Origin of the sequence: Dyella sp. (assembly GCF_036384435.1) — a bacterium.
In the GTDB taxonomy this organism is placed as follows: Bacteria; Pseudomonadota; Gammaproteobacteria; order Xanthomonadales; family Rhodanobacteraceae; genus GSA-30.
Genome location: NZ_DASVMI010000082.1, coordinates 1 through 49,420 on the forward strand (window position 1 = coordinate 1; position 49,420 = coordinate 49,420).

The window sequence follows — 49,420 nt, forward strand, 5'->3', positions numbered from 1 at the left end:
CCTGTATTTGATACTTAAATGCGCGAGTTTGATTCCGGGGCTATCTAAACGTCGCTTGTTGAAAGTGTCGTTTCGGTGCAGACGGCATCATACGAAGCACAGATCACGGGCGCTTGAAGCTCCCCTGCCCTGGCGGGCAGCGACTTTAGTCGAGCTGCCATCTGCGATGATCGCAGATGGCAGCTCTCTTGCTTCGCGAGTAAGTCCACCTGGGAAACCAAGAATAGTGGCAGGACCCGGCAAGCGATGCAGGCATGATTTAGAACGGCAGCTTCAGATCCTTGTCGACCGCGTGCAACTGCTGGCGGAATACATCCTGGATGCGCTTGAGCGCGGCAGGGTTATCGGCATCAAAACGTAGCACCAGAATCGGCGTCGTGTTGGACGGACGCACAAGACCCCATCCATCGGACCAGTCGGCACGTACGCCATCGATCGTGGTGAGCGTGGCATCACCGAAGGTCGCAATCTGGCGGAACTTCTCGATGAACTTGTAATGCTCACCTTCAGCCATCTCGATCTTCAACTCGGGTGTGGACACACCCTTCGGGCATGTGGCGAAGATCTGCTCGGGCGTACGCTCTTCGAGATCACCGGCAATGATTTCAAGCAACCGCGCACCTGCATAGATGCCGTCGTCGAAACCGTACCAGCGCTCCTTGAAGAAGAAGTGGCCGCTCATTTCACCGGCGAGCTCTGCATTGGTTTCGCGCATTTTCGCCTTGATCAGCGAGTGGCCGGTACGCCACATCAATGGACTGCCACCGGCATCGAGAACCTGTCCGCGTAGATGACCCGTGCACTTGACGTCGTAGATGATCGTCGCACCTGGCTGGCGTGACAGCACATCGCGTGCGAAGAGCATCAGCGTGCGGTCTGGGAAGATGATTTCGCCCTCGCGGGTTACCACGCCAAGACGGTCGCCATCACCGTCAAAGGCCACGCCCAAGTCCGCACCCACCTGCTTGACGGCAAGGATGAGGTCCTCGAGGTTGTGCGGATCCGACGGATCAGGATGATGGTTGGGGAAAGTCCCGTCCACGTCGCAATACAGCGGAATCACCTCGCAGCCGATGCCTTCGAGTACCTGCGGCGCCACTGCGCCGGGAATACCGTTACCACAGTCGACGACCACCTTGAGCCGGCGTTCGGCCTGCACATCGGAGGTGATGCGCTCGATGTAATCAGGCACGACGTCGACATGGCGCAAGCTGCCCTGACCACCACTTTCCAATTGATTGTTGGCGATACGGTGATACAGATCCTGGATGGCCCCCTCAGAGAGCGTCTCGCCGCCGACTACGATCTTGAAACCGTTGTAATCCGGCGGATTGTGGCTGCCAGTCACGGCCACGCCGCTGCCGGTGTTGAAACGGTATGCGGCGAAATAGACCACCGGCGTGGGTACCGCGCCGACATCGATCACGTCGATACCTGCCTCGCGCAGACCATCGGAGAGCGCACCTGTCAGTTCCGGGCCGGACAGACGGCCATCACGACCGACCACAATCTCGCGCAGGCCCTTCTCGCGCATGACAGTGCCAATCGACTGCCCTAGCAAGCGGGCAACATCCTTCGTCAGGCTCTTGCCTACTACACCGCGCACGTCATAGGCGCGAAAGATCGTCGGGTCCACCGACGCCGCAGCCGGGGCCGGCGCGGCCTGGGGCGCGGGACGCACCACGGCGGGCTTGGAGGGTTCGGGTTTGTGTTCGATCACGTCAGGCAAAATCAATTCCTCGGTTTCTTCCATAACGATGGATGTTCTAACGCGGCGACGCCACCAGAGCAGAATCAGGAAGCCACCGGCCCCCACGCCCACGAGCGTCAGAAACGCAGCCAGGACGGTAGACCTTGGCAACACGATGTATGCCTGAGGGACCACCGCCATGACATTGAACGTGCTGCCCGGCACGGGCTTGCCGGAGGCCTCGCGCTCCCCCCCCTTGCTGCCGCGTGCCAGCAGGAAGCGGTCGATGCGGTCATCCTCCTGGCGAAGCTCCAGTCTGCCGTCCGGGACCCGAATGGACTCGAAACGCTGTTGCAATGACGTGAAGGGCAGGACAAACCATGCCCACGCCTGCGGTCTGGCGGCTGTGCCCAGCGGCATGACGAGGCTGGCTTGTCGCACCGAGCCGTCGCCGACAGTCTGCATCTGCGTCTGTCCATCGCTGGTTTGAGCAGCCAGCAGCTGAGCGGCTTTGCTGTAGCCGAACTGGCGGTAATCGGCGTGCACGACTTCGTCGAGCCCGCTCGAATAGACCTCGATCTGGCTGGCTTGGGGCACTGCTTGGTGCAATTGCGCAATCAACTGGTCATGGGGCTGCGTCGGATCAATACTGGCAATGGCCTGCTGCACCTTGCCATGCTCGATGGCGATCTCGCCCTGCAAGCTCTGCACGGCTTCATCCTGGGCGGCATGCAGGCGTTGCCGCGCCCCATCTTCATCGGCGATCAGCCAGGTCTGCCAGCCGCAAAGCAGCCCGAGCAACAGCAGCAGCACGCCCGCCGCGAACGACAGAAGACCTTGCAGGTCCATGCCCGGGGGGCTGGAGCGCGTGCTCTCCTTGGTTTTCGCCATGCTTATCCCCTCATTTGTCCATAGCCAGACGGTCGCCCGCCCTCTGCAGGCGAGCTTAACTCACGCCCGTCGAGCCAAAACCGCCAAGCCCCCGCCGGCTGTTCGATGAAAACGATTCCACGACGGTGAACGTCGGTCGCACGACAGGCACGAACAACAGCTGTGCGATGCGGTCACCTGGCTGGATGGTAATGCTCGCATCCGTGTCCGGGTTGTCGTTGAGGGCTGGATTCCGGTTCCAGACACTGACGAAGCATTCAGCCATGTAGTCGGCGTCGATCACACCCGTGCCATTGCCCATGACCAGGCCACGCTTGTGACCCAGCCCGGACCGGGGCAACACCAGTGCACAGAAATCATGCGTATTCATATGCATGGCCAAGCCGGTGGGCACCAGTACCGCCGGTGCCTGCGGTTTAAGCACCAGCGGCTCGGCCAGGCAGGCGAACAAGTCGATGCCGGCGGCCAGGTCGGTCTGGTAGGTCGGCAATCCCCATTCGTGCAGACGTTCATCGAGTATGCGCAGTTCAATGCTTGGCGCGGTGTTCACAGCAATGCCATTCCTCAAAAATGCGCCGCGTGCGACGCCCGAACAGGCGATTGTACGTAAACCATGCGACACACGGCACCATCGGAGGACGTATCGATCCAGGACGGCGCCGCGCCAAGCAATCACCCTTCGCCGAGGCGAGACAGCCTCACGAGCGATTGACGTACCGCTGCGCCAGCCGCTCAACCAGTTTTCGTGCCAATTCGCGCTTGGACGTACGCGGCAGGGCCTCTTCACCGCCTGGCCAGAACAGGCTCAACGCGTTGTCATCGGCCTCGAAGCCCTGTCCACCGCCCACCTGATTGGCGGCGATCATGTCCAGTCCCTTGCGCTGCAGCTTGTCTCTGGCATAAGCGGCGACATCATGGGTTTCGGCCGCGAAGCCCAGCAGGAACGGCTTGCGCTCACGCCCCGAAAGGTCGGCGAGAATATCGGGATTCTCGCTGAGCTCCAGCGTGAGCCCCTGGCTACCGACCTGCTTCTTGATCTTCTGTCCGGCAACATGGGCCGGACGGTAATCGCCAACGGCCGCCGCACCGATGTAGATGTGCGCATCGGCGCAGGCTTCGAGTACGGCGTCGTGCATCTGCGCGGCACTGCGCACATCCACACGATGGACTACCAACGGTGGCGTCGGCAAGCTGACCGGGCCCGCAATGAGCACGACCTGGGCTCCGGCATAGGCGGCTGCCTCGGCAACCGCGAAACCCATCTTGCCGGAACTGCGGTTGCCGATGAAACGCACCGGATCGATATCCTCGTAAGTCGGCCCGGCCGTCACGACCACTTTCAGGCCGCGCAGGCTTTCACCGACGAACGAAGCCAGCATCGCCTCTCGCAATTCCAGGGCTTCCAGCATGCGACCCGAGCCGATGTCGCCACAGGCCTGATCGCCGGAAGCCGGTCCCAACTGACGCACACCGCGCTGGCGCAGCGTGGCCATGTTGGCCTGCACCGCCGGATGCGCCCACATCTGCTGATTCATGGCGGGAGCCAGGTAGACCGGCGCCGCACTGGCCAGGCAGACCGTGCTGAGTAGGTCGTTCGCAGCGCCTTGGGCCAGGCGGGCGATGGCATCGGCCGACGCCGGCGCGATCAGGATGCGCTCGGCCCATTTGGCCAGTTCAATATGGCCCATGGCCGCTTCGCCATGTTCGTCCCACAGGCTTATGCGTACAGGCTCGCCTGACAAAGCCTGGAACGTGGTGGGCGTGACGAAGTGCGTCGCGCCTTCGGTCATCACTACGCGCACCTCGGCATCCAGGTCACGCAACCGACGCACCAGCTCGCATGCCTTATAGGCGGCAATGCCGCCGGTGACACCTAGCAGGATGCGGCGCTGGGCAAGACTCATAACGGAACACCTCACATTGTTCGTGACGGCTAGCTTACCGGAATCATGCAGCCGCGCCGCTGTGGGACAAACAACACCATCGGCATGCTTTAAGCGCCACCGGACAAACGCTGTGGCCTCATCGATCTCGAAGGAAGCAAGCATGACCATATCGACCCGCCAGACCCTGTCACTTGCGCTCGCGCTTGCGCTGCCATACAGCATGGCGCACGCCGCCGGCCCCGCCTCGCACAAGTCACCGCTAACTGTCGGCGTTTCCACTCCCGCGACGCTAACATCGACGGACGCCGGCCACCTGCGCGCCGATGGCAGCGCGGCCACGTTGTACCAACCGGTGACAGCCCGCCACAACAAAGACGCCGACGCACGCGCGCTGGCCACCAGGTTTCTTGCTGAGCACGCCGAGCGCATGGGCTTGAGCGAACAGGAGCTAGGCCAACTTCAGTGGCATTGGACCAAGCATCTGGACCAGCTCTCGGTACTGCACTTCCGACAGATGGACGGTGATGCAGCGGTATACGGAAGCGATATCGCGATCACTATCGGCAACGACGGCCGTGTCCTGTTCGTGGACAACAGCGCCATTCGCGGCCTGGGGCAGGCAGCGGCGGCCACGCTCGACGCCGAGGAAGCCTCACGTCTGGCCCATCGTCACCTAGGACAGGATGATCCCGACCAAAGCGCGCCCGAACCGATGATCCATCTCGATGCTCAAGGCAAGACACACCGGGCTTGGCGCGTAATCAGCCGAGGCTGGGAAGTGCTAGTCGACGGCAACGATGGCAGCATCCTGCGCGCCGAGGATAAAAAAGCCTACTTCGACGGCACCGGCCATGCGTTCGACCCCGATCCGCTATCGGCTAGCCACAGCAAATACGGGCAGATGGGTTACTCGGACAACAACAACCGGGACTCTACTCAACTCACAGCGGCCCTGAAGCAGGTACTCCTGCGAGATCTGACTTTATCGAGCCAGGGCTATGCCTTGACCGGACCTTTCGCCGCCTGCATCGACCTGGATGCGCCCCATGACGACAGTTGTCCGAGCTCGTCGAACGGCAGTTTTCTCTACACGAGAAGCCATGCTTACTTCGATGCCGTCAATGCGTATCACCACATCGACAAATATATGCGTTACGTCACCCAGACCCTGCGGGTCGATGCGACGCCCGCACGCTATTACGCCGGGGGCGTGCAATTCGATCCGCATGGTAGCAATGGTGACGACAATTCCTATTATTCGTCCGCGACGGCACAGCTTTCCTTCGGCCAGGGAGGCGTCGACGACGCACAGGATGCCGACGTGGTTATCCACGAACTGGGGCACGGCATTCATCACTGGCTGACCGGGGGCGTCTCGCAAGTGCAAGGCCTATCCGAAGGCGTAGGTGACTACCTGGCGGCCGGCTACAGCCGCGACTTGCAACAGTGGCCTGTCGGCGCACCGGAATATCACTGGGTGTTCAACTGGGATGGCCATAACCCCTTCTGGGACGGCCGTGTGACCAACTGGCACATCGGCCATAGCTATCCCGATCATCTTGGTGGCCCCTTGCACACCGCCGGCCAGTACTTTGCGTCGTGCAACTTGCTGGCACGCGATGCCATCGGCGGCGCCGCCATGGACAAGGCCTTCCTCACAGGGCTGGCTATGACGGGCAGGCAATCCAACCAGAAAGATGTCGCCCAGGCCATCCTGATCGCCGCTCGTACACTGGAATACAGCGACGAGCAGGTCAAAGCCATCATGAAGGCCTACAACGAAGATTGCACTTATGGGGTCACGCTGGCGCAGTGACGGCTATCTAAGAGCGCTGGTGTGCCACTTCGATCCATGATCGATCGGTGCATCATCAAAGGGCAAGGCCTGGTATCGGCGATACCAGGCCTTGGTCCATTCATGTCCCGCTCGGCATGCGCCAATGCATACGCCATGTGCGTGGCACCGGCATGGTCACTCATACCGCCTCATTGGAGACCCCATGATCAAGAAGATCCCCTTTGCCATGGCCGCTTGCATGTGCGCCACGCAAGCGGCCACCGCAGCCGATCCCTTGTGGATCAGTCAGCCGGCTACGAACATCGCAACCAGCAGCTTGACGCTCGATGCCGTTCCGGCACTTGTCTCAAAGCGCGCAGCCATTCCCGGCATCCAGGCCATGCTCGTAGCGCCGGAGCACCTGCGCATGCTCGCGCAGAGGAGCACCCACGCGCATGGGCCGGGTTTCATCGTGCATGGGGCGTTCGACGATATCGCCTTAGCAGAATCACCGACATCCTACCCAGGCTATGAAATCGACCAACACAACATAGTGCAGCACTTGAGCGCACAGATTCAGGAGCCTCGTATGGCGCAGGTGATCAACCAGTTAACCCAACTGCGCACCCGCCGTCATGACAGCGACGGCGGTGCACGAGCTCCTGGCATCATTGCTGAGCTGTGGCGCGGCTGGTCAGCGCATCGCACAGATGTCGAAGTCAAACTGGTGTCGCACGTTCGCACACCGCAAAAATCCGTTGAACTGACCATCAAGGGCAGCGAAAGACCTGATGAGTTCATCGTCCTTGGCGGTCATCTTGATAGCGATGCCAAGGGGCCGGTTGCGCCCGGCGCCGATGACAATGCATCAGGTATCGCCAGCCTTTCTGAAGCACTGCACGTGCTTCTGGAAAACGACTTCCGACCTCGGCGAAGTCTGAAATTCATTGCCTATGCCGCGGAGGAATTCGGCTTGGTGGGCTCCGGGGAGATCGCCGCGAACCATCGTGAGAGCAACATCGACGTACTGGGCGTGATGCAGCTAGACATGACCAACTACAAAGGCTCAAACGAAGAGATATGGATTTACGAGGACTTCACCGATAGCCGCCAGAACGACTTCCTACGTCAACTTCTGACCATCTATCAGCCGCAACTACGCGTGGCTGCATCCCGTTGCGGTTACGGTTGTTCCGATCACGAAAGCTGGACGCGATATGGCTATCCGGCCTCGTTTCCTCACGAGGCACGCATGGATCAATCCAACCCATACATCCATTCAGCGCAGGACACGATCGAGCGCAGCGGTAGCGGTACCGTGCACGCAGCTCACTTCGCGCGACTGGCTGTGGCCTACGCCGTTGAATTGGGCAATCACACGACACGCACTGGCCGCTGACGGCCCGTCATGAAGGCCGATGCGCCAGGCGGTGGGCCTGGCGCATCGGCTTCCACGACGGTCAAGCATCGCTGTTACACGGTCAGCCGCGGCCGCAGCAGATCTTCCAGGCCGATCCGGCGCAAGAGTTCGGCTCTCACGCGATCAGCGACCCCGTTGACGATTTCCGAGCCGTCCTGCGACGGATCAATGTGCACTCGGAACGGGCGCTTGCCAAACGGTGCATTCACCACATCGACGATCGCTCGGGCCACTGCCTGCGGATCGGCATCTTCCGGCTCCAGCGCGGCCAGGCCCTTAAGCACCGTGTCGGAAACATCCGCTGTCGGGCCATGCGCATAGAGTTGCGCTCTCGTCGTATCGGCAGGCGCGCCGGCATGAGTAAAGTGATTCGTGCCCTGGGTGAACGCGCCCGGCACGATGATGGACGTCTCGATACCCCAGCGTGCCAGTTCGCCAGCATAGCTGATCGCCAAGGCATCCATACCCGCCTTGGCGGCAAAATACGGCGCCAAGTAAGGCGGCGTGCCGCCGCGCGTGCTGCTGGAAGACACCCATACCACCAGGCCAGCTCCTTGGTCGCGCAGCGTCGGCAGGGCAGCGCGATTGACCCGCTGCGTTCCCAGCACATTGACGTCATAGAGATGCGCGAACTGCTCGGGCGTAAAAGCCTCCGCCGGACCATACGCCATGTGCCCGGCATTGTGGACGATCACATCCAGGCGCCCATGCGCCTGGATGATGGTATCGACGGCTGTTTGCGCCGATGCCTCGGATAGCACGTCCAGTTCGACGCTGCGCAAATCCACCTCGTGTTCACTGGCATACGCAGCCAGCCGACCCACCTGCGGCGCGTTCGCACCCACGACGTCTCGCATGCTGGCGTAAACAGTATGCCCGGCGTGCGCCAAAGCCAGCGCCGTCATCAAGCCGAAGCCACTGGAGGCCCCCGTGATGAGAATGACCTTGTTCATAGACTCTCTCCCGATATCTGCGCGATGTCAGACCATGCCGCCGTTGGCACGCACCACCTGGCCATTGATCCAGCCGCCCTGGGGGCCGGCCAGGAAAGCCACCGTATTTGCGATATCCACTGGCTCGCCCAGACGTTCGAGCGGGTTCATGCTGGCCAGGTGCTTGACCAGGTCGTCAGACTTGCCATCAAGAAACAGTTCGGTCGCGGTTGGACCGGGCGCCACGGCGTTGACGGTGATCTGCCGGCCACGCATCTCGCGCGCCATGATGCGCGTCATCGCCTCGACAGCGCCCTTCGTGGCCGCATACAAACCGTAGGTGGGCAGGTAGGTACCGACGATGCTGGTTGAGAAATTGATGACGCGGCCACCGTCGCGCAGGCGCTTGCCGGCCTCGCGCATCGTATTGAAGCTGCCCTTGAGGTTGATGTCGATCAACCGGACAAACATATCGTCACTGCTATCGGCAATCTTGGCCTGCTGCAGCACGCCGGCATTGTTGACCAGCACATCCACGCCGCCGAAAGCCGTTTCCGCAGCATCGAACATACGCTGCACGGCGGTTACATCGGCTACGTCCGCCTGTGCGGCTAGCGCCCTGCCGCCCGTCCCCTCGATCTTGCGCACCAGGGCCTCGGCAGCCTGCTGGCTACCGGCATAGTTGACGACCACAGTGAAGCCATCCTGCGCCAGACGTTCGGCGACAACGGCTCCAATGCCACGAGACGCGCCGGTTACGATGGCAACTTTGTTGTTCGCTGACTGGTTCATAGTTTGCACTCCTCATCGGGAAGGCGGCCGACCCGCCGGTGAGGCGCACTATGGACTTTTCATTCCTCGGGATAATCTGCTTTAATTTGGCAACATTATTCGCCCATCGGGAACAATTGATGGATCGATTCGAGGCCATGCGGCTATTTGTGCGGATTGTCGAGCGGCGTAGCTTCACCTTGGCGGCCCAGGACATGGAGCTGCCGCGCTCGACGGTGACCGAAGGGGTCAAGCAAATGGAGGCTCGCCTAGGTGTGCGCCTGCTCCAGCGCACCACCCGCCAGGTACGCCCCACCCTCGATGGCGAGGCTTATTACCAGCGCTGCCTGTCGATCCTGGCCGAGATCGAGGAAGCCGAGGCCGCCTTCACGGGAGCGAAACCCGCCGGCCTGCTGCGACTGGACGTCAACAGCGAACTGGCCATGCATTTCATATTGCCCGGTCTACCGGACTTCCTGGAGCGCTATCCGGACATCCGCATCCATATCGGCGAGGGTGACCGCTTTGTCGATCTGGTCCGCGAGGGCGTCGATTGTGTGTTGCGCGTGGGGCAACTGACCGACAGCAGCATGGTCGGCCGCCGGGTAGCACTGCTGGAGGAGACCACGCTGGCCAGCCCTGCCTATCTGGAAAAATACGGCACGCCGCAGACGCCCGATGACTTGGAGGGTCATCGCATGATCGCCTACACATCCTCAGCCACTCGATCGGCGATACCGCTGGAATTCAAGGACGGCGACTCATGGCGCCACGTGACCCTGCCCTCCACCCTGTCGGTCAATGGCACACGCACCTACACCGCGCTAGCCAAGCTGGGTTTCGGGCTGATCCAAGTGCCCCGCTATCGACGCCTGGACGACATCGCCCGTGGGGAACTGGTCGAGGTACTGCGCGATTACCCCCCGGCTCCGTCGCCGGTCTATGCGCTTTACCCGCATAATCGACAACTGTCGCCACGCGTGCGGGTATTCATCGACTGGGTCAGTGCAGAGTTTGCCCGGCTGCAAGGTTGATCGACCCGTCACGGCAGGTTGACGCAAGAACTTGGAACACTTGTCATCTGGCGCGACAATAATCGGTCACAGGCCGCCACCCGGCGTCCAGTCGGGCCGCCGCGGTATCGGGCACGTCAAGGGAAATCCAGTCATGCGTTCGGTTCTAGTGTTTTGCCTGCTTTGCCTGGGCCTGGCCCAGGGTGTTCAAGCCGAATCGGCGCTCTACAACAAACCCATCGGCGATCCGGCGATGGTGAACGCGTTCAAACGTGAGCGCGAAAGACTGGTCACGGCCAAGCGGATCAATCTGCAACAGGTCTCGGACGAACTGCTTGGCGCGATCCATAGCGCCCAGTTGAAGCTGTCGGCGCATAACACCGAAGGCGCCATGGCGGACCTCAAAGCGCTGGAAAGATACGCACCGCTGGATCGATTCCCCAGCGAGGATCTGCAGATCCTGCGCGCCAACATCTACCAGCAGATGGGCGATACCAAGCATGCCGAGGCCTGCAACACCCGCGCATTGTCGATGCACCAGTTGATGCATAGCGGCGAGACCGGCACCGGCGCCACGCCGGACGATCCGGTGCGCATCATCATGAACGCCGACATGATCGAATGGCTGCACGCGCTGCTGGCGACCAATATCAAGGTCGATTCCATGCTCTATCAAGGCGCCCAGTTGCAACGGGCGAGCTACAAGGGCCTGCCGGATAAAACCCGTCTCAGCACCGCCTACTTCAAGCTCGATCCACGCGTGGCCGCAGCCAAGCCTTCGACGATCTTCACGCCGATTCCCGATTCCAAGCTCAGCCCTGACCAGAAACAGTTCGTCGGGGTGGCCGATGAACGACGCAAGCAGTTCCTGGCCGACCGCAGCTTCAAGTATCCGGCGCTGGTCAGTCTCTATCGCGCCGCCGAACTGGAGGCCACACAACTCGATGCGCAGGGCCGTGCGGACCTTGCGCTGGCCGCGCTCAAGAAGATCGAACGCGTGCGCCCGATCGAGAGCATTCCCGTCGTCGATCTGATCGGCTTCTATAGCGGCTTGCTCGGCAAGGTCGGCCAGACCGACAAACAGGCGCAAATGACGTTGTTCTATTTCGGCATTCTGCAAGACATTGCCCGCACGGGCGATGGCGAATCGCCGGCCACCGCCGTCCATGTGATCGCCACCTCAGAGGAATACAGCTGGGTCAATGCGCGCCAGTTGCAGGTGACGCAGCAGAGCAGCTTCGTGCAAGGCCCCAACCATTATGATCGCCTGGACACCATCGACGCCCAAGGCATCGCGCACGCCTACTTCTTCGACACCACCGAATTCGCTGCCCGCGCCCACGAGCGCTGATCGCGACTGCGGCGACGCCGATCAGCCCGGCGTCGCCGTCGAGGCGCTTCCTGCCGGGCGGGTGTCGGGCCTTGCTTCTTCATGCATGGCCGCGCGATAACCGCCGATCATCAGGATCAGCAGCATCGCGACGATGAAAGCGATGACGGCGGCGCGGCGCAGTTTCATGACAGGTGTGATTAGAGGGTGGCGAGTTCAGGCTGCGCCGCCGATTGTGACGGCGGGGTCTAGCGTCGCGGTTTTATCCCGAGCGAGCTCGTCGTCGGGGAGGCGAATTCGCTCGCGTGGCAGGTGTGGCGTAATCGCGACCTGGATGCTTAAATCCTCGTGTCGCCGATGACATCCGGCGTAAGAGCGAATTCATTCGCGATGCAAGACGCCACATGGATCGCGGCTTGGAAGTTTAAAACCGCCAATCTGCGACTGAATCGCAGATGGCTTCGCCACTGAAGTCGCTCCTCAGGTGGCGGGGGAGGCGCTGGCGGTTTGCGCGGCAAGCGCAAGCCGGGATAGCACGCTCCCCACCGAACGCGATACGTCTTCGCCGAGTGCCTCGGCTAATCCGGCTCGTGCGCGCTCCCAGATCGTCATCGCTTCACCCATCAATCGGCGTCCTTCGTCAGTAAGCCCCAGGCGCTTGCCCGCACGTCCACGCCCGCCGTGGTCGTTCACCAGTCCCTTGCGCTGGAGGCCTTTTACGCTTCGACTCAACGTGGTGGCATCCACGCCGGCACGCCCCGCCAACTCGGCAAGCGTTGGCTGCCGGCTGCCGCCAATACCCACCAGCAGGCTGAACTGCTCGGCCGTGATCTGCAAAGGCCGAAAACAGGCGTTGTAATAACGCGTAAGGGCTCGGGCGGTGACCCGGGCCTGAAATGCCGGGCACTCGGCCTCCACGCGGCGATAGAAGTCAGCGGCTTTCATCATGGGCAGTCTCGACAAGTTACGACGCTCACAATACTGTATATGCATTATTAACAGGAGAGCTCGTCATGACGGCCTATGTCCACGTCAACCTGCGCATCAAGGACCCCGCCAGGCAGGCCGCACTGGCCCCACGCTTCCAGGCAGCCTTGCAGGCAGCCGGCGGACGCATCGTCCACTTCGGGCCGGTAGCCCGGAAATTGGAAGGCGACGTCGAGCCGTTACCCTTGGCTGGCATCTTTGAGTTCGCCTCGCTGGCTCAAGCCCTGGCGTTCTACGAATCATCCGAATACGCACCCATCAAGCTGGAGCGCGGTGCCGCGCAGGAGGCGCGCATGTTTGTCGTCGATGGCGCAGCGGGAGGCAACGGATAGAAAGCAAGCGCAAGAAACAAGGAACGATCGTTGCTTGCGTACGCGATGAGTCAGTCATGGCCGACACGAGTCTGACCTCACGTCGCATATCGAATACGCAGGGCACACGCCAAGCTCGGCGGATGAGTATCCGCGACTGGCCCATGCTTGAACGTCCCCGTGAACGGCTGCTGCAACGCGGTCCCAAGGCGCTGTCCGATGCCGAGCTGCTGGCGGTGCTGATCGGCCACGGCGCGCGGGGCAAGGATGCGATTGCATTGGGGCGCGACCTGATCGCGGCGAGCGGCGGCTTGCATCAGTTGCTGACGCACCCGGAGACATTGCGGCAGGTGAGCGGTATCGGTCCGGCCAAGCAGGCGCGATTGTTATCGGCGCTGGAACTGGCGCGGCGCGCACTCGGCGAAGAACTCATCGCACGCCCCACGCTCAACGATCCGCGCGATACCGGGCGCTTCCTCAGTGCGCGCATGCGGCACCTGCCTTACGAAATCTTCGCTTGCATCTATCTGGACAACCGCCATCGCGTGCTCGCCTTCGAGGAGCTGTTTCGCGGCACCATCGACAGTGCCAGCGTGCATCCGCGCGAGGTGGTGCGCGCCTGCCTGGCACACAACGCCAGTGCGGTAATCTTCGCGCATAACCACCCTTCCGGGGTCGCCGAGCCCAGTGCAGCGGATTGGTCGATCACTCGCCAGTTGCGCGATGCGCTGAAGCTGGTGGACATCAAGGTGCTCGATCACCTGGTGATCGGCGCCAGCGATCCGACCTCGATGGCCGAGCGCGGAATGTTGTAAGCGACCGCACCGGCTGGCATGCCAGGGACCGTTGCCTGACCCTACCGGGTTCAGCTCGGCGGCGGGACCGATGCCTTGCTGGCGGCACACAAGCGCTGGGCGAATTGCGCCTGGTGCGCCTTCACAATGGCCTCTAGCAAGCCAGGAAAGCGCCCATTGATCTCTTCGCAGCGCGTGGTGTTCTTCACTTCCACGCCCTGACGCTCGCTGCGGACCAGACCGGCTTCGCGCAGGGCCCGGAAATGCTGCGATAAGGTGGATTTGGGAATCGCCTTGTCGCTCACTTGCAGGAAATTGGAGCAGTTGGCCGCGCATTCGGCCCCGGCCAGCTGGATGTAGATCTGCGCGCGCACGGGATCGGACATCGCATGAAGGATGCCCTCCACGGTGACGTCTTCGATCGATGGGTGGACCAGGGGGCGCATGACGTCATTTTAACCCCCCTTGATTCTTTGTTCCATAGTTCATAAGTTACGAACTATGGGAGCTTAGAACTCCTTCAGCTGCACTCTACCCCTCCAACCAAGGAATTCGTCATGAGCAAGCTCGCAGGTAAAGTCGCCATCGTCACCGGTGCGTCCAAGGGCATCGGCGCGGCCATCGCCAAGTCGCTGGCCGCCGAGGGCGCATCCGTGATTGTCAACTACGCGTCCAGCAAGGCCGGCGGCGATGCCGTGGTCGAGGCCATTACCGCCGCCGGCGGCAAGGCGATTGCCGTGAAGGGCGATGTGTCCAAGGGCGCCGAGGCCCAGGGGCTTGTGGATGCCGCGATCAAGACATACGGTCGCCTGGACATCCTGGTGAACAATTCCGGCGTGTATGAGTTCGCGCCGCTGGAAGCCATCACCGAGGAGCATTACCACCGCCAGTTCAACGTTAACGTGCTGGGCTTGCTGCTGACCACCCAGGCTGCCGCCAAGCACATGACCGAGGGCGGCAGCGTGATCAACGTCGGTTCGCTGGTCACCCGTCTGTTCCCGGCTGGCGGCTCCGTCTATACCGCCACCAAGGGTGCGGTCGATGCGATCACCGGCGTGCTCGCGCAGGAACTGGGCGCACGCAAGATCCGCGTCAACTCGCTCAACCCCGGCATGGTGGAAACCGAAGGCGCGCGCGCCGCCGGCTTCATCGGTTCGGACTTCAACGACATGGCCGTATCGCAAACCCCGCTGGGCCGCATCGGTCAGCCGGACGATATCGCTTCGATCGCTACGTTCCTGGCCTCGGATGATTCGTACTGGCTGAGCGGCGAGAAGTTCTATGCCGGCGGCGGCATGCGCTGAGGCGGAAGAGGAGCGAGGGATGAGTCGCGAGGGCGCAAGCCCGGGCGACTGCGGCAGGCCACGGTGCCGCGAGATGCTCTCTTTGCCAGGGAGATATCGGTCACCCGCACCGCAGCGCCCTCGCTCCTCCCTGAAGGGGCGAGGAGCGACTGCGGTAGGCCACCATGCCGCGAGATGCTCTCTTTGCCAGGGGGATTCGGTCACCCACACCGCAGCGCTCCCGCTACTGCCCGCTCGCTCTACTCACTCCTAGTCACTCAGTCCTGGCTTCAAGCTCCTAACTCATGGGCTCCTCGCTCCTCGACCATTGGCTAACAGGCATGGCCGCACGCCGGATATACGATGCGCCACATCCTTCCGGAGAGACGCCATGAACCGTCGCGCGATGGCCTGCACGTTTTCCCTCCTGCTGCTCGCTGCCGCATCGGTGGCGCTGGCCGACACCACGGCGCCGCCGCAAGCCAGGCGCACCGTGCTGGACAGGCATGACCAGACCGGCGTGGATGGCAAGGAAATCATCCTGGGCACCGCCGAATTGCCCGCTGGCGCAGTGATCGGCTGGCACAGCCACCATGGCGACGAATCCGGTTACGTGCTCAAGGGCAACCTGATCCTCAAGACACAGGGCAAGCCCGACCAGGTACTCAAGGCCGGCGATCATTTCTTCAACGCCAGCGGAGCCGTGCACAGCCTCATGGCCGCCCCTGGCACGGAGGGCGGTACGGCGGTCTCCACATGGATCGTCGACAAGGGCAAGCCGTTGGCCGAGCCAGCAAAGTGACGTCACGGCTGGCGCTATGATCGGCCGGTCCGATGGCACGATGCCACGTCAGGGGAATATGCCGATGTCGATGCGCCTGCCACGTCAGACTTGTCTTGCCGTAATGCTGTGCGTGGCCTTGTCATGGCTGCCGGCTCATGCCGACGCACTTAGCGCATCGGCTTCGATCACTCTCCATGCTGGCGGCAAGACCCGCACGCTGGATCGCAAGGCCCTGGACGCCATGCCCCAGACCCAGGCCACGGCAGCAGCCCATGAAGACAAGCCCAGCCAATGGGGCGGCGTGGCCTTGCAGGATGTGCTGGCGCAATCGGTGCCACATGGCCAATCGCTGCGCGGACGCAATCTTGCCACCTTCGTACGTATCACCGCTTCCGACGGCTATCAGATCGTCTTCAGCGTGGCCGAACTCGACCCGAACTTCGGCAATACGCGCGTCATCCTCGCCGATAGCAAGGACGGTCAGCCGCTGGACAAAGACGGCCCCTATCGCCTGATCGTCCCCGGCGACAAGCGCCCCGCCCGCTGGATTCGCAACATCACGCAGATCGACGTGGTGGATGGGACGGCGGGAAAGTGAATCTGGATGGGAAATCGCCCTTGGGCAGTTAATGCCTCCAGACGCCGCAAACGTAACTTTGCCTGGATGACTCAAGAGCCCGGCACATAACCTCGCTTCTTCATGGATCACCGTCAATCCGTGACCAGCATCCACTAGCCCGCCCGCAAGGCGGGTTTTTTCGTCGGTACCTTGATTCACGCACTCGCGTGTACGATACACATCACACTCGCAGGAAGCTCATGAGCAGCAAGGAACCGATAAGGCTGCCAGTGGCGGCGGCCTTTCATTTAGTCAGCTCAAACGGAAGCCACCACAAGTAACGCAACGCAGTCCACGTCACGGTCATTGTCCCCGTCCGAAAAAAGATCTCCCGCCGGGGACAGTGCGCGCGATCAAGAAGCAAGCTGGCCTGTAAGGGCCGGCACGAACCGCAAGACAAGGACTTTCACGACGACGCGTTATCCCATTGCTATCGAAACCGGCGACGAGAGTCAGGCCTATGGCGTTGTTGTCCCCGACGTTCCGGGGGCGTTTAGCGTGGGCGATGAAATCGACGAGGCTATTGCCAACGCGGAAACGGCCATTCTGATGATCCTGGAGGACTATATCGAGCGTGGCGAAGCCCTGCCGAAGCCGTCCCCCATCCAAGCCCTGAGCGGCAGGCGCGAGTTCAAAGGCTGGGCGTGGGCCTTCGCTAACGTAGACCTTGCCAAGCTGAATGGCAAGGCCGTTCGCATCAACATCACCCTTCCCGAACGACTGTCGATGTCGATTGATAGTTTTGCCCATGAGCACGGCGAATCCCGCCGCGGATTCCTGGCCCGTGCGGCCACGCAAGTGATGGCGGCCTGAGCCGGAAGGCCCCGGAGAACCCGCGAAGCGTCGGCTACAGCGATCAATATTTGAACACGGGCCCGTGATTGCAGGTGACCGCAAACCTGCAAGACCTCGAGACCAGCTCGCAATCTTATCGTTTGCCTCGACTGCTCGGACTGGTGCTCTACCAACGCACGACTCGCATCACGATTAATCGCAATATATTACGATTAATCGTGATCGGCGTTTGGACGTCCAAATCGGTATACATGCAAAGTTTCATCACCAAGCGCATTTTTTGTGCGCTGTGCACACCCTTTGTCCCTGGACGGCCTCTGCCGTGCAGGCGCATGATCAAACGATCCGGTGCAATACCGGTGCAACGGCGCGCACATGACGATGTCATGTGTCACGCGCAGGGGATAGACAGCACAACACTGGGGAGTCAGCGACAAAAAATTCGTCTTGCAAATCACAGGGGGACTCGATTTTTTCATTTTGTTTCAGGAGTGACTCATGAGAAACGAGCTTGTGATGGCTGCATCGATCGCCGCGGCACTTGCCGCGTTGCCGGTGGTCGGTATGGCGCAGACTTCAACCGTACAAAATGCGACGTTGGCCGACATCGACACCAGCGAAGCACCACGCGTCACGCAGACGGTGGATGCACGCGCCACGACCGCGCTTGCCAATACGCATCTGGCCTTTGTTGCCTCGGCGCAAAAAACGGCCGTCGATGACACGACACCGATGAACCATATGCAGTTGATCCTCAAGCCCAGCGCCAAGCGCACGGCTGCGCTCAATGCGCTGATCGAGGCTCAGCACGATCCGGGTTCGAAAAAATTCCACCAGTGGATCACGCCACAGCAATACGGCAAGCGCTTCGGTGTCAGCGATGCCGACGTGGCCGCGGTGACCTCGTGGCTGAAGAACCAGGGTTTTACCGTCAATGGCGTCTACGCCAACAAGCTGCAGATCGATTTCAGCGGTAACGCAGGTGCCGTCAAGCGTGCCTTCCACACCCAGGAAACACGCTTCACCGTCAATAACGTCAGCCACATCGCCAACGCCAGCGACATCAGCGTGCCCACCGCACTGAAAGATGTGGTCACAGGCGTAGCCGGCCTCAACGACATCCGGCCCAAGGCCCAGCACGTGGCCGAGAAGCTGGCGCAGTTCAACAATGCCAGCAAGCTGTTCAATACCAAGCAACCGACCCCTGCCGCGAGCCGCCAGCTCAAGGCCCAGGTCACGCCGCAAGCAGTGAACTTCACCGATGGCTCGCGTGGTTTCTCTCCCTCCGACCTGGCCAAGATGTACGGTGCCGACACGCTGCATGCCGCCGGCATCACCGGCAAGGGCATCACCATCGCGCTGGTCGAGGATGAGTCGATGGTCCCGTCGGACTGGACCAACTTCGTCAGCCAGTTCAAGCTCGACGGCTATGGCGGCACGTTCTCGCAGATTCAGCCTCAGGCCGATGGCTTCACCAACTGTATCGACCCGAACATCGCCTTCCCCGGAGAAGACGGCACCGAAACGGTGCTCGATGCCGAGTGGTCCACCGCGATGGCGCCCAGCGCGAACATTGTCGTGGCCAGCTGCGACGATTCGAACAGCAACAACTTCTTTGGTGGCGTATTCACGGCGGCGACCAACCTGATCAATGGCGACCAACGCCCCAACGTGATCAGCGCCAGCTACGGCTACGGCGAAGGCTCCACCGATGCCGCCAGCAAGACGGCGATTGACCTGATGTGGGCTCAGGCCGATGCCGAAGGCATTTCGGTCTTCGTGTCCAGCGGCGACTCGGGCTCCAACCCGAGCTTCAACGGCTTCATCATTAATGGCGGCGGCGTGGATGCCAACTCGTTCGGCACATCGCCGAACGTGACCACGGTTGGCGGCACCGATACGGCCGACGTGCTCGACGGCACCACCAAGAAATATTTCAACGCCAATTACGACGACAGCTACGGTTCGGCCAAATCCTATGTGCCGGAAATTCCATGGAACGAGTCATGCGGCAACGATGTGGCAGCCAAGTCGTTGGGATTGCCGGACGCTTTGTCGTTCTGCAAGCAGTACCTGACCTACGACCCGGATGGCTACTACGCGCTTTCCGAATCGGGCAGCGGTGGCCCATCGTCGGTCGACGCCAAGCCAGTATGGCAGCGCCTGGTACATGGCGCGGCGAAGGATCAGTCGCGTGACGTGCCGGACGTGTCGCTCTTCGCCGGATCGTACGGCGGTTATTCCTGGGTGATCATCTGCACCGACCTGTATCCCTGCGTGAAGGATTTCACCTCGCCGGTATACCTGGAAGGCGGCACCTCGCTATCGGCACCGATGTTTGCCGGTATCCAGGCGCTGGTTGATCAGGGCCTGTCTGACAAGGGTCTGTCGGCGTTCCAGGGCAATGCAGCTCCCACGCTGTACGCGCTGGCCGCGCAGGAGTTCGGCGGTCCGACCGGCACCGCGCCGGACACACTGGACAAGTGCAGCGCCGATAACGGCACCAAGGGCACGGGCAAGTGCGTGTTCCACAACATCACACGCGGCGGCATCTCCACCCAGTGCATCCAGCAGTTGCCGGATGTGGTCACGCCCGATTGCTACTTCTATGGCAACCTGAAGAACTTCGAGGGCCTGTTCGGCGCCGTGCAGATCGGCCTGACCTCCACCAATGCCAAGAAGTACAACGACAAGGTGGCCGCTTATAACGCGCAGCCGGGTTGGAGCTTCGCCACGGGCCTGGGCTCGGTGAACGCGAACAACCTGCTCACGGCGTGGAAGAAGTTCGTCAACGCACCGAAGTGAGTTGATTCGTGGCGGTTGTGATGGAGCCCCCGGCAGCTTGCTGCCGGGGGTTTTGTTTGTGCGGGGGGCGAGGGCGCAAGTCTGGGCGACCGCGGCAAGCTGCGAGGCCGCGAGGCGCTTTCGCGAGCTCGCAGGCCACCGGAACCTGCAACCGTGCGCCCTCACTACTGGCCACTCGCTCCTCGCTCAGTCACCCTACCCCGGTCGGCCCATCCAGAACCACGCGTATCTTGCGGATCAGGTCGGTGCGGCCGTAGGGTTTGTGAATGATGTCGAATTCGTCGCCGCCAGCATCCGTGCGCTCGATCGAGGCGTCGGCGAAGCCGGTGGTCAGCAGGATACGCAGGCCCGGACGCAGGGCGAGGGCTTCGCGCGCTAGTAGCACGCCGTTGAGTTGCCCAGGCATGACCAGGTCGGTGAACAGCAGATCGAATGTCTCATCGCCACGCAGGCGTTCCAACGCTTCCTCGGCGCTGGTGAGCGCGACCACGTCATAACCCTGGTCTTCCAGGAGCATCTTGGCCATGTCTGCAAGATCAGGGCGATCATCGACCACCAGCAGGCGCTCGCTGCCGCCCCGATCGGCGGCGCGCTGCGCGCCCGTGCCACGTTCGGCGTCGGCCGATGCTTCATCCGATGACGCGGGCAGGAACAAGGTAACGACTGTACCCTCGCCCGGCGTGGATGCGATATGCAAGCCACCCCCGGATTGGCGGGCGAAGCCGTAGACCATCGACAGACCCAGTCCGGTGCCCTTGCCTTCTTCCTTCGTGGTGAAGAACGGATCGAGCACGTGCTTGACTACTTCCGGCGGCATACCGCTGCCCGTATCGGCGATGGTGATGGCGATGTACTGGCCCGGCGCGATCCGGCCCACCGCCGCCTGCGGCAACTTGCGATGACCGACGTTGCGCGAGCTGATGGTAACGCGACGTTCGGGGGCGTGTTCCAGCGCATCGCGTGCGTTGATGGCAATGTTGAGTATGGCTACCTCGCACTGAGTCGGGTCGAACCGCGCGTTGCGCAGATCGGCTGCCAGATCCATGGTGAGCTCGACATGCGGTCCCAGGGCACGCGCGATCATTTCCTGCATATTGGATAACAAGCGATTGGGATTGAGCACGCGCCCTTGCAGGTGTTGCTTGCGCGCAAACGACAGCAACTGCGACGTCAGGGTCGCGGCGCGTTCCACGGCATTGCGCACCGAACCGGCCAGATTGCTCAGGCGCGGTAGATCGGGAGATTCCTGCTCCAATCCGGCGTCGATCGCATCGATGTAGCCCATCATTACCTGCAAGAGGTTGTTGAAGTCGTGCGCGATACCGCCGGTGAGCTGGCCCAGCGCCTCCATTTTCTGCGCCTGCCGCAAGGCTTCCTCGGCGTCGCGGCGCCGGCTGATATCCAGCTGCGAGGCAAAAAAGTAAATCAGCTTACCGCGCTGGTCGTACACCGGCGAGATGAACAACGCGTTCCAGAAGCTGGACCCGTCCTTGCGGTAGTTGAGGATCTCGGTCGCAATCTCCTTGGAGCCAGCCAGTGCCTGGCGAATCGCTTCGATCGTGGAGGGATCGGTGCCCGGACCCTGCAAGAGTCGGCAATTGCGCCCCAGCAACTCATCGCGCTCGAAGCCCGTCATGCGCAGGAACGCCGGGTTGGCGAAAACGATCGGGTTATCTGCCTGGTGCGGGTCGGTCACGATCATCGGCATGCGGGTGGTCTCCACCGCCGCGAAAAAGATGTCGCGATGGGGATGATCCACGCCCGAATAATGAATGCTGACCTTATCCGCAGTATCGAATTGGGTTGAACTTTGCTGCTTGTCACTACCGGACATCACAACTCCTCTGCCTGGCCCATGCGCAACGGCGCGCGAGGATCAGGCTTTGGTGGATGGATGTCTGTTGTAGGAAGCGAGCTCGCCAGGAGACGTGAAGAAGTCGCTAGGAGAGCCGAGCCGGTTCAGACAGGTGAGAAGCAGGTGAAGCTGCTCGCCGAGCGAGCTTTGAAATCGACGGCTTACGCCTGAAATAGAGCGCAACAGGGAAGCTCCAAAGCGCAATGCCTGCGCTCTCTGGCCTTACCTGTTGACTCTTCGCTGGTCGCAGGTGAGGCAGCCCTTAGCTTCCTCGATAAATTAAACGTTTAGCCGAAGTGTGCCACTGTGCTCATTTCCAAGCACTGGCCCCCTGAGGCCAAGTCGCGCGCTTGTGAGGTCAACCAGAGGAGCGCCATAATTTTGACGCGAACCAGGTTTTAAGCATAAAACGGGCCAACTAACCCCGATTAAAAATATTTGTAAAAAATTCCCTCGGTGGCGTGATATAGGTATCATTTTCGCAAGCCACAGGAAAGGGCCTGTGGCTTGCTACAGGATTGGGCGCCGCAGGCGCTGCTTTTCGGCAGGGGCCGACAAGGGGTTTTGTGAGGTCGCGCATAGGGAAGCGCGAGTTGGGCGAACATCGTTCATGCGTTGAGCGCGGACCCAAGGGGCCCATGGCGAAGTTGTGTGTGATTTCCGCAACGACGCGATGCAACGCAATGGCATGCCATTAAATAAAACGATTTTCGCAATAACTTAGAGACCTGCAAGGCGTCCGATGTCGATTGCTGCCGCGGCCAAACGGTGCCGCGCGAGTGCGCGCACCTCAAGTATCGACATTCAATACAGGACGCGTTGAGCCATGAATCACATCTATCGGTTGTGCTGGAACCGCACCCTCAAGCAGTGGGTGCCTGCTTCGGAACTGGCTCAACGCTCGCGCAGCGGCATGTGCCGCAGCCATGCCATCGGACATCGCGTGATGATGCTCTCGCTGCTGTCGGCAGCCTTGGGCATGACCGGGTTGGCTCACGCCGGCAGCGCTCCGAGCGGCGGCCAGATCGTCGGCGGCTCGGGTAGCATCCAGCAGGCGGGCAACACGACCACGATCCAGCAGAATAGCCAGGTGCTGTCGCTGAACTGGCAGAACTTCGACATCGGCGCGGACCAGACGGTCAACTTCCTGCAGCCGGGCGCCAGTTCCATCGCCGTCAATCGCATCCTTGGCAATACCGCCAGCGAGATCTATGGCCACCTCAACGCCAACGGCCAGGTCTGGCTGATCAATCCGAACGGCGTAATCTTCGGCAAAGGCTCGCAGGTCAACGTAGGCGGCATCGTCGCTTCCACGCTGGATGTGGATGACAGCAGCATCGGTAGCGGTAGCGTCCGCTTTGCCGGCGATGGCAAGGGCAAAGTGACCAACCAGGGCAGCATCGCTGCCGCAAACGGCGGATATGTGGCGCTGATTGGCAACCAGGTTTCCAACCAGGGTGTGATCCGCGCTCAGTTGGGCATGGTTGCCCTGGGTGGCGGCAGCGCCGTGACGCTGACCTTCAACGACAATCACCTGGTTCATTTGCAGGTGGATAAAAGCACGATCAAGAACATGGTGGAAAACCGCCAATTGATCGTTGCCGATGGCGGCACGGTATTGATGACGGCCGGAGCACGCGATTCGCTGCTGGCCAGCGTGGTCAACAACACCGGCACCGTGCAGGCGCGCAGTGTCGAGGACCACAACGGCACCATCACCCTGCTGGGCGGCATGGAAGCGGGCACCGTGGAGGTGGGCGGCACGCTTGACGCCAGCGCACCCAACGGCGGCAACGGCGGCAAGATCGAAACATCCGCGGCGAACTTCCAGCTCGCGACCGACGCAAAGATCACCGCAGCCGCACCGCAGGGCAAGGCCGGCACCTGGCTGGTCGACCCGACCGACCTGATCATCGATACCGCCGCGGCCAATACCATCTCCACCACGCTCAACCAGGGCACCAACGTCACCGAGACCACCTCGGCCTCCGGCGCCAGCGGCTTCGGCACGCAGCAGACGGGCAATGGCGACATCACCATCAATGCCGGCATCAGCTGGACCAATGCCGCCGCGACGCTGGAACTGGACGCGCTGCGCAACATCAACGTCAACGCCGCCGTGAGCGGCAGCGGCGGTATCGTGATGAACGCGAGCAGCGGCACGCTGACGATTGCCAGTGCCGGCGGCCTCTCGGCCGGCGCTGGCACCACGGTGCAGGCGAGCAAGTTCGTCAACAACGCCAACGCCAGCGCCCTGGGTAGTAACTGGAAGCTCTTCACCGCCAACCCTTCGCTCAACACGCTGGGTGGCCTGACGCCGAACTTCATCCAGTACAACGCCAATATCAATTCCACGCTTTCGGGCAGCGGCAACGCGCTGGTTTACACCCTCGCGCCAACCTTGCAGGTCAACAGCCTGACCGGCAGCACCACCAAGACATACGACGCGACCAACCTGGCCTTCCTCACGGGCGCCAACTTCAACACCACGGGCCTGCAAGCCGGTGACGTCATCGTATCCGGTACCGGCACCTACAGCACGGCCAACGCCGGTAACAATCTGACCGTGACTTCGCCGGCCTCGCTGGCCAACATGGTCATCGCCAACAATGGTGTGCAGGTGTTCGGCTATACGCTGATCGGCGCACAGGCCAGCGCCAAGATCGGCCAGATCACGCCCAAGCAGCTGACAGCCGAAATCGTCGGCGATCCGACCAAGGTCTACGACGGCACCACCACGGCAACACTGAGTGCGTCCAACTACCAGATCGACGGTTTCCTCGGCACCGATGGTGCGACGGTCAAGCAGCCCAGCTCCATCGCCTACGCCGGCTCCGATGCAGGCACGCAACAGGTCAATGCCTCGTTTTCGGTGACCAACTTCACCGCCACCAGCGGCACCAACCTGTCCAACTACGTGCTGCCGACCACCGCGACCGGCCAGGGCCTGATCACCCAGGCCCCGCTGCTGGTCAGCGGCCTGCTGGCCAATAGCAAGATCTACGATGGCACCACCGCCGACTCCATCGTTACCAGCGGCGCCACGCTGTTCGGCGTGATCGCTCCCGATCAAGGCAAGGTGGCGCTCGATACCAGCGGCGTGGTCGGCAGCTTCACGCAATCGAACGTGGGCAATGGCATCGGCGTAAACCTGAGTGGTTTCGTGCTGACCGGCGACCAGGCGCACAACTACCAGTTGATTGCGCCGACCAACCTGACCGCCAACATCACGCCCAAGACGCTGACCATCGACCAGGTCATCGCCAACAACAAGACCTACGACAACACCACGGCCGCCACCCTCAACACCGGCAGCGCCGTACTCGATGGCGTGGTCGGCAGCGACAACGTGACGCTCAACAGCGGCAGCGCCACCGCTGCCTTCGGCCAGACCGATGCCGGCACCCACCTGGACGTGACCACCAGTGGCTTCGCCCTGGGCGGCACGGCTGCGGGCAACTATGTGCTCACCCAGCCGTCGCTGTTCGCCAACATCAATCCGGCGTTGCTGAGCATCTCGATGACCGGCACGCCCGAGAAGATCTATGACGGCACCAATGCCGTCAACCTGGGCGCCAGCAACTTCAACATTACCGGTTTCATCGGTTCGCAGAGCGCCGTGGTCTCGCAGAGCTCGGCCAGCTACGCCACCGCCAATGCCGGCAGCGGCATCACCGTAACCGCCACGCTGCAACCGTCGGACTTCTCGCCGGCCAACGGCACCTCGATGTCCAACTACACGTTCGCACCGACCGTGGTCGGCACGAACCTGGGCAAGATCGACCCGCTGCAATTGACCGGCCAGATCGTCAACAACCCGACCAAGGTGTATGACGGCAATACCGATGCGCCGCTAAGTGCGTCCAACTTCCAGTTGGTTGGCCTGGTACCCGGCCAGAGCATCAATGCCAGCTTCAGCGGCACCGTGAGTGGCACCTACGACGATCCCAATGCGGGTGCGCGCGGCGTGACCGCGGGCAGCCAGCCCACCGGTAATTTCACGGCCGGCAACGGCACCCTGCTGTCGAACTACATCTTGCCGAACGTGTGGAACGGCTCGGGCACGATCACCCCGGCACCGCTGACCGGCAGCTTCGTGCTGACCGCCGGCATCGTCGACGCCACGAAGGTGTACGACGGCAGCTATAGCATCGTCCTCAACAGCGCCAACTTCACCCTCAGCGGTTTCGTCAACGGCGACAGCGCGGTGGTGAACGACGGCATCACTGGCACCTTCGGCCAGAAGGACGTGGGTACCAACATCCCGCTGTCGGCGCAGCTGAGCATCAACAATCTCACGGCGACCGGCAGCACCACGCAGCAGGAACTGAACAACTACCAGATCGTCAACCCGGTGCTGGGTGTGGGCAACATCACGCCCCGGCCATTGGACGTCACGATCATCGGCAATCCGACCAAGGTGTACAACGGCAGCACCGACGTCTCGCTCAACAGCAGCAACTTCAACATTGTCGGCTGGGCCACGGGTGAAGGCGGCTCGATCAATCCGACCGCGACGTCTGGCTACGACGCGCCCGATGCAGGCACTCGCACCGTTACGGCCGTGCTGACACCGGGTAACTACGTGGTGAACAGCGGCACCAAGCTGTCCAACTACACGATCGCGACCAGCGCCGAGGGCACCGGTCTCATCAACAAGGCGCCGTTATTCATCACAGGCGTATTCGCCACCAATCGTGCTTACAACACCACCACGGCCGATACACTGAACCTGACCAATGCGGCCCTCGCCGGCCTGGTCGACAGCGATGCGGGCGACGCCAGCAAGGTGGCGCTGAATCTTTCCTCGGTCGTGGCCAACTTCACCCAGGCCAATGTCGGCAATGGCTTGACCGTCAATGCATCCGGCTTCGGCATCACGGGTAGCGAGTCAGGCAACTACACCCTGCAACCGGTCACCGGGCTGTTCGCCAACATCACCCCGGCACTGCTGACGCTCACCGGCATCACGGCCAGCGAGAAAACCTATGACGCCACCACCACGGCGACCTTGGGCAACCTCACGGGCGGCACGTTGAACGGCATTTTTTCCGGCGACACCGTAGGCTACGATTCGAGCAACGCCAAGGGTCAGTTCATCACGGCCAATGCCGGCACCAACCTGGGTGTCAGCGTCACCGGGTTCACCTTGAATGGTGCTGACGCGGGCAACTACCAGTTGCAGCAGCCGACCGGCCTCACCGCCACCATCGATCCCAAGCAACTGACTGCCACGATCATCGGCAGCCCGACCAAGGTCTATGACGGCACCAATTCGGCGACGCTGACCGCCGCCGACTACGAGCTCGATGGCTTCGTCAACGGCGATGGCGCCACCGTGCCGCAGTCGGCCACCGCCCATTACGGCACCAAGAACGTCGGCACCGGCCTGGAAGTGGATTCCACCCTGGTGACCTCGGACTTCCTGGCCAATCCGGGTACCAACCTGTCCAACTACGTACTGCCGACCGGCGGCCAAGGCTTCAATGGCGTCATCGAAGCGAAGGTGCTCGACCTCACCGGCACCCGCGTCTACGACGGCACCACCACCGGTGACAGCTCGCTGTTCGGCACGTTGCAAGGCGTCAATGGCGAAACGCTTAACGTCAGCGGCAGCGGCACGCTGTCGAGCAAGAACGTCGGTTCGCAGTGGTCGTTCACCAGCCTGGGCTCGCTGGCGCTGGCCGATGGCGGTAACGGCGGCTTGGCCAGTAACTACACGCTGATCGGCGGTACCGACTGGGTAACCATCACCCCGCGCCAGATCACCGCGTCGTTCGATGCCAACGACAAGACCTACGACGCCACCACCAACGACGTGTTGACCAATGCCGCGCTGGAAGCGGCCAATGGCAACCGGGGCCTGATCGCCGGTGACAACGTGACGCTGAACAACGCCACGTCCGGCCATTTCAGCGACAAGAACGTGGGTACCGGCAAGACCGTCACCGGCAACATGTCGATCAGTGGCGACGATGCCGGCAACTACGTGTTCACCAACGGTACGTCCACGGCAACGATCAACGCCTTGCACATCACCGTCACCGCCACCGGCAAGGACAAGCAGTACGACGCCACGGTCAATGATCCAGGCACCACGGTGCAGAGCGCGGGCGTGATCGGCGGCGACACGGTGAATTTCGGCTACGGCTCGGCCACGTTCAGCGACAAGGACGTGGGCAACAACAAGACCGTGACCGTCACCGGCGTCAGCAAGTCCGGTGCCGACTCGGGTAACTACATCGTCGATAACACCACGCTGACCACCCAGGCCAACATCACGCCGCGCGTGATCAACCTGTCCAGCACCCGCGTCTACGACAGCACCACCCACGCCGACTCGGGCTTGTTCACCACAGGTGGCCTGCTCAACACGGGCTTCGGCGGCGAATCGCTGACCCTGACCGGCAGCGGCAATACCGCGGACAAGAACGTCGGCAACAACAAGACGTTCAACCTTGGTACGCTTGCGCTGGGTGACGGCAACAACGGCGGCCTGGCCAGCAACTACACGCTGATCGGCGGTACCGACAAGCTGACCATTACCAAGGCAGCCCTGAACTACTCCTTCACTGCTTCGGACAAGACCTACGACGGCACCACCGCCGCCACCATCGGCAACCAGGCGCTGACCGGGCTGTTCGCCGGCGACACCATCAGCGTCGCAAACCCGAACACGGCGCACTTCAGCGACAAGAACGTCGGCACGAACAAGACCGTCACGGGTGACATGACCTTTGGCGGCACGGACATCGGCAACTACAACGTGACCGTGCAGACCACGACGGCGAGCATCACCCCGCTCACCATTACCGTCGACGCCCAGGGCGTGAACAAGGTCTACGACGGCAATACCAGCGACAACGCCCTGCTGAGCAGCTCCGGCATCAAGGGCACCGACCAGGTCAGTTTCTCTGGCACGAGCGTGTTCGACGATAAGAACGTCGGCACCAACAAGAACGTCTCGGTATCGGGCATCACCGCCAGCGGTACCGATGCCAACAACTATGTGCTGGCCAACTCCACCGCCACCACCCACGCCGACATCACGCCGTTCATCATCAACCTGCACAGCACGCGCGTGTACGACGGCACCACCAACGTCAGCTCGGCGCTGTTCGGCAGCAACGGCGTGATCAACGGCACGGCAGGCGAGACGCTATCGCTTAACGGCTCATCCAACGTCGCCAACAAGAACGTGGGCAACAACAAGGGTTTTGCCGGATCCACCGACATGACCCTGGGCGACCTCAACGGCTCGCTGGCCAGCAACTACCAGATCGGCACGTCTACACTGGATATCACGCCGCTGGCAATCACCGGCAACATCACCGCCGACAACAAGATCTACGACGCCACCACGGCTGCCGTGACCCACGGCGCGCTGACTGGCGTGCTCGCTGGCGACACGGTGAACTTCATCACCAGCGGCACGTTCAGCGACAAGAACGCGGCCAACGGCAAGACCGTATCGCTGACCAGTTCGCTCAGTGGCACCGATGCGGGTAACTACATCTATTCGGCCAACAGCACGACCACGGCCAATATCACTCCGCTGGCGATCACGGTCGATGCCACGGCCGCGAACAAGACCTATGACACCACCACCAGTGCGCTGATCACCTCGCTGACCAGCAACGGTATCCTCGGCAGCGACGTGGTCAACTTCACCGCCGTCTCCGCCGACTTCAGCGACGCCAATGCCGCCAACGGCAAGACCGTGAACGTCGTGGGCATTGCCAAATCCGGTGTCGACGCCAACAACTACACCATCAACACCACGGCGCAGACCATCGCCAACATCACGCCGGTCGTACTGAATCTGTCCGGTACGCGCGTGTATGACGGCACCACCGGCGCCGACGCCAACCTGTTCGGCAACAACGGTGTGATCACCGGCATCGCCGGGCAGACCATCAACCTGGTCGGCAGCGGCCAGGTGGGCGACAAGAACGTCGGCAGCAACAAGCCGTTCGCCAGCCTGGGCACGCTGGCCCTGCAAGATGGCGGCAATGGTGGTCTGGCGCAGAACTATACCCTGATCGGCGGCCTCGACGACCTGACCATTACGCCCGCGACGCTGACGGCGACCACCACCGCGCTAAGCCGCGACTACGACGGCACCAACCTGGTCCAGTTGAGCGGCTCGGCCCTGTCGGGCCTGATCGGCGGTGATGACGTTATCCTGGGCAACGATACGCAGGGCACGTTCGCCGACAAGAATGCCGCCACCGGCAAAGCCGTCACCACCAACATGACGATCAGCGGCGGCGACGCCAGCAACTATGTCTTCAACCAGCCCACGGGTGTGGTGGCCGACGTCAACCCGCTGGCGATCGTGGTAGACGTCACGGCGGCCAACAAGAACTACGACACGACCTCCAATGCGGTGCTCACTGGAATCGGCAGCACCGGCATCCTCGGCAACGACGATGTGAACTTCACCTTCGGCTCGGCCAACTTCAGCGACGCCAACGCCGCCAATGGCAAGGTCGTCAGCGTCACCGGCATCGCCAAGAACGGCGCCGACGCCGGCAACTACACCATCAACACCACGGCCCAGACCACCGCAGACATCTCGCCGCTGGTGATCAACCTGTCCGGCACGCGTGCCTATGACGGCAGCACCGGTGCCAATGCCAACCTGTTCGGCAACAACGGCGTAATCACCGGCATCGCCGGCCAGACCATCAACCTGGTCGGCAGCGGTCAGGTGGGCGACAAGAACGTCGGCAGCAACAAGCCGTTCACCAGCCTGGGCACGCTGGCCCTGCAAGATGGCGGCAATGGTGGTCTGGCGCAGAACTACACCCTGATCGGAGGCACTGACGACCTGACCATCACGCCCAAGGCGATCACGCTTGGCGCGACGGCGGACAACAAGACCTACGACGCCAACAACCTGGCCAACACCGTCGTGACTGGCAACGGACTGGTTGCCGGCGACGACATTCAGTTCGCGCCGGGCTCGGCCACCTTCGCTACCCCGAACGCCGGCAACAACATTGCTGTCAGCGTCACCGGCATCACCGCCAGCGGTGCCGATGCAGGCAACTACAGCTTCGCCAATACCGCCAGCACCGCCGCCAACATCACCCCGGTGGTGCTGGACCTGACCGGGACGCGTGTGTATGACGGCAGCACCGGCGCCGATGCCAACCTGTTTGGCGCCAACGGCGTGCTGACTGGCATCGCCGGGCAGACCATCAACCTGGTCGGCAGCGGCCAGGTGGGCGACAAGAACGTCGGCAGCAACAAGCCGTTCGCCAGCCTGGGCACGCTGGCCCTGCAAGATGGCGGCAACGGTGGCCTGGCACAGAACTACACGCTGGTCGGCGGCAGCGATGCCCTGAGCATCACGCCCCGGCAGATCACGGTCGATGCCACCGGCAGCAACAAGACATACGACGGCGGCACCACCGCCGGTGTGTCGCTGGGCAGCACGGGCGTGCTCAGCGGTGACCAGGTCAGCTTCACCCCGGGTTCGGCCGATTACGCCAGCCCCAATGCCGGTAACGGCATTGCCATCAACGTCGCCGGCATCACTGCCGGTGGCACCGATGCGGGCAATTACAGCTTCGTCAATACGGCAACCACCAGCGGCAACATCACGCCTGTCGTGCTGGACCTCACCGGCACCCGCGTCTACGACGGCACCGCCGGCGCCGCGGCTAGCCTGTTCGGCGACAACGGCGTGCTGACCGGTGTGAATGGCGAAACGCTCACGCTCTCGGGCACCGGCACACTGGGTGACAAGAACGTCGGCTCGCAGAAGGGCTTCGCCACCGGCGGCCTGGGTGGCTTCACCCTGACTGGCAACGGTTCGGCGCTGGCGGGCAACTACACCTTCGCTGGTGGTACCGACTGGGTCAGCATCACCCCGGCCACACTGACCGTCATCGGAACCCAGACCACCGACCGTACCTATGACGGCACGCGCATCGATACGCTGACCGGCGCCACGCTGTCCGGCGTATTCGGCAACGACGACGTGATCCTGGGCAACGCTGGCAGTGGCCTGTTCGACACCAAGAACGTGGGCAACGGCAAGAGCGTAACCACGGCGATGACCGTCAGCGGCGGCGACGTGGGCAACTACATACTGGTGCAGCCGACCAACCTCACCGCCAATGTCACGCCACGTGCGATCAACGTGACCGCCACCGGCACCGACAAGATGTTCGATGGCAACACCATCGACAAGGTCAGCCTGAACGTCACCGGCGTGCTCGACGGCGATCAGGTCACCGTGACAAACAAGGCAGCCAACTTCACCGATGACCGCGTCGGCAACGACAAGACCGTGATCGTCAGCGGCCTGGCCGCCAACGGCGGCGATGCGGCCAACTACGTGATCGTCGATCCGACCATCACCACCACGGCCGACATCACCGGCGCGCAGCCTTCCGCGTTCGGTGTCAATACCGGCGCGGTCACGCAGATGCAGGACGTGCTTGGCCCGACACAGATCGCCACACCTTACGGCGTCGCCGACCAGGACACCGTCGGCGCGTTCACCGGCAACCAGAAGAAGCAGCACCGCCCGATCGAGCGTAATCGCGCCCGTGACGACTTTACTTCGGGCCTTGCGCTCAAGGTGGTCGGTGGCGGCGTGCAGATGCCGGTGCAGGCCCTTCCATGAGCGATGCACCGATGACTGCCACGACACGCCCTTCGTACTTATTCCGCATTCGAACTGAACCCATGAATCCGAAGTCTTCCAACGCCCCGCGCATCCGCCTCCTGGCTGCGATGCTTTCGCTCAGCCTGTTCGGCACCGCCGCACAGGCCCAGCAGGCCGTCACCGTGCCGCAGCAGTTGCCCAATACCGGACAGCTCTTGCAGCAGGTGCCGCAGCAGCCGGCCACCGTGCCTTCATCCGATCTGGACCTGAAGATGCTGCGTCCGCAGCGCCAGCAGGCCGAAGATACCCATCCGTTCCTGGTCAAGGCGATCGAGATCAGCGGCAACACGCTGCTGCCGACGGACCAGTTGCACGCCGCCGTGGCCGATAGCGAAGGCAAGCAACTCACGCTCAACGACCTCAACGACCTGGCCGATCGCATCAGTGCGATCTACCACCATGCCGGCTATCCGCTGGCGCGCGCCTACGTGCCCGCGCAGACGCTGCACGACGGCACAGTGAAGCTGGCCGTGGTCGAGGCGCGCTATGGCAAGGTGGTGTTGCAGAACCAGAGCGCGGTGTCCGACGGTCCGCTCAATGCCACGCTGTCGCCGCTGCAACCGGGCAAGCCGGTCAGCAACTACCAACTCGAACGCAGCCTGCTGCTGCTTTCGGACATTCCCGGTGCCTTGACCGGTTCGGTGGTGCGCCCCGGTGACGAGCCGGGCACCTCGGACCTGGTAGTCAACGTGACTTCCGCGCCGCGCTATACCGGCACGCTGGGGCTGGACGACTACGGCAACGAATACACCGGCCGCGCGCGCCTGGGCGGCAACTTCAACATCAATGGCCTGTTGCACCAGGGTGACCTGCTGGACTTCAGCGCGCTCAGCTCCGGCGGCGGCATGAACTACTTCCAGGGCGGCTATCGCTACCTGCTCAACGGCCAGGGCACCACCCTGCGTGCCGCAGTATCGACGCTGCACTATCACCTGGAAAACGGCCTGGAAGCACTCGACGCACACGGTTCTGCACTGGTCGGCAGCCTGACGCTGTCGCAGCCGTTCATCCGCAATACCTCGGGCAACCTGTACGGCCAGATCGAATTCGATCACAAGCTGCTCAAGGACGACATCGAGCTGGCGTTCATCGACAACAACCGTCACGCCAACGTCTGGTCCGCCACGCTGGCCGGCGACCAGCGCGACTCGACCGGTATCACCAATTTCAACATCAGCGGCACCTACGGCAAGATCACCTATACGGAACTGCTGGCTCAATTCATCGATGAACTGACCACACGTACCGCCGGCACGTACACCAAGTACACCGCCTCGGTCTCGCGCTTGCAGCAGCTCAACGAGAACAACGCGCTGTACTTCGGCTACACCCAGCAGTGGGCCAACAAGAACCTGGACACGTCCGAGCAGTTCTTCCTGGGCGGTCCCAACACCGTGCGCGGCTATGACACGGGCGCACTGGCCGGTTCGCAAGGCAACCTGATCACCGCCGAGTACCGCCTGGATTTCACTATGCCCAAGGTGCCCGGCCGCTGGCAGGCCGCGCTGTTCGCCGACACCGGCCGCGTGCAGGTGTACAAGAACCCCTTCATCAGTGGTGTCAACAGCGGGCGCGTGAGCAGCGCGGGCCTGGGCCTGCACTGGGCCGGTCCGGATAACTGGGCGATCAATGCCGCAGTGTCCAAGCCGATCGGCAACACGCCTGATCTGCTGGCCAACGCCAATACCAAGACGCGTTTCTGGGTGCAGGTGCAGAAGGGCTTCTACTGATAAAAGTGAGCAGTTAGGGGCGAGGAGCTAGGGACGAGTGGTGCGTAGTGAGGGCGCAGGTCCCGGCGACTGAAGCAAGCCGCGACGCCTTGAGGCACTGCCACGGGCTTGCGAGTTTTGGTCAACTACAGCAGTGCATCCTCACTGGATTTCTCGAAAAAGCGCTCGTCCAAGTCGTCACTCCGGCGCAGGCCCACTACTGTCCGGAATGACGACTTCGATCACAGGTTTTTCGAGGTCCCTGAAGTCGCCCCAACCAGATTCGGCGTAGACGCGGATCTCTTGTCAGCGCCTGCTCGCCATGGATCAGGCGATGGTCGGTGTGATGCCACCATCGGCGCGCAGCGCGGCACCATTGGTCGCCGACGACAGCGGGCTGGCGACAAAGGCCACCAGGTTGGCGATTTCCTCGGCCTCGATCATGCGCTGGATCAGCGAGGTGGGACGCTCCTTGGCGAAGAATTCCTTCTCGATGACCTCGGGCGCGGCCTGCGGATCGCTGGCAACACTCTTCATGAAATCGACGATGCCTTCCGAACGCGTGGTACCGGGCATGACGGTGTTGACCGTCACCTGACCACCCTTGGTGAGCGCGGCCATGCCGCGCGAGATGGCGAGCTGCGCTGTCTTGGTCATGCCGTAATGGATCATGTCCGGGGGCACCATCAGCCCCGACTCGCTCGCGATGAAGATCACCCTCCCCCAATTGCGCGCGAGCATGCCAGGGAAATAACGCTGTGACAGCCGCGCTCCGCTGAGCACGTTGACCTCGAAGAAATGTCGCCAGTCGTCGTCGCTGATCTGCGCGAAGGGCTTGGATTCATAGATGCCCAGGTTGTTGACCAGGATATCCACCTGCGGCTGCGCCTTGAGCAACACGTCGGCGCCCTCGGCCGTTGCGGGGTCGGCCACGATGCCGCGCACCTGCGCGCCACCCGACCGACGGATATCGTCCAGCGCCTGGTCGAGCTTGGCCTGGTTGCGCCCGGTGACGATCACCTCGGCGCCTTCCTGTGCCAGGCGGCGGGCGATTTCCAGGCCGATGCCCGCGGTGGAGCCGGTCACCAGGGCGGTCTTGCCGTTGAGCTTGAGATCCATGAAGAAATCCTCTGTCTGGAAGGTCAGTCCCACACCGGCGCCAGGCCGGGCGGGTTCACGATGCGGCCATCGGGACGCGCCAGTGCGTCGATCGCGTGCATCTGGTCGATCGTCAGTGCGAAGTCGAAGATCGCCGCATTGCTGCGCGCGCGTTCCTCGCTCACGGTCTTGGAAAGCGCGATGGTGCCTTGGTGCTGGATCAACCAGCGCAGCACCACCTGGGCCACGCTTACGCCGTGCGTAGCGGCCATGTCCTTGAGCACGGCATCGTCGAAGACCTTGCCGTCGGCCATGGCGTAATACGCGGTGAGACTGATGCCCGCCTCGCGCGCGGCGTCGCGCAGTACGCGCTGATCCAGGTACGGATGCCACTCGACCTGATTGGTCACCAGCGGTGCACGACTCAGGCGCGATGCCTCGGCCATCAAGCCGGTGGAGAAGTTGCTCACGCCGATATGGCGCGTCTTGCCGGCGTCGCGTACTGCATTGAGGGCATCGATCTGCTCGGCCAGCGGCACCTTGTCGCTGGGCCAGTGCAGCAGCAATAGATCCACGTGGTCAGTGCGCAGCTTGCGCAGGCTTTCATCGACCGAGCGCAGGAAATCGGCGTGGCGATAGTGTTCCACCCAGACCTTGGTGGTGAGAAACACCGCCTCGCGCGGGATGCCCGAACTGGCGACCGCCTCTCCCACCTCCGCTTCATTGCCGTAGATCTGCGCGGTGTCGATATGGCGATAGCCGAGTCCGAGCACCGCCGGCACCATGCGCAGCACATCGGCGCCGGGCATGCGGAAGGTGCCGAAACCAAGCGCGGGAATCGCCGCGCCATGGGCGTTGACGGTATGCATGGAACATTCTCCGAAACAGGAATGGTCCTAAGCATAGGGATGGCATCCGGCGTTTAGAATCCGCCGACAGTTCGCATCACTTTGTCATTGAATGCCATAATCGACGCATGAGTGACCAACGCGCCTGGGAAATGCGGGTCTTCCTGCACGTCGCCCTGACCGGCAGCTTCAGCGCCGCCGGCCGGGTGGTGAACATGACCGCCTCGTCCACGGCCAAGCTGGTCACCCGCATCGAGCAGCGCCTGGGCGTGCGCCTGGTGGAACGTTCTACCCGGCGCCTGCGCCTGACACCGGAGGGCGAGCTCTATCGCGAGCGCGCCGAGGCCCTGCTCGCCGAGCTCGATGGCCTGGATGCCGAGGTCTCGGGAGAGGCTCGCTCGCCGGCCGGGTTGATTCGCATCAACGTCTCCGTGCCGTTCGGCCGTCACGCCCTCATACCCCTGCTGCCTGCATTCAGCGCGGCGTATCCGCGCGTGCGCCTGGATCTCACGGTCACCGATGACGTGGTGGATCTGTACGCAGCCCAGGCCGACATTGCTTTCCGCATCGGCGCGCTGAGCGACTCCAACCTGCTGGCAGTCAGCCTGGGCAGTACCCGCCGGCACATCGTCGCCTCACCGGATTACCTGGCCGCGCACGGCATCCCGCGCAGCGCCGCCGACCTGGCGCACCACAACTGCCTGGGCTTCAATTTCCGCCGTGCCGCCAGCGTCTGGCCATTGCGTAGCGGCGGCCGCCTGGTCGATCGCGAAGTGCACGGCAGCATCGTGGCCAACAACGGCGAAACAGTGCGCCACCTGGCCGTGCTCGGCATGGGCCTGGCGCGACTGGGCGAGTTCCACGTTCGCGCGGACCTGCGCGCCGGCCGACTGGTCCGCGTACTCGACGAGGTGATCGTCGATAGCGAAGCGATTCATGCGCTCTACCTAGGCAGCAAGCGCGCACCGCGACGCATTCGCGCGTTCATGGATTTCATGACGCCAAGGTTGAAGGCTTTCCTGGAAGCTCACGCATGAGGGCCATGACGTCTGCGCGACATCCTGGAGGCGGGAGATGGGTGGTGGGGGCGCCAGTCCGCCCGGGCATCGCTCGCTGAAAGCGCGCGACAGCACCTCGCGACATTCCGAGGTTCGGTGACGCTGAACCAAGCGCACCCACCACCCGTCTCCCATCCCCCGGTTCAACCAGCCTTGCGCGCCCCCATGCCTAGCCGGACGCAGACCTTCTCGAAGCTGGCCTTGTCCTCGAAGAACCACTCGCGTATCGACAGTTTGCCGCCACGGTGCTTGATCACCACGAAGCGGCCGTTGCGCATAGCCTGCATGGTCACGCCCTGGATATCGGCGTACTTCACCGTGGCGGGGCTGCGCCATGGATGCGGGGGTAGGGTCAGCTCGTCGGCTTTCAGGATCAGTTCGCCCGGCGAGCGCACGCGGCCGATCATGCTCATGATCGCCATCACCACGCCGGCGGCACAGAACGCGGCGATGACGCCGTACAACACCGTGGCGCTGCCTTTATCCAATTCGATCGCGTGATCGATGATGGCGCCCCGGTCGTTCGTGGCGGCGGTATAGGCCATGAAAATGGCACCGGCACCGCTCAAAAGCAGCAAGAACCACAACACCCCCCATTTGGGGCGATATGCAAAAGTCTGAACGTCCACTGTTTTCTCCCTGGAATATGGCCCGTCGGGCATGCCGCGCGGGCTGGCGCATGATAACGGCAGCGCGCGAAACCAGGGAATGCGCCGCGCCGGTCCGGGCCCGGCTGCTCGTACAATATCCGCATGAACACGCTCTTTTCCCGCGTCCTGTCGATGGCAGCCCTGTTGTTGCTGGCCGGCTGTGCGAGCACGCCACCGCACAATCCCCTGGCCCGGTGGGTGCCTTCGCCCAATCACGATGTACGGCGCCCGGTGTTGATCGTGCTGCACGCGACCGAGCAAACCTCGGCCCGCGCAAGCCTCGACACCCTGCGCACGCGCAACAGCGGTGGCCGCGTGAGCGCGCATTACCTGATCGGCAGCGATGGCACGATCTACCAGCTGGTGGCCGATGAAGAACGCGCCTGGCATGCTGGCGCGGGACGCTGGGGCAGCATCACCGATGTGAATTCGGCATCGCTGGGCATCGAGTTGGACAACGATGCGCACTCGCCCTATCCCACCGCGCAGATCGACAGCCTGCTGCGCCTGCTCGACGATCTCACCACGCGCTGGCGCATTCCCCGCACCCAGGTGATCGGCCACGAAGACCTCGCCCCTGATCGCAAGAGCGACCCTGGTGCGCTGTTTCCATGGCAGCGTCTGGCCGATGCCGGTTACGGCTCGTGGCCACGCATCGCGCTGGTCGATCCGCCGTCCGGTTTCGATCCCTGGCTGGCGCTGGCGGCCATCGGTTATCCGCTCGATCACCGTGATGCGGCGCTCCTGGCCTTCCACCGACATTTTCGCGGCACCGAAGGCGAGGAGACATTCGACGCGCAGGACTTGCGCATCCTCTACGCGCTGACACGACAGGCCAGCGCGACGCCGTGATGGACGAGCCAAGTTACCCCTCCTTTGCCTCGCGGGGCCGCGCCTATGTCTATGTGCTGCCATGGCGCGACGAAGACGTGCTGAAGCTGGGTTTCTCCCGCGACCCTTTCACCCGCATGCGAACGCTGCACCGCCGCTTCTACGAAGTGTTCGATCTTGATCGCGGTTTGCTGATCGCCGTGGACAAGGTCGCGCAAGCGCGACGCATCGAACGCGGTTTCATCCAGGCGTGGCCCGATGCACGCGCACCTGCACCCCTGGTAGTGCGCGACGCTGCGGGCGGTCATACCGAATGGTATCGCGGCATCGGTGAGCGCGTTATCGAGCGAGCCCGACAACTGGCCGTAGAGGAAGGGTGGGAACTACACGAACCCTTACGCCCCTGGTTGCTCGCGCGGCTCAATGAGCGTGCAGATTGGCTCTACGACGGCACCACGCGCCTGCTCGAAGGCGTCGAATACGAACGTTTTCATGGCCACCCGCGCAAGCCGGCGGCCCATGCGCTACACACGCTGCTCGCGCTGTGCGAAGGCATCGGCCTTACGCTCGATGGACGGCTGCCCGATGCTGTGCTTGCCTGGTATCGCCTCGGCGGTGCAGATCGCATGGAGGCGATCTCGTAAATTCAGCGGAGCGATCGCGCCGCTCTTGCGTCGTGATCAATCGATCTTGAAAAGCGAGGTCTCCTCGCATACCGGACAGCGATACGTCTGCAATTGGGTGTCATGCGTGGCGTGCTTATGTTCGCGATTGGCAGGTGCCTGGGGATCGTAACGCTCCATTTCTACCTGCTGTCCGGCCTGCTTGCAGGTTTCGCACAGTACCGGGCCTTTGGGTAGCGAAGTGGACTGGTCGTGTGCCATGGCTTGTACCTCGTTTTCGTTGTCGTTGAGCACATGTTGATGCAGGCACGCTACGGCAGCCCGCGTTGACGACACGTGCAAGTGGCATCAAGGCATGTGATGGCGTCAAAGCATGCTTCACCCATCGACGACGCAGCCGTTCATTGTCAGGGCCGATGCTCGGGCTACTTATTACCCACGTCGTGGAGAACGTCATGATGAAATCCATGCTGATCTGCGCCACGTTCGCGCTGGCTTCGGGTGTCGTGTTCGCACAGAGCGACACGGCCACGAGCCAGACGGGCACGTCCACCAAATCCGGCGGTGACGCAATGTTCGTGCGCAAGGCCAGCGAAGCGGGTGCCGCAGAAGTCGCTTTGGGCAAGCTGGGCCAGGCTCAAGGGAAATCCGACCAGGTCAAGCAGTTCGCCGCGCAGATGGTCAAGGACCACACCGCCGCCAACGACGAGCTCAGCACGATTGCCAGCGAGAAGAGCCTGGCGATGGCAAGCGATCCGTCCACCAAGGACACCGCCTTCGCCAAGAAGCTTGCCACCAAGCAAGGCGCCGCCTTCGACACTGCGTTCAGTCGCAAGATGCTCGCCGATCACAAGAAAGCCGTCGCACTGTTCCAACAGGAAGCCGACAGCGGCAAGGACTCGGACCTGAAGGCCTTCGCAGCCAAGACACTACCCACCCTCAAGCACCACCTGGATATGGCACAGGCGCTGGGGAGCGAGAAGTGAGGAGCAAAGGGCTAGGAGTGAGTCAAGAAGCTAGGAGTGAGGAGTGAGTAAGAGCGCAGCTGCGCTCGCCGCAACCATCAATGTCCGCCTCCATGTTCAACTCACCGTCCTTGCTCTTCCCTCTTCACAGGCCGCGTAGCGGCCGACCTCACAGCTCGCGTAGCGAGCGGCCTCACAGGCTGCGCTAGCAGCCGGCCTAACGGCCAACCACGCCCCTCAACGCCTCGATAAACATCCGCGCCCGGTGCGGCAGAAAACGCGCCGCCGGATACACTGCGTGAACGCCGCCACCGGGCAGTTGCCAGCTGGGTAGCAGGCGTTGCAGGCGTCCGGCGGCCACGTCTTCGCGAGCGGCGAAATCCGGCATCATGGTGATACCGCCACCCGCGATCACGGCACTCTTGACCACGACGGCGATGTTGGCCGACATCACCTGATTGAAGGCGACGGTGCGGCTGTCACCGTTGGCGCGGGTGAAGGTCCAGGTTGATGGGCGGGCCAACACGTTCATGGCCACGTACGGCCAGTCAGCCACGTCTTCCGGGCGGCGCGGTCGCTTGCGTTCTTGCAGGAACGACGGCGCCGCGACCAGCCAGTGCTCGTAGCTGTCGATGCGCGTGGCGCGCAGGCTCGAATCGGTGAGATTGCCCACGCGAATGGCCACGTCGATGCCTTCGGCCACCAGATCGAACAGACGGTCGCCGGCAAGCATGTCCACGCGCAACTGCGGATGCTCGTGCCGCATGCGCGTCACCAGCGGCGCGATCATGTTGGCGGCATAATCGACCGGCGCGGTGATGCGCAACGTCCCGCGCAACGCCGTGACGTCTTCACTGGCCGCCTGCACAGCCGCCTCTGCATCGCGCACCAGGTCGCGGCTGGCCGCGAAGAATGCCTCGCCCGCGTCGGTCAGCGCCAGCCTGCGCGTACTGCGCACGAGCAAGGTCGCGCCCAGTTCGGTTTCCAGTCGCTGCACGTGCGTGCTGACCATCGTCTTGGCCATGCCCAGCCGGGTGGCCGCGGCGGTGAACGACCCGCTCTCGACCACCGCGACGAAAACCACGATGCGGTTGAGATTGACCGAGGTGAGCAAGGCCATGGCATTGTCCTTTTCCGATGGACAGTGAAAACGCGATTATCCGTCTATTCCCGCCGCCTGGGCAGGCCTAGGATGAGCGGCGTCATTCAAGCCCATCGAAGGATTCACCATGAAGATCGCCATTCTCGGCGCCACCGGCCAGGCCGGTTCGCGTCTCGTCGCCGAAGCCCTGCGTCGTGGTCATCAGGTCACCGCCGTATCGCGCAAGGCCGATCCAGCCGCCGATACCGCGCAACTGATCCACCTGGCCGCCGACATCCACGACCCGGCCCTGGCCAGCCAGTTGCGCGGCCACGACGTGATCATCAGCAGCATCCATTTCACCCAGGCCAAGCCCGAGACCTTGTTCAAGCTGGTGCGCGATACCGGTGTGAAGCGCTACCTGGTGGTCGGAGGCGCCGGCAGCCTGGAGATCGCTCCCGGTACCTTGCTAATCGAGTCGCCGGACTTTCCCGCCATCTACCTGGAAGAAGCGAGCAGCGGCAAGGCCTTCCTCGACGCGCTGCGCCACGTGGCCGACCTGGACTGGACCTTCCTCAGCCCCTCGGCGCTGTTCGTCGACGGTGAGCGCACCGGCAAGTTCCGCCTGGGCAAGGACAGCCTGCTGGTCGATGCTGACGGCAAGAGCTGGATCTCGTTCGAGGATTACGCCGTGGCGATGCTCGACGAGATCGAACACCCGGCGCACGTGCGGCAGCGGTTTGTGGTGGGTTATTGAGAGGCTTGAGGGACGAGTAGCGAGGGCGCACATCCGGACGATCGAGCTAAACGGCAACGCTGCGTGGTGCATACGTAGCCTTGAAGGTTTCGAGCACCTGCAACGTTGCGCCCTCGCGACTCACCCGTCGCCCCTGACCCCACAGCAAAAACGCCCCGGGATGTGCTCCCGGGGCGTCGTGCTTGCAACCGCTGAGGGATTACCGATTTCGCATTACCGCCCCAGGTCGCCCAGGAAGCGCTTGGTGTATTGCAGCGGGGTGGTCGAGGGCACCGAGTTGCAGGTGGCCGAGGCCGAGGACGAGGAGCACGGTGTGTCGCGGTCCAGCGACCAGAAGTGCAGGCCCGCCAGGCCATTGCTGGCAGCCCAGCTCACCACCGTGTCGGTGTTGGCGATCGAGAAGTTCTCGGCGGTGTTGTCGTTCAGGCCGATCATCGGGGTCAGCTCGATGTGGCTGGCCGCGATGCCGTAGGTGTGCTCAAGGTTCTTCGCCGCCTGGATGGCCGACTGACCCATGTCGCACACGCCGTTGCTGACCACGCAGATGCTCGGGCCGGCTGCGCCGTAATCCATCACCATGAGGTTGATGGTGTAGTTGCTCAGGCTCGATGCCTTCACCGCGCGCACCACCATGTCGCCGAGCGAGTTCACGCCCCCGAAGCTGCCATCGGACGCGGCAAGCGTGGCGATGGTGAACGAGAAACGCAGGCTCGGATGCTGGCCCTGCGCATAAACGGCAGCGCTGACCAGGTTGTTGATGGTGGTCTGGTTCTGGCCGCCTTCGATGTCGAAGTCGATGCCGACCATGTGCGAGGTGTAGTAGCGCGACAGGAACGACGCCATGCCCGCCGTGCTGCCGCAGGTGAAGGTACCTGCCGCGCCGCCGGTGGATACCACGTAGCTCAGGCCGGCGTTGTTGAGCGCATTGATGTTGGCGCTGGCGAAGCTGGCACCCGGCACGCCACCCCAGTTCTCGCTGCCGCATTCACCGGTGGCGAATGCCAGGGTGATCGCACCGAGGTTGGGCACCTGCGAGAGCAGGCTGTTGCTGCCGGTGATCGGAATCGCCGAGCCGGTCACCGCCGTCTGCATGGTGTTGGTGTTCCAGTTGAGGTTCACCGTGACGTCCTTGTAGGGACTGAACAGCATGTTGCTGCCACCGGTCGGCGGCGGGGGAGGCGGGGGAGGATTGCCACCGCCGCCGCCACCACCACCACCACCACCACCACCACCGCTGCTACCGCCGGAGCATGCACCCTGCGAGGTCCATGGCTGGCCCGATCCGCTACCGCCGTTATGAGTGGCCGGATCATCGCCCTGTGTCCACCAGTTGGCCTTGTAGTTGACGCCGTTTTCGCTGGCGGTGCCGCCTGCTGTATAGACCTGCGAGGCGCTCCACGCGGCCGCGCACGCTGGCGCACTCTGCGCATAGACCGCCTGTACCGGCGCCACGGCCATCAGGCCGAACGCCATCGCGGCACCCATGGAACTGCTCAATGCGCCAAACATCAAGCGCGACGCAACGGATCGCTTCTCGAACATGTTCTGTCTCCCGGCAGATAAGTCGGAGTGACTGCACTCCCCCTAAGATCTCCAGCTGGCGGACAGTCACCCCGAGGCATCCGCGTAGCCGGTGTACTTCGTTTAATGCGGATGTTTTGATAGTCCTGACTGACAACGTTGTCTAGCGAAATATCGATAAATTATTTCAGCTCGCGTAAATTTGCCAAGCAGTTCACAGGTTGACTGCCAGACGTGACGATTCCTTACGAATTTGGATCGTTCTATTGTGCTTTTGCAGCAGAAAAAGGCTGGTTTTTGGCCGATTCCACGTATTCATTGCCAAATGGAATAATCCGGGCATTTACCGGGCCTTGGCCGCGCATGGGCTTATAAGCGGGCCTTCCGGAGATTCAGGCGAGCATGCCAGGCCGATTATCTTTGTCCTTTCTTGTCCTGTGGACAGGACAATATTGACAACGTTGTCCACTGGACAAAAAGGGCGCCCGTGACCGGGCGCCCGCGTGATGCCCCGGAGGGGCAGTAACCTGATATCAATACCCCAGCCGTTGCAGGAAGCGGCGGGTGTAATCCAGGGAGTTCGTGCCCGGCAACGAGTTGCATACCGGCGAGGCCGTCGTCTGGCCATCCTTGCAGGGTGTGTCGCGATCGAGTGACCACGGATGCACGCCCGCCAGCCCGTGGGCGACGGCATAGTCGACGACGGTGTCGATATCCTGAAGCGTGAACACCTCATTGGCGACGTCGTTGACCGCGATCATCGGCGTCAATTCGATCCTGTCTAGCGGAATGCCATAGGTCGCATGCACATTTTCCGCTGCCTGCACGGCCGAGCGCCCCATGTCGCACAAGCCATCGATCACGACGCAGATCGCCGGGCTGGGCGTGAGGCCGTAATCCATGGCCATGAGGTTGATGGTGTAATTGCGCAAGCCCGAGGCCAGCACGGCGCGAATCACCGCATCGCCTTTCGCATTCACACTACCGCGGCTGCCATCGGATGCCGCGAACGTGGCGACCGTGAAGGAGTAACGCAGGTTGGGATAGCGGCTTTCGGCATGAACCGCCGACTGCACCAGGGCCTGGATCTGGGCATCGCTCTGGCCGGCTTCGATATCGAAGTCCAGGCCGACCATATGCGGGGTCATGTAGCGCTGGAGAAAGGCATCCATCCCCGCCGTGCTGGCGCAGGTGAACGCACCGGCGGCGCCGCCCGTGGATACGACATAGTTCAGGCCGGCGGCGTCCAAGGCCGCCATGTTGGCCGAGGCGAAGCTGGCACCCGGCACGCCGCCCCAATTCTCGCTGCCGCACTCGCCGGTAGCGAACGCCAGCGTCACCGCACCCAGGTTGCGCACGTGATCGCTGAGCAGACTGCCATGACCGACCAGCGGCACGATCGTGCCGGGCGCACCCGTACGCATCACGTTGCGATTCCAGTCCATGTTGATCGTCGCGTCCTTGTAGGGACTGAACAACAATCCATCCACACCGGGGCCGGGTCCTGGACCGGGTCCGGGTTCACCACCGCCGCCGCTGCCGCCCTCGCACGCGCCCTCGGACGTCCACGGCTTGCCGGAGCCGACAGGCCCGTGGTTCGTCGACGGGTTGTCGCCCTGCGTCCACCAGTTGGCACGGTAGTTGGTGTGATCGTGGCTGGCCGTCGCGCCGCCGTTATACACCGCACCGGCCGACTAGGCCGGCGCACAGGCCGCCGTGGTGGCTGCCTGGGGCGAAGCGACTGCGTCGGCCATGACCGGCCCGGCGTGTGCCGCACTCATAGCCGCGACCAAGGCCGCCGCCAGCGGCAACCGTAGATATCCGTGCATAGATTTTCCCTTTTGATGATGTCCGTGAGGCTCGCAGTCCATGAACCGGCTGTTCGCGAGCACAGTCATTCAAGATCATTCCCTCCGTCGTCGTCCATCGCCCAACCGGAAGCCTCACGTCACGCATTGGCTGGCAGCGCCATCGTCCTTCGCTGGCAACGCGCGTTTTGCTTTGGGTGTTTGTGTGGCGGCTTGGTGGCGTGAGGGGGCGAGGCGAGACGAGGGTTGGGATCGGTGGGGCAGCCTGAGCAGATTCTGGGCGCCTGGATTGAGCTGGCCTGAGTGAGTGCACTCACCTGGGCAGTTTATTTCTGTTGTGGTGATGGGTGATTTTGCCTGGATTAGCCAAAGCGCCGACCAGTTGGACCACCTGTGCTTCGAGTTGTGAGAGCCATTGCTATTCCAGTGCCCTATCATCAAAGATCGGCTCGTTTACTTTAATTATACTGCGCTAGATCGTGGCTCAAGCCCAAGAGATTGGCCTAGCCATCGCGCACGATAATCGTTCTCTGGGCGACGCCGGACAGGTTGTCGCTACGGCTGTTGCCTTTCTGGGAAATGGGCAGGCCGCCGCCGACGTTCCAGTTTCCGCCACCATACCCACCGGAGATGCCTGCGCCGCTGGCGCTGTAACTGGCTTCGTTATATATAGCGTTGTAGTTCAACGTGCCCGTGCCGAGCATATTTGCGCGCGCATCCGAGCTAAATACGGTCAATTAAAGCATTTGGGTAAGAAATTTTTCCATCGATAGAACTTTCGATTTTAATTTTGTGCACTTCTATGTGCGAATTCATATCTTTTATCAAATTTTTAAAATTACCATGATTCATAGGCCTATCACCAAAAGATATCTTTCCATTCATAAATAGTGGAAATTTTTCATTTTTCTTAGAAAATACGTGCAATGCAAGACGCATTTTATTATTATCGCACATATCAAATATACGTATCAAAGAAACATCACACCATAATACCATTTGTATCAAACAACCAAAAATTCTACGGGATATGCATTCACCATTTATCTCGACATCAGAGCAACCCAGGACAACAAAGATGTTCGCGCAACCAATGATAAATAAAAATGGCATGAAATATAAATAAGCATCATAAGAAACATCCCTCCAAAGAAACATGTAAAGCATCACCAAAAAAAATAAAAAGAAAAAACAACCAGCCAAAATCATTATTTTCGAATCTGAGTACCTATACACTCCGCTCGCTTTTTTCAAGTTACTCGAATTACTCACCCACATGACCGCCACCTTTGCTTTTAACCTACACCTTTAATTAACAAAATTAATCCAACTAATTAGCCAATCCTTATTAGATAAATTTTCACACACACTAAAACCTAAAAATAATTCATATCCGCCATTATAGGCACTGTGAGCGCTATCAAAAGATATACCTACTAATGCTTTATTAAAGAAGAAATCAATGATGACGCAGGAGTGTCATCATTGATGTTTCGACATTTCCTTATCGACGGGTAATCGTAAGTTATTGAATATAAATTTATCTCATTATTTTTATAAAGCTCTTTCTCAGTGAAAATCTTCAGCACCATTCCATGTTTACAATAACTATATTCGCCCTCATCAAATCTAACCCAACCCCGTTTCTCAGGACTTACGACCATCTCTTTATATTTATCAAATGGCATTGAACCTCGCACAACACCTTTTGTAATGAAAGCGATACCATATTTAGATCCACCTTTATCGTAAACAACTCTTCCCCCATAAGATAAAAGACTCTTTATCTCACGATCCATGCAAGCATATTTAATCCTAGCCTCCTCGGTAGTCGGATTTAACATTAACGACGCCACTAAAACTGAGGAGACAAACATAAAAAATAAGACGCACGTTAAGCCTTTAAATATTTTTGACATTAATTTATTTTTGTTATTTCCATTAAACGGCACATCATAAATTCTTACCGCGGTTCCCGTTGAACTACCTCCACTTAAGTTTGGCTTCTTCATGCTCCCACCTATTCCAAAACTCAGCTCGAAAGCAGTCGGACCATCATAAGAGTGAGAGACTCCCACGCAGAAACCAAAACATAAAGAACCGCCCAAGCCAGTACCATTAAAATCTTACATCATCAATTCTTTAGTTCTTGGGAGATATGACTAATTTATTTTATAAGGTATCTTGTTTTCACGGACTCTCTTTCCGCCAAAAGAGCTTTCAATTATTATGTTGTAACGAGACGAAAAAAAATTTAACGATTCAATAAGATCATGAAAATTTCCGTGACTCATTGCCTCGTCTCCAAAAACCATTTTTTTACTTAGAAAATTCACTCTTTTAGCAGATTTTTTTTTAAAGACATGGATCGCCAGAATCCTTTCAGAAGTCCTGAAATCATAAGAATCGAATGCCCTTATCATATCAACATCGTCCCAATTAAATTCCCGTATAACGCAGCCAAAAACTTTTCTAGAAATTGATTCTTGGCTAATTTCGATGTCAGACACTCCCTCAATCACAACGACTAACACTGTGCCCATAAAAATCAGCAAAGGCAAAAAGACCAATAATGCCTTATGTCCAGGATCATCGTTAATAATGACAATAAAAAGAACAGCAAGAAATATCCAAATAGCGGATCCAAAGCCAATCATGAATTTGGCTTGGGAAATTTGTATAAACCATTCATCTGAATTGCTTAATTGTCATCGTTTTAAAAAAGCACATCGCATTATCGAATGATAAAAATCAAAATCTTTCGACATTTTGGCAGGCAATCATTGATCATCAATTTTCATTCATATGAGCATTTTTTCTTTTTATCATCTCCTTTACATTTACATAATTAACCATGCGAGGCCAAGGGTCTTCACCATCAAGCTCAAGGGACGCCATTATATGCTCATAAATATAATGCAAACCTGACTTTTCGATCTCGTCGCTTCCAAACTGAATAGACCTGTTATTCTTGTAATGAATGGACAAAATAAGTATTCCACGTCCACCACCCCAAGAGATTCGATATATATCATCAAAGATCACAATTTTCTTTCCAAATTTCCAAGTTCTTTTAATTAACCTTCCATCCATCTCCACGCACATAGTCATTTCGTAAACCAAGCGAAAAATTGACCCCAATCCAGCCGTAAAAAATAAGGCTCCAACGAATATATTTTTATTAAAAAAAGCAAATAATGCCAAAAAATACAATAGCAAGGAAAATGGGAAAAGAACAACTAGACTCGCCATCCTTGAACGCCGGAACGAACTGCATTTATGTGTCATCAACTCATCCTTGTTTGAAGTTATTAATATTAATGGCTATTGATATAAAATCACTTCAAAATCTCACAAACTTAATCATTAGCCATTTTCACATCACCCTTTCTTGCTTTCGGCTCAACCGCTGCCGCTCCAATTGAAAATAGGCCGGAATATGCTCCATACGCATTAGTCACTTTCAATCCAACCGCCGCTTCACCTCCAAAACCAATTAAAGCTGCTTCGCCGCTAGCAATTGGCACAATTGTGCCGGCAGCAAAAGCATAAGGAACCCCTTGACTCCAAGGGTTACCTTGAACGAGGTTGGTAGATGCCGCAGCTGTCGCAGCCACTGTTCCGTTAAGTAAGGCAAAAGTTGTTGAGCTCGCGAACATGCCGGTCATACCATCAAATTTGCCGCCTACGTAACCTGCAACGCGAGGCATATATTTACCGCCTGCCGCCCCCATAGCTACCCCTATGACCGCTCCTTTCCAACCACCAGAAATGTAGCCACCTACACCACCTGACACAGCACCAATTGCCACTCCTGAGCCAGAGATTAGAGGCCCCGCTCCGA

General features: G+C 60.9%; 38 protein-coding genes and 1 pseudogene. 18 read left to right on the forward strand and 21 right to left on the reverse strand.

What is annotated here, in order from left to right; all coding sequences use genetic code 11:
* Window positions 1–259: 259 nt before the first annotated feature.
* The 3 genes from VF436_RS07850 to coaBC all read right to left on the reverse strand — a co-directional run bounded on the left by VF436_RS07850 (window position 260) and on the right by coaBC (window position 4,485).
* The gene (locus VF436_RS07850; protein WP_330903452.1) at window positions 260–2,581 is read right to left on the reverse strand and encodes a phosphomannomutase/phosphoglucomutase; all 2,322 of its coding nucleotides are present in this window, start codon (window positions 2,579–2,581) and stop codon (window positions 260–262) included.
* Between the two features lie 55 nt (window positions 2,582–2,636).
* The gene (gene dut / locus VF436_RS07855) at window positions 2,637–3,131 is read right to left on the reverse strand and encodes a dUTP diphosphatase (RefSeq protein WP_330903453.1); all 495 of its coding nucleotides are present in this window, start codon (window positions 3,129–3,131) and stop codon (window positions 2,637–2,639) included.
* A 148-nt stretch (window positions 3,132–3,279) separates the two neighbouring features.
* Window positions 3,280–4,485: a bifunctional phosphopantothenoylcysteine decarboxylase/phosphopantothenate--cysteine ligase CoaBC gene (coaBC, locus tag VF436_RS07860; protein ID WP_330903454.1), complete on the reverse strand. Its 1,206-nt coding sequence runs from the start codon at window positions 4,483–4,485 to the stop codon at window positions 3,280–3,282.
* Window positions 4,486–4,627: 142 nt separating this feature from the next.
* Here coaBC and VF436_RS07865 point away from each other — a divergent pair, with 142 nt between their 5' ends.
* Complete coding sequence (locus tag VF436_RS07865; RefSeq protein ID WP_330903455.1) at window positions 4,628–6,283, forward strand: hypothetical protein; 1,656 nt, start codon at window positions 4,628–4,630, stop codon at window positions 6,281–6,283.
* A gap of 184 nt (window positions 6,284–6,467) precedes the next feature.
* Entirely contained in the window at window positions 6,468–7,643 is a 1,176-nt protein-coding gene (locus VF436_RS07870) for a M20/M25/M40 family metallo-hydrolase (protein WP_330903456.1), read from the forward strand.
* Window positions 7,644–7,717: 74 nt separating this feature from the next.
* Here VF436_RS07870 and VF436_RS07875 read toward each other — a convergent pair whose 3' ends face one another.
* Together VF436_RS07875 and VF436_RS07880 are read right to left on the reverse strand one after the other, a co-directional pair.
* Window positions 7,718–8,617 (reverse strand): SDR family oxidoreductase, encoded by a 900-nt coding sequence (locus VF436_RS07875; protein ID WP_330903457.1) that lies wholly within the window; start codon window positions 8,615–8,617, stop codon window positions 7,718–7,720.
* Window positions 8,618–8,644: 27 nt separating this feature from the next.
* Complete coding sequence (locus VF436_RS07880) at window positions 8,645–9,388, reverse strand: SDR family oxidoreductase (RefSeq protein WP_330903458.1); 744 nt, start codon at window positions 9,386–9,388, stop codon at window positions 8,645–8,647.
* Window positions 9,389–9,507: 119 nt separating this feature from the next.
* On the opposite strand from VF436_RS07880, the gene VF436_RS07885 reads away from it, so the two are divergent.
* Together VF436_RS07885 and VF436_RS07890 are read left to right on the forward strand one after the other, a co-directional pair.
* Window positions 9,508–10,401 (forward strand): LysR family transcriptional regulator, encoded by an 894-nt coding sequence (locus VF436_RS07885; protein WP_330903459.1) that lies wholly within the window; start codon window positions 9,508–9,510, stop codon window positions 10,399–10,401.
* 133 nt (window positions 10,402–10,534) lie between these two features.
* Window positions 10,535–11,731 (forward strand): DUF4919 domain-containing protein, encoded by a 1,197-nt coding sequence (locus VF436_RS07890; protein WP_330903460.1) that lies wholly within the window; start codon window positions 10,535–10,537, stop codon window positions 11,729–11,731.
* A gap of 21 nt (window positions 11,732–11,752) precedes the next feature.
* On the opposite strand, the gene VF436_RS07895 is transcribed toward VF436_RS07890, so the two are convergent.
* The gene (locus VF436_RS07895) at window positions 11,753–11,899 is read right to left on the reverse strand and encodes a hypothetical protein (protein ID WP_330903461.1); all 147 of its coding nucleotides are present in this window, start codon (window positions 11,897–11,899) and stop codon (window positions 11,753–11,755) included.
* 291 nt (window positions 11,900–12,190) lie between these two features.
* On the reverse strand, window positions 12,191–12,658 hold the full coding sequence (locus VF436_RS07900; protein ID WP_330903462.1) for a MarR family winged helix-turn-helix transcriptional regulator: 468 nt from the start codon (window positions 12,656–12,658) through the stop codon (window positions 12,191–12,193).
* 65 nt (window positions 12,659–12,723) lie between these two features.
* On the opposite strand from VF436_RS07900, the gene VF436_RS07905 reads away from it, so the two are divergent.
* Both VF436_RS07905 and radC read left to right on the forward strand, forming a co-directional pair.
* Entirely contained in the window at window positions 12,724–13,029 is a 306-nt protein-coding gene (locus tag VF436_RS07905) for a DUF1330 domain-containing protein (RefSeq protein WP_330903463.1), read from the forward strand.
* A 122-nt stretch (window positions 13,030–13,151) separates the two neighbouring features.
* A complete protein-coding gene (gene radC / locus VF436_RS07910; RefSeq protein WP_330903489.1) occupies window positions 13,152–13,823 on the forward strand; it encodes a RadC family protein in 672 nt (223 codons plus the stop codon).
* Window positions 13,824–13,873: 50 nt separating this feature from the next.
* Here radC and VF436_RS07915 read toward each other — a convergent pair whose 3' ends face one another.
* Window positions 13,874–14,248: an ArsR/SmtB family transcription factor gene (locus tag VF436_RS07915; protein ID WP_330903464.1), complete on the reverse strand. Its 375-nt coding sequence runs from the start codon at window positions 14,246–14,248 to the stop codon at window positions 13,874–13,876.
* A gap of 111 nt (window positions 14,249–14,359) precedes the next feature.
* Between VF436_RS07915 and VF436_RS07920 the strand changes: the two genes are divergently transcribed.
* From VF436_RS07920 to VF436_RS07940, 5 genes are all read left to right on the forward strand, one after another.
* A complete protein-coding gene (locus tag VF436_RS07920) occupies window positions 14,360–15,106 on the forward strand; it encodes a glucose 1-dehydrogenase (RefSeq protein ID WP_330903465.1) in 747 nt (248 codons plus the stop codon).
* Between the two features lie 370 nt (window positions 15,107–15,476).
* Window positions 15,477–15,887 (forward strand): cupin domain-containing protein, encoded by a 411-nt coding sequence (locus tag VF436_RS07925; protein ID WP_330903466.1) that lies wholly within the window; start codon window positions 15,477–15,479, stop codon window positions 15,885–15,887.
* Between the two features lie 64 nt (window positions 15,888–15,951).
* Complete coding sequence (locus VF436_RS07930) at window positions 15,952–16,467, forward strand: molybdopterin-dependent oxidoreductase (RefSeq protein ID WP_330903467.1); 516 nt, start codon at window positions 15,952–15,954, stop codon at window positions 16,465–16,467.
* A 327-nt stretch (window positions 16,468–16,794) separates the two neighbouring features.
* Window positions 16,795–17,301, forward strand: coding sequence for a type II toxin-antitoxin system HicB family antitoxin (locus VF436_RS07935; protein WP_330903468.1), 507 nt, complete (start codon window positions 16,795–16,797; stop codon window positions 17,299–17,301).
* Between the two features lie 480 nt (window positions 17,302–17,781).
* Window positions 17,782–20,088 carry a S53 family peptidase gene (locus VF436_RS07940; protein WP_330903469.1) on the forward strand — a complete coding sequence of 769 codons (2,307 nt, stop codon included), beginning with the start codon at window positions 17,782–17,784 and terminating at the stop codon, window positions 20,086–20,088.
* 190 nt (window positions 20,089–20,278) lie between these two features.
* Here the strand turns inward: VF436_RS07940 and VF436_RS07945 are convergent, their stop codons facing one another.
* Window positions 20,279–21,922 (reverse strand): histidine kinase famiy protein, encoded by a 1,644-nt coding sequence (locus VF436_RS07945; RefSeq protein ID WP_330903470.1) that lies wholly within the window; start codon window positions 21,920–21,922, stop codon window positions 20,279–20,281.
* An 847-nt stretch (window positions 21,923–22,769) separates the two neighbouring features.
* Between VF436_RS07945 and VF436_RS07950 the strand changes: the two genes are divergently transcribed.
* Window positions 22,770–32,585 carry a YDG domain-containing protein gene (locus tag VF436_RS07950; protein ID WP_330903471.1) on the forward strand — a complete coding sequence of 3,272 codons (9,816 nt, stop codon included), beginning with the start codon at window positions 22,770–22,772 and terminating at the stop codon, window positions 32,583–32,585.
* A 62-nt stretch (window positions 32,586–32,647) separates the two neighbouring features.
* Window positions 32,648–34,357: a ShlB/FhaC/HecB family hemolysin secretion/activation protein gene (locus tag VF436_RS07955; protein ID WP_330903472.1), complete on the forward strand. Its 1,710-nt coding sequence runs from the start codon at window positions 32,648–32,650 to the stop codon at window positions 34,355–34,357.
* Between the two features lie 306 nt (window positions 34,358–34,663).
* Here the strand turns inward: VF436_RS07955 and VF436_RS07960 are convergent, their stop codons facing one another.
* A complete protein-coding gene (locus tag VF436_RS07960) occupies window positions 34,664–35,455 on the reverse strand; it encodes an SDR family oxidoreductase (RefSeq protein ID WP_330903473.1) in 792 nt (263 codons plus the stop codon).
* A 23-nt stretch (window positions 35,456–35,478) separates the two neighbouring features.
* Window positions 35,479–36,303, reverse strand: coding sequence for an aldo/keto reductase (locus tag VF436_RS07965; RefSeq protein ID WP_330903474.1), 825 nt, complete (start codon window positions 36,301–36,303; stop codon window positions 35,479–35,481).
* Window positions 36,304–36,410: 107 nt separating this feature from the next.
* Between VF436_RS07965 and VF436_RS07970 the strand changes: the two genes are divergently transcribed.
* A complete protein-coding gene (locus VF436_RS07970; RefSeq protein ID WP_330903475.1) occupies window positions 36,411–37,319 on the forward strand; it encodes a LysR family transcriptional regulator in 909 nt (302 codons plus the stop codon).
* Between the two features lie 164 nt (window positions 37,320–37,483).
* On the opposite strand, the gene VF436_RS07975 is transcribed toward VF436_RS07970, so the two are convergent.
* Complete coding sequence (locus VF436_RS07975) at window positions 37,484–37,969, reverse strand: hypothetical protein (RefSeq protein ID WP_330903476.1); 486 nt, start codon at window positions 37,967–37,969, stop codon at window positions 37,484–37,486.
* 123 nt (window positions 37,970–38,092) lie between these two features.
* Between VF436_RS07975 and VF436_RS07980 the strand changes: the two genes are divergently transcribed.
* Together VF436_RS07980 and VF436_RS07985 are read left to right on the forward strand one after the other, a co-directional pair.
* A complete protein-coding gene (locus tag VF436_RS07980; protein WP_330903477.1) occupies window positions 38,093–38,842 on the forward strand; it encodes an N-acetylmuramoyl-L-alanine amidase in 750 nt (249 codons plus the stop codon).
* Entirely contained in the window at window positions 38,842–39,465 is a 624-nt protein-coding gene (locus VF436_RS07985) for a GIY-YIG nuclease family protein (protein WP_330903478.1), read from the forward strand. The genes VF436_RS07980 and VF436_RS07985 overlap by 1 nt, the downstream gene beginning before the upstream one ends.
* A 36-nt stretch (window positions 39,466–39,501) precedes the next feature.
* Here the strand turns inward: VF436_RS07985 and VF436_RS07990 are convergent, their stop codons facing one another.
* On the reverse strand, window positions 39,502–39,705 hold the full coding sequence (locus tag VF436_RS07990; RefSeq protein WP_330903479.1) for a hypothetical protein: 204 nt from the start codon (window positions 39,703–39,705) through the stop codon (window positions 39,502–39,504).
* A 194-nt stretch (window positions 39,706–39,899) separates the two neighbouring features.
* Between VF436_RS07990 and VF436_RS07995 the strand changes: the two genes are divergently transcribed.
* Window positions 39,900–40,430, forward strand: coding sequence for a DUF4142 domain-containing protein (locus VF436_RS07995; RefSeq protein ID WP_330903480.1), 531 nt, complete (start codon window positions 39,900–39,902; stop codon window positions 40,428–40,430).
* Window positions 40,431–40,626: 196 nt separating this feature from the next.
* On the opposite strand, the gene VF436_RS08000 is transcribed toward VF436_RS07995, so the two are convergent.
* Window positions 40,627–41,529, reverse strand: coding sequence for a LysR family transcriptional regulator (locus tag VF436_RS08000; RefSeq protein WP_330903481.1), 903 nt, complete (start codon window positions 41,527–41,529; stop codon window positions 40,627–40,629).
* 109 nt (window positions 41,530–41,638) lie between these two features.
* Between VF436_RS08000 and VF436_RS08005 the strand changes: the two genes are divergently transcribed.
* Window positions 41,639–42,247 carry an NAD(P)-dependent oxidoreductase gene (locus VF436_RS08005; protein ID WP_330903482.1) on the forward strand — a complete coding sequence of 203 codons (609 nt, stop codon included), beginning with the start codon at window positions 41,639–41,641 and terminating at the stop codon, window positions 42,245–42,247.
* 213 nt (window positions 42,248–42,460) lie between these two features.
* Here the strand turns inward: VF436_RS08005 and VF436_RS08010 are convergent, their stop codons facing one another.
* From VF436_RS08010 to VF436_RS08040, 7 genes and pseudogenes are all read right to left on the reverse strand, one after another.
* On the reverse strand, window positions 42,461–43,789 hold the full coding sequence (locus VF436_RS08010; protein WP_330903483.1) for a carbohydrate-binding protein: 1,329 nt from the start codon (window positions 43,787–43,789) through the stop codon (window positions 42,461–42,463).
* A 512-nt stretch (window positions 43,790–44,301) separates the two neighbouring features.
* Window positions 44,302–45,450 carry a carbohydrate-binding protein gene (locus VF436_RS08015; protein ID WP_330903484.1) on the reverse strand — a complete coding sequence of 383 codons (1,149 nt, stop codon included), beginning with the start codon at window positions 45,448–45,450 and terminating at the stop codon, window positions 44,302–44,304.
* Window positions 45,451–46,079: 629 nt separating this feature from the next.
* The gene (locus tag VF436_RS08020; RefSeq protein WP_330903485.1) at window positions 46,080–46,280 is read right to left on the reverse strand and encodes a hypothetical protein; all 201 of its coding nucleotides are present in this window, start codon (window positions 46,278–46,280) and stop codon (window positions 46,080–46,082) included.
* A 732-nt stretch (window positions 46,281–47,012) separates the two neighbouring features.
* Window positions 47,013–47,588 carry a hypothetical protein gene (locus tag VF436_RS08025; RefSeq protein ID WP_330903486.1) on the reverse strand — a complete coding sequence of 192 codons (576 nt, stop codon included), beginning with the start codon at window positions 47,586–47,588 and terminating at the stop codon, window positions 47,013–47,015.
* Window positions 47,589–47,738: 150 nt separating this feature from the next.
* Complete coding sequence (locus VF436_RS08030; protein ID WP_330903487.1) at window positions 47,739–48,233, reverse strand: hypothetical protein; 495 nt, start codon at window positions 48,231–48,233, stop codon at window positions 47,739–47,741.
* Between the two features lie 133 nt (window positions 48,234–48,366).
* Window positions 48,367–48,828 (reverse strand): hypothetical protein, encoded by a 462-nt coding sequence (locus VF436_RS08035; protein ID WP_330903488.1) that lies wholly within the window; start codon window positions 48,826–48,828, stop codon window positions 48,367–48,369.
* Between the two features lie 107 nt (window positions 48,829–48,935).
* Window positions 48,936–49,420: pseudogene (locus VF436_RS08040) on the reverse strand (hypothetical protein); the annotation flags it as partial.

Excerpts from the sequence above, each read along its gene's own strand:
- VF436_RS07850 (WP_330903452.1), bottom strand. The coding sequence starts at position 2,581 with ATGGCGAAAACCAAGGAGAGCACGCGCTCCAGCCCCCCGGGCATGGAC.
- coaBC (WP_330903454.1), bottom strand. The coding sequence starts at position 4,485 with ATGAGTCTTGCCCAGCGCCGCATCCTGCTAGGTGTCACCGGCGGCATT.
- VF436_RS07865 (WP_330903455.1), top strand. The coding sequence starts at position 4,628 with ATGACCATATCGACCCGCCAGACCCTGTCACTTGCGCTCGCGCTTGCG.
- VF436_RS07870 (WP_330903456.1), top strand. The coding sequence starts at position 6,468 with ATGATCAAGAAGATCCCCTTTGCCATGGCCGCTTGCATGTGCGCCACG.
- VF436_RS07875 (WP_330903457.1), bottom strand. The coding sequence starts at position 8,617 with ATGAACAAGGTCATTCTCATCACGGGGGCCTCCAGTGGCTTCGGCTTG.
- VF436_RS07880 (WP_330903458.1), bottom strand. The coding sequence starts at position 9,388 with ATGAACCAGTCAGCGAACAACAAAGTTGCCATCGTAACCGGCGCGTCT.
- VF436_RS07885 (WP_330903459.1), top strand. The coding sequence starts at position 9,508 with ATGGATCGATTCGAGGCCATGCGGCTATTTGTGCGGATTGTCGAGCGG.
- VF436_RS07890 (WP_330903460.1), top strand. The coding sequence starts at position 10,535 with ATGCGTTCGGTTCTAGTGTTTTGCCTGCTTTGCCTGGGCCTGGCCCAG.
- VF436_RS07895 (WP_330903461.1), bottom strand. The coding sequence starts at position 11,899 with ATGAAACTGCGCCGCGCCGCCGTCATCGCTTTCATCGTCGCGATGCTG.
- VF436_RS07900 (WP_330903462.1), bottom strand. The coding sequence starts at position 12,658 with ATGATGAAAGCCGCTGACTTCTATCGCCGCGTGGAGGCCGAGTGCCCG.
- VF436_RS07905 (WP_330903463.1), top strand. The coding sequence starts at position 12,724 with ATGACGGCCTATGTCCACGTCAACCTGCGCATCAAGGACCCCGCCAGG.
- radC (WP_330903489.1), top strand. The coding sequence starts at position 13,152 with ATGAGTATCCGCGACTGGCCCATGCTTGAACGTCCCCGTGAACGGCTG.
- VF436_RS07915 (WP_330903464.1), bottom strand. The coding sequence starts at position 14,248 with ATGCGCCCCCTGGTCCACCCATCGATCGAAGACGTCACCGTGGAGGGC.
- VF436_RS07920 (WP_330903465.1), top strand. The coding sequence starts at position 14,360 with ATGAGCAAGCTCGCAGGTAAAGTCGCCATCGTCACCGGTGCGTCCAAG.
- VF436_RS07925 (WP_330903466.1), top strand. The coding sequence starts at position 15,477 with ATGAACCGTCGCGCGATGGCCTGCACGTTTTCCCTCCTGCTGCTCGCT.
- VF436_RS07930 (WP_330903467.1), top strand. The coding sequence starts at position 15,952 with ATGTCGATGCGCCTGCCACGTCAGACTTGTCTTGCCGTAATGCTGTGC.
- VF436_RS07940 (WP_330903469.1), top strand. The coding sequence starts at position 17,782 with ATGAGAAACGAGCTTGTGATGGCTGCATCGATCGCCGCGGCACTTGCC.
- VF436_RS07945 (WP_330903470.1), bottom strand. The coding sequence starts at position 21,922 with ATGTCCGGTAGTGACAAGCAGCAAAGTTCAACCCAATTCGATACTGCG.
- VF436_RS07950 (WP_330903471.1), top strand. The coding sequence starts at position 22,770 with ATGAATCACATCTATCGGTTGTGCTGGAACCGCACCCTCAAGCAGTGG.
- VF436_RS07955 (WP_330903472.1), top strand. The coding sequence starts at position 32,648 with ATGAATCCGAAGTCTTCCAACGCCCCGCGCATCCGCCTCCTGGCTGCG.
- VF436_RS07960 (WP_330903473.1), bottom strand. The coding sequence starts at position 35,455 with ATGGATCTCAAGCTCAACGGCAAGACCGCCCTGGTGACCGGCTCCACC.
- VF436_RS07965 (WP_330903474.1), bottom strand. The coding sequence starts at position 36,303 with ATGCATACCGTCAACGCCCATGGCGCGGCGATTCCCGCGCTTGGTTTC.
- VF436_RS07970 (WP_330903475.1), top strand. The coding sequence starts at position 36,411 with ATGAGTGACCAACGCGCCTGGGAAATGCGGGTCTTCCTGCACGTCGCC.
- VF436_RS07980 (WP_330903477.1), top strand. The coding sequence starts at position 38,093 with ATGAACACGCTCTTTTCCCGCGTCCTGTCGATGGCAGCCCTGTTGTTG.
- VF436_RS07985 (WP_330903478.1), top strand. The coding sequence starts at position 38,842 with ATGGACGAGCCAAGTTACCCCTCCTTTGCCTCGCGGGGCCGCGCCTAT.
- VF436_RS07990 (WP_330903479.1), bottom strand. The coding sequence starts at position 39,705 with ATGGCACACGACCAGTCCACTTCGCTACCCAAAGGCCCGGTACTGTGC.
- VF436_RS07995 (WP_330903480.1), top strand. The coding sequence starts at position 39,900 with ATGATGAAATCCATGCTGATCTGCGCCACGTTCGCGCTGGCTTCGGGT.
- VF436_RS08000 (WP_330903481.1), bottom strand. The coding sequence starts at position 41,529 with ATGGCCTTGCTCACCTCGGTCAATCTCAACCGCATCGTGGTTTTCGTC.
- VF436_RS08005 (WP_330903482.1), top strand. The coding sequence starts at position 41,639 with ATGAAGATCGCCATTCTCGGCGCCACCGGCCAGGCCGGTTCGCGTCTC.
- VF436_RS08010 (WP_330903483.1), bottom strand. The coding sequence starts at position 43,789 with ATGTTCGAGAAGCGATCCGTTGCGTCGCGCTTGATGTTTGGCGCATTG.
- VF436_RS08020 (WP_330903485.1), bottom strand. The coding sequence starts at position 46,280 with ATGCTCGGCACGGGCACGTTGAACTACAACGCTATATATAACGAAGCC.
- VF436_RS08025 (WP_330903486.1), bottom strand. The coding sequence starts at position 47,588 with ATGAAGAAGCCAAACTTAAGTGGAGGTAGTTCAACGGGAACCGCGGTA.
- VF436_RS08030 (WP_330903487.1), bottom strand. The coding sequence starts at position 48,233 with ATGATTGGCTTTGGATCCGCTATTTGGATATTTCTTGCTGTTCTTTTT.
- VF436_RS08035 (WP_330903488.1), bottom strand. The coding sequence starts at position 48,828 with ATGGCGAGTCTAGTTGTTCTTTTCCCATTTTCCTTGCTATTGTATTTT.